Below are 57,192 nucleotides of genomic sequence, written 5' to 3' on the forward strand. Positions count from 1 at the left end.
GCTTTGCTTAGTGCAAGCGAAGATTACTTCAAAACTTATGGAAAACCTCTTTTTTCATCTCACATGTTAGATCTCTCTGAAGAGCCATTGGAAGAGAATATATCTACATGTAAAGCTTACTTAGAGAGAATGAGTAAAATCGGTATGAGCATCGAGATAGAATTAGGTTGCACAGGTGGAGAAGAAGATGGTGTAGATAACAGCAGCATTGATAACTCACTTTTATATACTCAACCAGAAGATGTGGCATATGCATATGAAGAGCTAAGTCAAGTATCTCCACACTTTACAATTGCTGCATCATTTGGAAATGTTCATGGTGTTTACAAGCCTGGTAATGTTCAACTTACTCCTAAAATTTTAGATAATTCCCAAAAATATATCCAAGAAAAATTCAACACAGGTGAAAAGCCTGTAAACTTTGTATTTCATGGTGGTTCAGGTTCAGAACCTAGTGAAATTGAAGAGGCTATAGGGTATGGAGTAATTAAAATGAACATAGACACAGATACCCAGTGGGCAACTTGGATTGGTGTGAAAGATTATTATGAGAAGAATAAAGATTACCTTCAAGGTCAGATTGGAAATCCACAAGGTGAAGATAAACCAAATAAAAACTATTATGACCCTAGAAAATGGTTAAGATCCGGACAAATGACGCTTATAGCTAGAGTAGAAGAGGCATATAAAGATTTAAACGCACTAAACAAAAACTAGAATATAAACTTTTTTAGCGAGATTGTTAGAAGTCTTGCTAACCTAGTGGAAAATAAGTGGAGATTTTTTCACTTAGTTTTCACTCCTTTTAATCTTAATCTTAAAAAGTAGATGAATATCTATTTTTACGCACCTTTCTTACGAGATATCTCTTTGGTTATAAAAGCTTTAGAACAAATTCAAAAAATGATATTATTAATTCAGTATTTTTTTGTAGCTTAAAAATATGTTTGCCAGAAATTAAGTATAACTTTTTTAAGACTCTGTGGATAAAAATTTGTTTTTCATGACTGACTAAATATTTGGAGCTTAAGCGTATAATTAATTAATTATAGTTAGAATATGTTTGATTATAATAAGGAGTTTGACGTGAATAAGTTTATTCTAAGTTTAATAGTAGCAGCACTACTAACAGTCATTGGTTGTAGTAGTGGTGATAGTACTACAAGTGATGTAGATAGTTCTTCAATCTTGATTCTTCATAATCAAGGGGGGACTTGTTTGGATTGTCATGGGCCAGACAGCGAAAAAGAGTTTACGTCCGGGGCCACAGTATATACACATTTAAATTCTGTCGATTCTTATGCCAGCGGATATACAGTGAGGTTGGTTTTAGAAAATACCGGGACTATAATTGATTATGTCCCAAAATACGGTACGGGTAATTCTCACACTTCATACGAAGAATCCATAAACGGTTTTACCGCAAAGGTTCTTGATGCAGATGGAAATGTAGTAAACAGTTCCGCAAACAACTCGCATGATACCTCACAGCTCAACTGTAACAGTTGTCACACTGCAAGCGGTGTCGGTGGCGCACCTGGAAGAATTACTTCCGATATGAGCCTCATTCAAGAAGTATCAGTAAACTCCGTTTCATTAGATGAAAAAGTAGAGGGAGCAAGCTTAGTACATACTGTTCTTATGAGTGGAACATCTGCAACAAATCAAAGGTATTCATTTACTCTTGGTGGCGGTACAGCAGATGTTGCAACGGATTACGATACTGCAGTATTTAGCAACGGCGTTATCAATAATGGAGATGGAACAATTACTGTTCCCTCAGGTGTAGCAAGCTTTATAGTTACAGTTGTAACCCATGATGATACTCTCAAAGAGGGAGCAGAATCCTTTACCCTCAATGTAGGCGGTAAAGCAGCTATTGGTACTATTATAGACAACGATACAGCATCTATCACTGCTGTTTCTTCCGTCGCAAAATACGAGGGAGCGGGTTTAGTGCATACAGTAGAGATGAGCGGTGCTTCCATATTTAATGAAAATTACACCTATGCTCTTGGTGGAGGCACAGCAAGCTATCCAAGCGATTATTCAGATGCACAATTTAGCAATAATATTCTTAATAATGGAAATGGAACTATCACTGTTCCGGCAGGAGTGAGCGCATTTACGATTACTGTTCCAGCGACTGATGATGCTGAAGCAGAGAGCACAGAGACATACAACCTAACGGTAGACGGAGTAACAGCATCGGGTACGATTTTAGATAATGACACGGTGGTTACAGTATCTGTTAGTTCTGTTTCATCAGATGAAAAAGTGGAGGGAGTAAGCTTAGTCCATACTGTCCTGCTGAGCGGAGCATCTGCTACAAATCAAGATTATATATTTACATTTGGAGGCGGCACAGCTACTTATACAACGGATTATGCGGCTGCGGTGTTTAGTAACAATGTTATCAATAATGAAAATGGAACGATTACTGTTCCCGCAGGCGTAACAACATTTATGATTACAGTTCCAACGAGTGATGATACGCTTGATGAAGAGCTAGAAACTTATAATATTGGCGTCGCTGGAGTTATTGCAGTGGGAACCATTACAGATAACGACACAGCGTCCGTCACTACTGTTTCGTCCGCTTCACAAACAGAGGGAACAAGCTTGGTACATACAGTACAAATGAGTTTTGTATCTACAACAAACAAAAATTACACATATACTCTTGGCGGGGGAACTGCTACTTATGCAAGCGACTATTCAGCTGCGGTATTTAGTAACAATGTTATCAATAATGAAAATGGAACGATCACCATTCCAGCAGCAATAATAACATTTACAATTACAATTCCTACTACAAATGATACTGAGGTGGAGAGTACGGAGACGTATAGCCTCGCTGTAGGTGGAGTAAGTGCAGTTGGCACCATCTTGGATAATGATACAGCCGCATCCACCTCCTTTGCAAGTGATGTTATGCCGATTTTTGTCGATGCAGATAAAGGTAATTGTAAAAGTTGCCATACTACAATCAGTAATAGAACATTTAAAGTCGGTGATGCTGCATACACATATAACAATATTGTAAGTAACAGTCTAATAAATACAACATCACCTGATTCATCATCCATTCTCATAAAAGGAAACGGGGGAGATGGTCATAACGGTGGTGATAAACTCTCTGATGCCAACTCGATAACAGTAAGGGATTGGATAACGGAAGGTGGTTTGAACAACTAAAAGATTGAACTCATTTGAAAGAGAGCTTCTGTTGCCTTCGCAATGGGATTTATTAGACTTGGGCAAAAATAGAAATTAGACTACTTTGAATTTTCATAAATATCTGCAATGCTTTTAGCATGTGGATTTTTTAAATAATAGTTATCTAAAAGCTGGTTTAGCCTGTTTTTATTAAATCTCCAATAATGTCTTTCATCAAATCTTTCATCACACAATATCTTCTTAAACAACACATCTAAAGAAAGCTCAGCACTATTTGATTTTATTACATGTAGAACTAGTTTTGTGAGTTCTTCATGGGACTCTTGAGTTTTGTCATCATCTTTTAATTGTTTATTTGGGAAGAAAGCATAAATTTTCCAGATACTTATAACAAATGCTAGAATGAAAAATGTGATCATTAGAGTTGATATATCAAATTCCATATACTCAGACCTTTATTCATAATCGTATCATAAGAATTTTGCTAGAATGCCGTTATGAATGATAAAGTATTTACAAAACCAATTAAAAAACAATTTGAGTTTGATGAAGAAGTTGCCGCAGTTTTTGATGACATGCTAAAGAGAAGCGTTCCTTTTTATAAAGAGTCACAAAAAATTACAGAATTTTTCTCACTTAAGCATTTAGAGGATGGCTCTATTATGTATGACTTGGGTTCATCAACAGCATCTCTTCTTATAAACATAAGCAAACAACTAAAGTGTAAAGCCACTTTGGTTGGACTTGATAATTCAGATGCAATGCTAGAGCAAGCAAGAAAAAAGTGTTTGGCCCTTGGCGCAAATGTTGAGTTGGAAAATGCAGATATTCTAGAGTACGACTATAAAGAAGCTGATGTTTTTGTTAGTAATTACACCTTGCAGTTTATTCGTCCACTTGTTCGAGAAGAACTTGTAAAAAAAATAGCTGCATCGCTTAAAAAAGATGGAATTTTTATATTTAGTGAGAAAGTTATTAGTCACCATCCAAAGTTGAATAAAGACTTGATAGAGTGTTATTACGACTTCAAAAAAGAGCAGGGTTACTCGGAGTATGAAATAATGCAAAAACGAGAAGCACTAGAGAATGTTTTAGTCCCATATAGTGAAGAAGAGAATATTAAAATGGCTAAAAATTGTGGGTTTTCTCATTGTGAAGTAGTATTTAGATGGGCAAATTTCGCAACTTTCATAGCAATAAAGTAAACCTACTTAATATTTCGTCGTTAGTTTATATTGTATTTTTAATTTATAAAGTTTTATCTTTTACCAAACATTACCTTTTGGTTTTTCATCCTCGCCGCTAACAAAGTCAATTGCTTTTTTAGCACCATCTTCTAGCTGCTTATATGTGACAATGTCATCATCTCCACATTTTTTATGGTAGTAGCCTTGTAAATCATAATACTCATTGCAGTCACTATAGTATTTAGCTGAAATACCGTGCTTATTTACACATGCCGAGAATAGGAAAAGTGTTGAGGTAAGTAATAAAAATTTAATCATAAGTTACGCAAAGCAAATAGTAATCCAATATTCATACTAAACCTTGAAACTCTCTTTAGTTTTACAATACTGAGTTAAAAAGCACTCTTCGCAAGCAGGATTTTTTGCTTTACAAATGTAGCGACCAAACAGGACCATCCCTTGATGAAGCGCATGGAGATTATTTTTAAACTTTTTAACTAAAGTGGCTTCTGTTTTTATAGCAGTTTTGTCATCACTTAGACCAAGACGGTGCGAAACTCGAAACACATGAGTATCAACTGCCATAAGGTTTGCCCCTGTGTACTCTATCATGACAACATTCGCAGTCTTCTGACCGACACCGGCAAGTGTTATTAACTCTTTTTCATCCATCGGTATTTCACCATTATATATTTCAACAACTCTTTTTGCCATCAGTACTATATTTTTTGCTTTATTATTAAAAAATGAACAGCTATTTATGAGCGATTTTACATCATTAAGGTTTGCATTTGCTAAAGATAATGGGTCTGGATATTTTATAAATAGCTCAGGTGTTATAAGATTTACTCGTTTGTCTGTACATTGAGCAGAGAGCGCTACAGCTACAACTAACTCATACGCATTTTTATATTCAAGCTCGGTTACTGCGTCACTGTATCTGTCAATAAATAGCTGGTGAATCTCTAAAATTTCTTTTTTTGTTGCTTTTTTTATTTTAATCATAGAAGCAATATTACACTCTGTTTAATAATCATTAGTATTAAGTTACTAAAATTTTTAACTTAATAAGGAATTTTAATGAAAATAACAACTAAAATAGTAGCATCTATAGCGCTTTTATCAACAATAGCAATGGCACAAACACTAGTAACGGTAAATGATACCGCAATTACACAAGAAGATGTTGATAGAGAGTTAATGCAAGCAACTCAAGGTAGATTTAATCAAGTACCAGTTGACAAACAAGCAGAGTTTAGAAAGCAAGTGTTGGAGCAGTTAGTAGCAAAAGAGCTAATATTTGACGATGCAAAAAAGACAGGTATCTTAAAGTCAAAAGATTTTAAAGATAGATACGAAGAAGTTGTTTCAAGAATTAAAAAAGAGATAGCAATTCAAGTTTGGCAAAAAAGAGAAGTAGATAAGATAAAAATTTCTGATAAAAACTTGAAAAATTACTACAAGAAAAACAAAGAAGAGTTTAATGAAAAAGAGAGTGCTCACGCTCGTCATATTTTAGTTGCTACAGAAGATACGGCTAAAAGTATTGCCAAAGAGTTAAAAGGTTTAAAGGGTGTTGCTCTAAGAAATAAATTCATGGATTTGGCAAAAGAAAAATCTACTGGACCAAGTGGACCAAAAGGTGGAGATTTAGGCTACTTTGCTCCAGGACAGATGGTACCAGCTTTCAGCGATAAAGTATTCAGCATGGAAGTTGAGACAGTATCTGCCCCAGTTAAAACACAGTTTGGATATCATCTGATTTACCTTGAAGATAGAAAAGACAAACAAACAAAATCATTTAAAGAAGTTAAAGAAGAAATTTCTCAAAGATTAAAAATGGAACAAGCTAAAGCAGTCATGATGGAAAAAATGAAAGTTTTAGAGAAACAAGCAACTATTAAATAAAAAAGAAGATGATAAAAAAATCTCCTATCTCTAAATTAATTTTAGAGAATAGGACATTTTATGTAAAACGAGACGATTTAATAGATCCATATCTAGCTGGAAATAAATACAGAAAACTATATACACTCTTACAAACTCCCTCAGACAAACTTAATAAAATCATATCTTATGGTGGAACTCAATCAAATGCAATGCTCGCTATTGCTGCAATGTGCGCAGAGAAAAATTGGGAGTTTATTTACTATACAAAAGGTATAAGTCAAACTCAGAAAAATGAAAAATGTGGCAATTTTTTTATTGCTAAAAAGCTTGGAATGTTACATGTAGAGGTAGATAATGAATTTTATAAAGATTTTATAGCTTCACTTAGAGTGAATCTAGATAATAAAACATTTATTGTCGACCAAGGTGGTGCGGTTGAAGAAGCAAGAGTTGGATTAGAAGTTTTGGCGGAAGAGATAAGAGCATATGACTCACATATTAAATCTCTTGCTACGCCATCAGGTACTGGCACAACAGCTCTCTTTTTAGCTCTCTCTCTGCCTGAATACAAAGTTTATACTACATCATGTGTAGGAGATATTACTTACTTAAAACAGCAAATGAGTGCGCTTTACACTATCCCTGACAACTTGGTTTTTTTAGAGCCTGAAAAAAAATATCACTTTGCAAAACCATACCCAGAGTTTCTACATGTACAAAAAAAACTTTTAGAAGCGGGAATTGAGTTTGATTTGCTTTATGCTCCTGGAATGTGGAAATGTTTGTTAGAGCAAACAGATGAAGAGATTATGTATATTCACAGTGGCGGAGTAACAGGAAATGAGAGTATGTTAGAGAGGTACAAGAAAAAAGGAATTACTTCCTTTTGCTAAGTATCAAATAAAAACAACATTCTCTTTTATGTCAACTCTAGCAGGCTGATATGAATTGATTTTTGCATCTTTGTCTTCGTATCCTAAAACTACACTATATAAAAGCGCTAAGTTATCTGGAATATCTAAAACTTGTGCGATAACTTTTCCAAACTCTGTTGTAGCACCTTGAGGGCAGCTATCTACTCCGAACTCTTGAGCAGCTAACATTATACTCTGCATATATGCTCCACAATCAAGTAAAACACCTTGTGCATTTTCTATATTTGCTTTATCTGTAAAAACAAAAAATACAGTGCTAGCGCCAAACCACCTAAAGTTATCGTGCCACATTTTAGTACGAGTTTCAATATCTTTTCTATCAACACCCATTAATTTATATAGACCAACACCAGTGGTAATACGTCTTTTTTTGTATGGTGCTACCCAATTAAGTGGATAATATTGAATAAATTGATCATTCTCAACACCACTTTCCATTTTTTCTATGATAGCATCGCCAACATTCTTTAGAACTTTTTCATCGCTAATAGCGTAAGTTATCCAAGGCTGCATATTTGCTCCACTTGGTGTCATAGCTGCTGCGTTTAAGATTTTTTCTTGAATCTCTTTTGAAATTGCCTTTTGAATATATGCTCTTTTTGATGAGCGGTTCTTGATAGCTTCTAAAATTGTTTGCATACTAAATCCTATAAAATAATTCTGTATTATAATATAAATAATTAAAAGTTGTGTATTGATATTGTGGGCTAAAAAGACTTGACAACAAGTGGCTCAACTTGCTATAATGTGAAAAGTTAAATATAATTATATTTAGTTTATCTAATCTTAAAATTAAATAAATAAAAGGATTTACAAATGAGTGGTATTTTTGAAAAATTAACAAATAATATGACTGAAGCTATAGAGTCATCAATATCTTTAGCACTACACAATAAAAACCAAGAGGTTGAGTCAGTACACTTCTTGTGGGCACTTCTTACTAATTCAAACTCTGTGTTAAATCAGATGTTTAATAAAATGAATATAGATAAAATTGCAATGGAGCTAGATGTAAAAAGTTTGAGTGAAAAACTTCCAAAATCTTCGACAGTCTCAAAAGAGAGTATAAGGTTGTCTAAGAGTTTTGTTCAAACATTAGAGAATGGGGCTGGTTTAATGACAAAAAACGGAGACTCGTTTTTGGCAGTTGACACTTATATTCTTGCGAATTTAAAAAATGAACCATATTCTACAATACTGAAAAAATATATTGATATGTCTGAACTTGCTAAAAATATAGAAGCATCAAGAGGTGGCTCAAAAATTGATTCACAAAGTTCAGATGAGACTCTAGAATCATTAGAAAAATATGGAATAGATTTAACTGCCCAGGCAAGGGAAGGAAATCTTTCACCTGTGATTGGGCGTGATGAAGAGATAACTCGTATGATGCAAATACTAATCCGTAAGACAAAAAATAATCCTATGCTATTAGGTGAACCTGGAGTCGGTAAAACAGCATTGGTCGAAGGACTGGCTCAAAGAATTTCTGATGGAAAAGTTCCAACATCACTTCAAAATAAAAAAGTAATTGCGCTTGACATGAGTGCACTTATTGCAGGTGCTAAGTATAGAGGTGAGTTTGAAGATAGGCTAAAAGCGGTTATTAATGAAGTAAAACAGAGTGGAAACATTATACTTTTTATTGATGAGATTCACACAATTATTGGAGCAGGAGCTAGCGAGGGTAGCATGGATGCCGCAAACATCTTAAAACCAGCTCTTGCACGCGGTGAGCTTCATACTATTGGGGCAACAACACTAAAAGAGTATAGAAAGTATTTTGAAAAAGACACAGCGCTTCAAAGACGTTTTTTGCCTATTAATCTTGATGAGCCAACAGTAAACCAGTCTCTGCAAATTCTTAGAGGGATTAAAGAGCGTTTAGAGACTCACCATAATGTAACAATTACAGATAGTGCTTTAGTCGCAGCTGCTAAACTCTCAGACAGATATATTGCAGATAGATTTTTACCAGATAAAGCAATAGATCTTATTGATGAAGCGGCAGCTGAATTGAAAATGCAGATAGAGTCAGAACCACATGTTTTAAGTCATGAAAAGATAAAAAGTTCAGAGTTACATGTAGAGCAAGAAGCTCTTAAAATGGAAGACACGCCGGCGAATGCAAAGCGACTTGTAGAGATAACAAAAGAGTTAGCAGATGTTGATGAGAAAGTGAGAGATTTAGAAGTTCAGTTTGCGACAGAAAAGGAGGTATTTGAAAAAATATCAACTGTTAAAAATGAGATAGAGGCTAAACGTAGAGAAGCAAATATAGCAAAAAGTTCATCTGAATTTAATCGTGCTGCGGAGATAGAGTATGGAGAAATTCCTGCTCTTTTAGAAGAAGAGAAAAAAATAAACAGCAACTGGGAAAAACTTCAAAGTGCAGGAACCCTTCTTAAAAACAGTGTTGATGAGGAGGCGATAGCTTCAATAGTATCCAGATGGACAAAAATTCCAGTGCAAAAGATGCTTCAGGCAGATAAGGATAAAATCTTAAATGTGGAAGATGAGCTTAACAAGGATGTAGTTGGACAAAGTAAAGCAACTCATGCTGTTGCTCGTGCCATTAAAAGAAACAAAGCAGGTCTGTCAGATGCATCTTCCCCAATAGGAAGCTTTCTGTTTTTGGGACCGACTGGTGTTGGTAAAACACAAACAGCAAAAACTTTGGCAAAATTTCTTTTTGATTCTGAGGATGCACTTATAAGAATAGACATGAGTGAGTACATGGAAAAACATGCAGTTTCTCGCTTGGTTGGAGCGGCTCCAGGGTATGTAGGCTATGAAGAGGGAGGACAGCTTACAGAGGCGGTTAGGAGAAAACCGTATAGTGTTGTACTTTTTGATGAAGTTGAAAAGGCACATCCAGATGTTTTTAATATGTTGCTGCAGGTACTAGATGATGGTAGACTGACTGATAACAAAGGTGTTACGGTCGACTTTACAAATACAATTATTATTTTAACTTCAAATATTGCAAGTGATAAAATTATAAATAATCCAAATTCAGAAGAACTTCAAAATATGGTTTTAGGTGAACTAAAGCAAGCTTTTAAGCCAGAATTTTTAAATCGTTTGGATGATATAGTGATTTTTAATGCACTTGGACGCGAACAAATTGTAGATATAGTAAATATTTTCTTTAGAGAGATTGCTAAAAAAGTGGAGCAAAGGGACATAGAGCTTACACTGAGTGCTGATGCTAAGGCTTACATAGCAGAGGCAGGGTTTGATCCTGTTTATGGCGCTAGACCACTTAAACGTGCTTTGTATGAGATAGTTGAAGACAGACTCGCAGACCTTATCCTTGATGGTAGTGTGGTAGAAGGCTCACATGTAGAGTTTAATCTGCAAAACGGCGAGATAAAAGTAAAAGTATCGTAAATAAAAAGAGGTTATAATTTCACTATGAAATATTTGATACTATTAGCCCTCTTTACTATATCTTTATTAGCTTGTACAGGTGATTGTTTAACATGTCACCCTAATCTTGTTCCGACAATAAATGAAGATTTAAGACATAAGCCTATGCTTACATGTATAAATTGCCACTCTGCAGATCCCAATAAGATGGCAGATTGTGGAGCAGACTGTTTTGCATGCCATCCAATGTCTAAAATAAATGCATCAAATGTAAGAGAACATGATGTAATTCAAGAGTGCAGAGATTGTCATGTTGGCGAAAAAGAGAAACTTTTTGATATCTCAAACTCTTTTAACCAATCTCATTTGGAGACATTAAAAGAACTTATTAGTAAATAGTAAAAGCTTTTACAAAACTTAACCGCACTTTAAGTAAGTTTTATGTAATATTTCGAACTTAATTTTAAATAAGGATATGTCTATGAAAAGAACATACCAACCCCATAATACGCCGAGAAAAAGAACTCACGGATTCAGAGCTAGAATGGCAACAAAGAATGGTCGTAGAATAATAAATCGTCGTCGTGCTAAAGGTCGTAAAAGATTGACAGTTTAGGCAACTTTTATACACTGAAACAACATCGCGAGTTTCAGTATATATATAGAAAAGGAAAAGATTCTCACTCAGACAGTGTAGTACTCTTTTTTCTTCCCACACAAAACACTCACAAAGTTGGATTTACTGCTACTAAAAAAATTGGTAATGCTGTAAAAAGAAATAGAGCTAAGCGAAAACTTAGAGCACAATTTCGTGAATATTCCCCAAATCTTAAAGACGGTACATATATTTTTGTAGCGAAAATAGCAATAAATGATATTAGTCATGAAGTATTTCAAAATGATTTCAAAAAAGTTTTAAATAGACTACATGTAATAGAGCAAAAATAGATGATTAGAGAAGTATTATTGAAGCTTTTATGGCTTTATCAGAAATTTTTCACGCTTATTGGTTTTGGAAGTTGTAGATATTACCCATCTTGTAGCGAATATGCAAGAATTCATTTTGAAAATAATTCAATTTCAAGTGCTTTTTACCACACTTTCACTAGAATACTCCGTTGTAATCAATTATTTGACGGTGGGATAGAGTATCCATTACTAGATAAACTGTCTTTAAAGCCCACAAAGATAAGGGTTGATTCTATAAAATATTGGTTGGTTCCAAATAAAAAAAACCGTTTTCATATTATAAAAAATTTTTCATATAAAGGGTGACCGTGTTAGACAAAATGACACCAAATCAAAGATTAATGGTAGCTGTTATACTATCAGTTGTATTTTTCGTAGCTTATACAGCAATTTTCCCACAAGAGCAGCCAGAAATGGCACAAGTAAAACAAAGTAATAGTAAAAACAATGTGGCTTCTACAAATCAACAAGCTTCAAATATGTTACCAAATTCTGTTTCAAATGTTTCCAATGCAGCTGGGCATGAAATCTCACCACAAGAGAGTATTGCTGCAAATGACTTAAGTACTTTAGTTACAGTTTCTAATAAGCATTTTATACTTAAAATGGACACGCTAGGGCGAATCTCATCTACAGAGCTTCTAGATGAGAAGTTTAACGATAAAGATGACAATCATGCCCAACTTATACCTGTTGATGGGACTAAACCTCTTTTTGTTAGATTCTTAGATAGTAATATAAATGAAGAGGCGACTAAGGTTGCATATATTGCAAACATTTCAAAGCTTGATGTAAAAGATGGTGCAAAAAAAGTTGTTTTAACACAAAAATTATCTAATCTAACAGTTACAAAAGAGATTACTTTTTATCCAGATGGACATTATGATGCTAAAGTTTTGCTTTCTGATAATAAAAGATATTTTATTTATCTAGGTCAAAGACCAGAGATAACTGAGCAGATGATGACAATCTCAGGGGCTATGGTTTATACAGATGATGGTATTGTAACTATTGTAGAAGATGGAGATGCTGAAGGTAGAAAAACTTTTAGTGGAGTTGAGCTTATATCTGCATTTGATCAATACTCTGCATCTATAATGTATGGATTTACTAAAGATACAAATATTGTTATTGAGAGAGACAGAGATGATAATCCGGTAGTATATTTTGAAGCAGTGCAAAATATGAACTTTAATGGTTATATAGGGCAAAAAGAGTATAAAACTTTAAAAAATATCAATCCAGTTTTAACGAATGCTATTGAATATGGCTGGTTTACTTTTGCTTCTAAACCACTTTTTCAGCTTTTGTTATGGTTACATGGAATTTTAGGTAACTGGGGTTGGTCAATTATTGCACTTACTCTGATTATTAGAGTTATTCTTTACCCTTTGACATACAAGGGTATGGTCTCTATGCAGAAGATGAAAAACATCGCACCACAGGTTAAAGCAGTTCAAGCAAAATATAAGGGTGACCCACAGCGTATGAATGCTGCGGTAATGGATATGTATAAAAAACACGGTGCAAACCCACTAGGTGGGTGTCTTCCAATGCTACTGCAAATACCTGTGTTCTTTGCAATATACCGTGTTCTTTTAAATGCTGTGGAACTTCAAGGTGCTCCTTGGATGTTATGGGTACAAGATTTATCAAGAATGGACTCAACATTTGTTTTACCAGTTCTTATGGGTGCATCAATGTATTATCAACAAAAACTTACTCCAAGTAATTTTACTGATCCAATGCAAGAGAAAGTATTTAAATTTTTACCAATTATTTTTACTTTCTTCTTTGTAACATTTCCATCAGGTCTTGTGCTTTACTGGTTTGTAAATAATCTTTTCTCAATAGCACAACAGTTTATTGTAAATCAGCAGTTTAAAAATGCAAAAGATGTAGAAGTAGCTATTGCACATAAGACGGAGAAAAAAGATGATTAAAATTGAATCAGTAACTTTAGAAGAAGCTTATAGAGGTGCTGCTTTAAAACTAGAGTGTTCTGTGACTGAGTTGAATATTGAAGTTGTTCAGTCTCCAAGTGGTGGTTTTTTAGGGCTTTTTAAAAAGAGTGCTATTATTGTTGCTACAAAGAAAATTACAAGCTCAATAGATGTACATAAAGAAGTTATCAAAGAAGATAAAAAAGAAATTAGAGAAGTAGTAAAACAAGAATCTAAGCAGACTGTAAAACAAGAGAGTGAACAAAAGCAAAATAAAAAAAGACATAAGCCTAAGCAGACGAGTAAAAAATCTGCACACAATGTTTTTAATGACACAATTATGCCTGAGACATTTGTAAGTACTCAAGATGATGAAGATTACGATATGGGAGATATCAACTTCACTGCAGATTATGATGAAGATGAAACACCAGTAGTTAAAGAAGAAGTTACTGGAAACACAAATGCCAAAGAAGTTGCTAAAAGTGTTGAAGAAGAGATAAATATACTTTTTGACTTAACTTGTTTTAAGATTGATAAGATTGAAGTGAGTGCATATGATGAAACTACTCTTCTTATTGAATTTAAAGGAGAAGACGCTGCGCTTCTGATCGGTAAAGAGGGTTACAGATATAAAGCTCTTTCATATATGATATTTAACTGGATTAATACAAAATATAAACTGCAGCTTCGTCTGGAAATTGCAGAATTTTTGAAAAACCAGGAAGAGTCTGTATTAAGATACCTAGAAGGTGTTTGCGAGAATATAAATAGAGACGGAAAAGCACAAACTAAGATACTAGATGGTGTTCTTGTTCAAATAGCTCTAAGAGAACTTCGCGAAAAATATCCAAACAAGTATGTAGCAATCCGCTCTACTCGTGACGGACTTAAATTTATCATTGTAAATGAGTATTACAACTAATTAAAAACTAGTTTTTTCTTTGAGAACTTGTTTTCAAGCAACGGAGACCAATAAATGAACAACGACACTATTAGTGCCATTGCAACTGCTAATGGTATTGGTTCCATTGCAATAATCCGCATAAGCGGAGATAGAGCTTTAGAAATAGCTAAGAAACTTACCAATAAAAAAGATTTCCCCCCAAGATACGCTAGTTTATCAAATGTATATAATCAAAACAGTGAATTAATTGATGAATCAATAATTATCTATTTCAAAGCACCATTTTCGTTTACTGCTGAAGATGTAGTAGAAATTCAATGTCACGGTGGTTTTATAGTTGCTCAAAGTATATTGAAAGCTACTCTTAGCTTTGGTGCTAGACTTGCAAATGCTGGAGAATTTAGTAAACGTGCTTTTTTCAATGGTCGAATAGACTTAAGCGAAGCAGAAGCAATAGCACAGTTAATTGAAGCAAAAAGTGAAGATGCTGCAAAAATCCTAGCTAAACAGATGAAAGGCTCACTAAAAGAGTATATAGAAAAAATCCGAGATGATATTATCCATATACTCGCTTATTCTGAAGTTAGCATTGATTATGCAGAAGAGGATTTGCCTGAGGATTTAGTACTGCAAATTGAGAAAAAACTAGAAGAATTAAGAAAGTCTCTTAGCTCAACTCTTTTGGCTAGCAAGGCAAGAGAAGGTTTAATGCAAGGATTTAAGGTAGCTATAGTAGGGAAACCAAATGTTGGGAAAAGCTCACTTTTAAATTCTTTGTTAAATTATAATCGTGCAATAGTTAGTGAAATAGCTGGAACAACCAGAGACACTATAGAAGAGCAGGTGAAAATTGGAACTCATCTTATTCGCATTGTCGATACAGCAGGTATACGCGAAGCTAGTGATGAGATAGAGCGTATAGGTATTGAACGTTCACTTGAAGCAATCCAGCAGAGCGATATAGTTATAGCACTCTTTGATGGCTCCAGAGAATCCGACAGTGAAGATGAGCAGATATTATCTTTAATAAACTCACATACACAAAATAAACATGTTTTATTTGTTAAGAATAAAATAGATTTAGACTCAAAGTTCTTGCATATAGGCTTAGAGTTTGACATGCAAATCAACTCTAAAAAGAGTGTAGATGAACTTATAGTTAGACTAAAAAAGATTATGGATACAACAAACAGTTCTGATGAGATGATGTTAATATCTCAAAGGCAGATATCTTCGGTTGAGAATACTTTGGCTAATATCGAAGAAGCACTCTTCCCGCTTAAAGATCAAGAGTTAGAGATATTCTCTTTTCATCTCAATGAAGCTGTAAAAGAGATGGCTTCTATAACCAGACCTTTTGAAAATGATGAGATGCTTGACAAAATGTTTGGCAGTTTTTGTTTAGGAAAATAAGAGTATGAAATATATAGCAATAGACTTAGGTCTTAAAAGAATAGGTTTAGCATACTCTGCGCATAAAGATATTGTATCTCCGTTAGCAGCGGTTGAGAGAAAAAATCGTAATCAAGCCTCATCTGATGTTAAAAAAGTTATTGAAGAGTGGGAAGCTGATGCGGTAGTTGTTGGAATCCCTTTGGGTGGCAGTAGCGAGGATGAGATGCGCCGTAGAGTTGCTCATTTTATGAATCTTATCGATTTTAAGGGTGAAGTATTTTATCAAGATGAGAGTCGCTCATCACTTGAAGCAGAAAATATGATGAAAGGTGAGATAAAATACATTCGTGATGGAAGAGTTGACTCACTTTCAGCAATGATTATTCTTCAGAGATACCTAAAAACTCTAAAGAGCTAGAAATTAAATGGTAATAATTTTATAATTTATTTTGTGATAGAATTATACTTATATAAAAAAATAGGATTTTTATGAACAATCAAACAAATTTACAGATGTTAAGTGAGAAAGTATCAGATATAGTACAACAATATCACTCCTTAAAAGGTGAAAACGAAAATCTTAGGATGGAGTTGGTAACAGTAAAAGCCGAAGGTGAAATAAAAAGTCAAGAGATAGAAAGATTGATAGAACAAAACAGTTTGAAAGACTTAGAGATTGAAGAGATAGTAGATAAAATAGAAAGTATTTTAGGCTAATATAAATGAGTATAAAAATAGGTTTAAATATAGGTGGTCGCCGCTTTGACGTTGATGTTGAAGAGAAGTTCTCCCTTTTTTTAAAGCAACAAATGGCAAAAGATTTTAACATAGAAGGTAATAACGATTTAAAAGTTTTACTTCAAGCCTATGTTAGAAAAAATCATGAGCTGTTTACTCAAGACCAAAAAATGGAAGAAATCATAAAGAAGTTCGATGATTTAGGATAAAATAAGCTTGCAATGGTATAATTTCGACCTACTTAAAATGTGCGCTCGTAGCTCAGCTGGATAGAGCATCGGTTTGCGGTACCGAAGGTCACAGGTTCGACTCCTGTCGGGCGCACCATCTTTTTTAGAACCTTAAAGAATAATACTCCACACATAGAATTCTTACAAATTTTTTTAATTAAGTATCAACAGATTTAGAATCTACAATACCCATTTTGATTTATTTATAGTAATTTATTTCATAAAGTTTAAGAGAACAACATATAAGCAGTATCTACAATCGTGATGCTGTTTATGTCCTTACAATAAACCGACAATCCTATCTCCGCTCTTATAAATGAATATTAACTATTTATCTCATTTTTTATGATTACTGCCAACTCTCTACACTCTTTTATTTTTTGTGTATAGTTAAGGTTGTCTTTTAAAAGTATGTCTATAAAAGCACTACCAACAATTACACCATCTGCACCTTCTACTTTTTCTTTAGCTGTTTTTTTATTTACACCAAAACCTACATAAGTAGGCGTGTTAGTATGTTTTTTGATTGAGTGCAAAAATGGTTGTAAATCTTCAGCCTGACCAGAACCGGTTGTCCCTGTATATGCAACCATATATATGAATTTTTGAGAGTTTGTAACTACCTCTTTAATTCTTGCTTCACTATCAGTAGGAGCTACGAAACTTATATTTGAGACATTATTTGAGTTAAACAACTCACTATAGAGTAGTGCTTCCTCATGTGGCAAATCAGGGATGATTAATCCGCTTACTCCAAGCTCTTTTGCAATTGGAATCAGTTTATCCATATCTTGCTGATAAAAGCTATTGAAATAACCCATCCATAATGTATCAACTTTTGGTGCAACCTCTTTTGAAATCTCTAAAAGATGTTTAAATTTAAAACCAAGTTCCAATGATTTATGATTTGCTTTTTCTATTAGCGGTCCATCAGCAACAGGGTCAGAAAATGGAACGCCAAGTTCTAGTGAATCAACACCACTATCTCCGAGGGCTAAGGCTAAGTCAACAGTGAAAGATTTTTCTGGATAACCAGAAGTTATATATGCTACTAATTTTTTCATTTATATTATTTTTCCAAGTCAGGTAATTTAAGCAGAGAATATTTAATGTGACTAAGTGAGTTGTTGAGCTTTAAATCTTCATTCCATTGAGCATACATATCACTAATTCTAAGTAACCAGTTGACTGTCTCTTCGTTTACACTCTGATGGTTAGTTCTTATCTGCTCAAGCGAGTCTTCAACAAAGGCTGAAAGTTTTGACATCTGTTCTATTTTCAAATATCCAGACGCAGATTTAATATTATGAAAAACACGAAAAAGCTCATTTATGCTCTGCTCAAACATATTAGGCTTTGATAAATCGATTATCATTGTTTCCATATTATCAACCATCATAGAGTAGTGATCTAAAAATTCATCAACTATTTCATAATCAAAGCTGGCGTCTAAATCACTTCTTATGCCCATTAAATATTTCTCCTATATAGTTCTAATTATAGCAATTTTTGGTTAAAATACATGTATGAATAAAAAAATGACAATAACTTCTATTAAAAAAGCTAAAGGTGAGAAGCCATTAGTAATGGTTACTTCGTATGATGCTCTTTTTGCAAAACTATTGGCACCTTACTCTGATATGATTTTAGTTGGTGATAGTTTAAATATGAGTTTCGCAGGTAAACGAGACACATTGAGTACTACTTTGGAGCAAATGATATATCACACTAGTGCAGTGTGTCAAGGTGCACAAAACAGTTTTATCATCTGTGATATGCCATTTGGAACTTATACGAATAAAGAAGATGCACTTAAAAATGCTATAAAAGTTTTTCAAGAAACTTCAGCAGACAGTATTAAAATAGAGGGTGGAGAAGATAAAGCTGATATTATCTCATATCTATGTTCTAATGGTGTAGCTGTTTGCGGACATATTGGATTACTTCCTCAAGCAGTACGTGGTGAGGGTGGTTATAAGGTTAAAGGTAAGACAGAAGAAGAGAAACTTCAACTTATTAAAGATGCAAGAGCAGTAGAAAATGCTGGAGCATTTTGTATGGTTATAGAAGGCGTAAAAGCTGAAGTAGCTGCTGAAGTAGCTTCTTGTGTATCTGTTCCGGTTATCGGTATCGGTGCTGGCAAAGACGTTGACGGACAAGTGCTTGTTTTTTCTGATATGTTAGGACTTTTTGAAGAATTCACTCCTAAGTTTGTCAAAAAGTATATGGATGGCGCCTCTTTGGTGAAAGAAGCAATGCTTAACTACTCTAATGATGTAAAAACTAAAGAATTTCCAAAAGAGGAACATACATATTAATGGAAAGATTGGTTGAGATTGAGAAGTTTGAGAATGAAGAGACGATAGAAATAACTCTTCGTCCTAATGTTTGGAATGAATATATTGGACAAAATCAGATTAAAAAAAATCTTGGAGTTTTTATAGAAGCTAGTAAAAAAAGGAATGAAGCTCTAGACCATGTTCTTTTCTTTGGACCACCAGGGCTTGGTAAAACTACTCTAGCACTTATTATAGCAAGCGAGATGAATGCAAATATTAAAGTAACGGCAGCTCCAATGATAGAAAAAAGTGGAGATCTAGCGGCTTTGCTTACAAATCTAGAGGAGGGTGATATACTTTTTATAGATGAAATTCACCGTCTTTCACCAGCAGTTGAAGAGATACTCTACTCATCCATGGAAGATTTTCGTATAGATATAATAATCGGTAGTGGACCAGCTGCCCAAACTGTTAAAATTGACTTGCCTAGGTTTACTCTGATAGGTGCTACAACAAGGGCAGGAATGCTTTCGAACCCTTTACGAGACAGATTTGGTATGAACTTTAGAATGCAGTTTTACGATCATGACGAGCTATCAAAAATTATAACTCAAGCATCTGTGAAATTAGATAAAGAGATAGTTCATGAAGCGAGTATGGAAATAGCTAAAAGAAGTCGTGGAACACCTAGAATAGCATTGCGTCTTTTAAAACGTGTAAGAGATTTTGCAGATGTTGCAAACGAGAAAGATATAAAACACTCAAGAACAGAGTATGCGTTAGAGGAGCTTGGTATAAATTCACATGGATTTGATGAAATGGACATAAGACTCTTAAACCTTTTAGCTGGAGCTAATGGAAGAGCTATCGGCTTAAGTACTATAGCGGCAGCTCTGAGTGAAGATGAGGGGACAGTTGAAGATGTTCTTGAACCTTACTTAATTGCAAACGGATATTTAGAGAGAACCGCAAAAGGAAGAAAAGCAACAAGAAGTACATATGAGATTTTGAATGTTTCTCTTCCAGACCAAGAAGAGCTTCTATCTTGAAACCACAATATTTTGTAGGCATACTTTTTGCAACATCTCTTTACTGGATGTATTTATTGTATTCTCCATTTTTATTAGTTATTACAATTGCTGCACTTTTGGCAATCTCTACTTCAGATATTCAAGGATTATTTGAGCGATTATTCAAAAATAAGCTATATGCAGCCTTTGGTTCAAGTTTTTTGTTAGCTGTTTTGTTTTTTGCCCCACTTGGATATTTTTTGGCTACTTTAACTATAAAACTAAACTCCCTCGAACCACAGGTATTTGAGAGCATAGAACTCTATATAAACAATATAATACAAAATCCACCCAAGTTTTTGGCTTTTTTGAAACCCTATACAGTTGATTACTTGGAGGAGATAGACATAAACTCACTTGCATCAAATGCGCTATCTATAACAGGGACGGTTGGTGCATTTAGTGCAGGTTTTTTAAAAAATGCTTTTTTAGTAATAATTTTCTATTTTTTTGCTCAATATAATGGCTCAACGATTGTTGAGTTTTTAAAACGAGTTGTACAAATGTCTGTTGATGAGACAACTCTTCTCTCCAAAGAGCTGTCATCTGTTATGAGTGTTGTTTTTTACTCTATATTGATAAATGCAATGTTTCAAGGCGCACTCTTTGGTATTGCCATATCTTTTATGGGCTACAATGGACTTCTTTTTGGAATAATGTATGGATTTGCATCTCTTATCCCTGTTGTTGGCGGAGCACTAATGTGGCTTCCATTTATGATGTATGAATTTGCTACTGGTGATAGTGCAAATGCTATATTAATTGCCTTATACTCTATTTTGGTGATTTCTGTAGTTGCAGATACATTCATCAAGCCATTAATTATAAAAGAGATAAATACAAGACTTTTAAAAGATGATGATGCCAGAATGAATGAACTTGTAATATTTTTTGCAATAATAGCAGGGCTTGCAACTTTTGGTTTTTGGGGTATGATTTTAGGGCCTGCTATTACCGCTTTTTTCTTGACAATTATGAAACTTTTTGAAGCGAGAACAATAGAGTGTAAAGAAAAAACTAATTAGATTCATTTTTTATATATCTCTGGATGTTCACTCTTCCATCTACGATGAATCCAAAACCAAAATTTTGGTTCGTCACTGATAAGCTTAGTTAACCAATCTGCTTGAAGTTGGGTGGCTTTTTGAATGTCAGCTGACTCGTCATCACTCTTTTCAACTACAATCTCATCAAAAAGCATAAGAGTATAATTCTCATCATCATCTGTGCGTATTGTTATTGGTATGATAGCAGCGTTATATTTTCTGGCAAGATACGCTGGTGTAGAAGTTTGACGAACACTTTTACCTAAAAAATCTACTTCTAAACCTTCTCTCGGATTTATAGCTGTATCTATAACTATGCCGCAAGCTTCACCTTTTTTTATTAGTTTTATAAGGGGCTTTATAACATTTGCTTTTTCTAAAGATTTATTACCAAATTTTCCTCTGGACTCTATGACCCACTCTTGATACTTTTCATTTTTCATTTTTTTAAAAACTGCAGTAATAGGCTCTATAAAAGCTGAAATTGAAGTGCCTCCAAGCTCCCAAGCAGAATAGTGAGGAGTTACATAAATAACTGCACGACCATCTTCATGTGCTTTTTTCACAGCTTCAATATTGTGTATAGTTATTTTACTTTTTAGGTCATGTTTACTCATATGTCGTATCTCCATAAGATGTAAAAAGTTGAATAAAAGATTTTTAAAACTGTAATGCACTATCTCATCTTTCTCTTTATCACTCATCTTACCATCAAAAGCAAAGTCAAGATTTCTATATGCAACATCTTTGTATCTGGAAGAGACATGATAGGCGATAGTCCCAAGCATTGAAAAAAATCTTTTTCTCAAAGTCTTTGGTAAGATCATCAAAATTTTTTCAAGTAGTATAAATAGTTTAAATCCCATTAGTTAAATAACTCCTAAAGTTTGTAAATGCAATTATAACAAAATGCTTATAAATAAAAGTAACGGGTAATCTTCTTGTTATTAAGCCTTTGGTATAATCACAGTAATTTTAAACAAGGCAATAAAACATGGTTGCATTAGATATCCAAAATTTTTCCGAGGGCCGCACAAAGGCTAGAGCATACTTTTGCTATCTATTTTCTAAAAATATTCCAAATAGATTACCATCTCTTTCGCAAGAGATGATAATGCCTCGTCTTTTAAAGATAAAAGCAGATTTAGAAACTTGCGAGGGAGTTTATCTTCTGGATAATCGTGGTATACAGGTCACACCCACATTTGCATCTAATAAACAGACTGATGGCGACATTGGAAAAATAAGGGCTGACAGAGCTTACTATTACCGTGCAGTTAGAGAGGGCAGATGTACTATTACAGACCCTTATCCATCTCTCATTACACAAGAGTTGACCGTAACTACCTCTCAACCTATTTTTGATGAAAAGGGAAACCTGTTATATGTAGCATGTCTTGACATGCCTCTTGATGATGTAATAAAAATATCTCATCAAAATACATTAGACTCACTTTTTTCTAAGTTATTTATGTACTCTTATTTGTCATTTTCAATTGCACTTATAGGGATTGCTATGTTGCTCTTTTTTAAAGGAGTTCAGAGCTTTTTCACATATGAAATAACGCCTTCACATTTTGAAATTAAAGATGTATTTGAAGCAACTATTTTGTTAACACTAGCTCTAGCTATATTTGACTTGGCAAAAACACTCATCGAAGAGGAAATTTTAGGTAGGCATAAAGGGTATAATATTTCTGGGCCACATAAGACAATGGTTCGTTTTTTAGGCTCTATAATTATCGCTTTATCGATTGAAGCGCTAATGCTGGTATTCAAATTTGCCATTACCGATCCGGAAAAGTTACTTTATTCAATGTATATTGTGGCTGGAGTGTCAATGTTGCTTATAACCCTAGCAGTTTATATAAAATTCACAAAAGAGAAAAATGAAGAATGATAGCGATAGTTGATTATAATATGGGAAATTTAGCAAGTGTGCAAAATGCATTTGCTAAATTAGGCGAAGAAACAGTTGTTGAGAGTGACCCTGAAAAGTTTAAGGATTATGATAAATTAATTCTTCCAGGAGTTGGGGCATTTGGCGATGCAATGGAGCATTTAAGAGAGCGAAATATGATTGAACCTTTGAGAGAGTATGCTAAAAGTGGTAAGTACATGTTAGGTATCTGTCTTGGAATGCAACTACTTTTTGAGTCCAGTGAAGAGTTTGGCTATCATGAAGGTTTAGGCTTAATAAAAGGCAGTGTAACAGCTTTTGATACTACCAAGTTTAGTGAAGCACTTAAAGTTCCACACATGGGTTGGAACAGAATGTTTACTAAAGAACATCCACTGTTTAATAACTTAGATGAAGAGCATTATCTCTACTTCGTGCATACTTACCATGTTAATTGCAAAAACGAAGAGGATATCATAGGGCGTACTAACTATGGTTATGAGTTTACATCTGCTGTGGCATGTGCTAATGTGATGGGGATTCAGCCTCACCCTGAAAAAAGCCATGAGAATGGTCTTAAAATACTAGAAAATTTTATTAAACTATAGGAAAACAAATATGACTTTATATCCGGCAATTGACTTAAAAGATGGAAAAGCAGTAAGACTAACAAAAGGTCTTATGGATAGTGCAAAAATATATTCAGATGAACCATGGATTCTTGTAAAAAAGTTTGAAGAGATGGGTGCTGAGTGGGTTCATTTAGTTGATTTAAATGGTGCATTCGCAGGTGAGCCAAAAAACTTAGAGCAAATTATTAAAATTAGAGAAAACTGTAATGTAAAGCTTGAACTAGGCGGAGGGATTCGCGATGAAGCAACAATTAAAAAAATGATAGAGATTGGTATAGATAGAATTATTTTAGGCTCTATTGCTGTTAAGGACTCTGCATTTGTTAAAGAGATGGCAGCAAAATACCCAATAGCAGTAGGAATTGACGCCATTGATGGATATGTAGCTGTTGAGGGTTGGGGAGAGGTAAGCACAATGAAGGCAACTGATTTAGCAAAAGAGTTTGCAAATGCTGGCGTAGAAGCAATTATTTGTACCGATGTAGGAAGAGATGGAACACTCAGTGGGGTTAATGTAGAGTTTACTGTTGATATTGCAAAGGCAAGTGGAATTAGTACTATTGCTAGTGGTGGCGTTAAAGATGAGAGTGATATAGAAGCATTGATTGCGACTAATGCAGTTGATGGAGTAATCATTGGTAAAGCTTACTATGAGGGTACATTAGACCTAGCAAAGATGTTTAAGCTTCTAGATTAAGCAATGCTTAATCATAATATAAATAGAATTTAGATATTATTACTTAAATAAATTATAAATATAAATATATATAAAAGGATTTCTATTGAAATTACTTGTAGTTGATGACAGTTCCACGATGCGTCGTATAATTAAAAATACGCTAGCAAGACTTGGGCACAAAGATATTCTTGAGGGTGCAGATGGTCTTGAAGGGTGGGCAGCACTAGATGCTAGTCCTGATGTACAAATGCTTATAACAGATTGGAATATGCCGGAGATGAATGGTCTTGAACTTGTTAAAAAAGTTCGTGCGGATGCACGTTTCGTGGATTTACCTATTATTATGGTGACTACCGAGGGTGGAAAAGCAGAAGTGATAACAGCACTAAAAGCAGGCGTAAACAACTATATAGTTAAACCATTTACTCCCCAAGTATTAAAAGAGAAGCTAGCTGCAGTTATGGGTATCGAGGTGTAATGCAAGAGCATTACTTTGAATTAGTAGTTAAACTCTCTTCTCATCATTCACTTTTTTCAGATTTTTTAGCAGATACATTACCTGTTGGTTTTGAAGAGACCGATGATGGTTTTATTATTAGAAGTGAAGATGAACTTGACACTATCGTTTGGGGATTAGAGCAGTTCCTAGAAGCTCTACAAAAGGCACTTGGTCAAAATATAGAATTAGAATGTACTCAATCTAAACTTAAAAATAGTGATTGGGTAGAAGTTTATCAAAGAAGTATTCAACCATTACAAATTGATAGATTTTATATTCATCCAACTTGGGATGAGCCCAGCAACGATTTAACAAATATAGTAATTGACCCTGCATTAGCTTTTGGAACAGGTCATCACCCAACAACTGCATCATCATTAAGAGCAATAGCAAATTATGTAAAAAAAGATGATAAAGTATTAGATGTTGGCTGTGGGAGCGGAATACTTGGGGTCGGAGCATTGAAGATAGGTGCTATAGTAGATGCGTGTGATACAGATATAGTTTGCGTTGATAATAGCGAAGTGAATGCAAAATTAAATGAAGTTAAATTTAATAACCTTTGGGAAGGTTCATGTAGCCTTGCTAAAAGTAATTATGATGTAGTTGTCGCAAATATAGTGGCAGATGTTTTAACATTTATAGCGAATGATTTGAAGAGTGTTTTAAAAGCTGATGGGATTCTTATTATTTCTGGAATTCTGGATAAATATGAGACAAAAGTTTTAAAGTTTTACAAAGAATTTAAGATAGTTGAAACAATAAGAGAAGATGAGTGGGTAACACTTGTTTTAAAAAAAGGATAAGAGTAGATATGCAAGACAAGAACAATAAAGACAATAACTTTTTTAATAAAAATCCATTAGTAACTTTTGCAATTTTTTCAGTTGTTATAATACTTCTTTTTAAAACAATTGTTGGGGATACTCAAGGCACAAATGAAAATGTAGCTGGTGCAAGTAAACGTGCAAAGTCGATTAATTATTCTGAATTTAAGTCACTAATATCATCTAAACAATTGAAGAAAGTTGATATTGGACAAAGCTATATAAAAGCATATGGGTCTGACAGCTTATCAGTTTATACAACTAGAATTGTTCCTGGAGATACAAAGCTTATAGAAGAGCTAGAAAAACAGGGTATAGAATATACAGGCTTTAGTGAAACGAATTGGTTTACAGAAATGTTTGGGTGGCTTCTGCCATTTTTAATTATTATTGGTATATGGATGTTTTTTGCAGGTCGCATGCAAAAAAGTATGGGTAGTGGAATACTTGGGATGGGTAATTCTAAAAAGATGGTCAACTCTGAAAAGCCAAAGACAAAATTTGATGATGTGGCTGGTGTAGAAGAGGCAAAAGAGGAAGTTCAAGAGATAGTAGATTTTTTAAAATTCCCTGCTCGTTACGTAGAAATAGGTGCCAAAATCCCTAAAGGTGTTCTTTTAGTAGGTAGTCCAGGTACTGGTAAAACATTATTGGCAAAAGCTGTTGCGGGTGAAGCAGATGTTCCTTTCTTTTCTGTAAGTGGATCTAGTTTTATTGAGATGTTTGTAGGAGTAGGTGCAGCTCGAGTTCGTGATTTATTTGAACAAGCAAAAAAAGACGCTCCAAGTATTATATTTATAGATGAAATTGATGCTATAGGGAAAAGTCGTGCAGCTGGCGGTGTGATGGGTGGAAATGATGAGAGAGAGCAGACTTTAAATCAACTACTTGCTGAGATGGATGGGTTTGGAACAGATACTCCTATTATTATTTTAGCTGCTACAAATAGACCTGAAGTACTTGATCAGGCACTGTTACGTCCTGGTCGTTTTGATAGACAAGTTTTAGTTGATAAACCTGACTTTGAAGGGCGTGTCAAAATTCTAAAGGTTCATGTTAAAGGTGTTAAGATGGATGAAGACGTTGAGCTTGAAGAGGTGGCTCGCTTAACGGCAGGACTAGCTGGTGCTGACTTGGCAAATATTATAAATGAGGCAGCGCTGTTAGCAGGTAGAAAAAGTCAAAAAACTGTAAAACAGAGTGATTTATTTGAATCAGTTGAACGTGCTTTAGCTGGACTTGCTAAAAAATCTCGTCGAATTAATCCAAAAGAGAAGAAAATTGTTGCATATCACGAAAGTGGGCATGCACTTCTTGCAGAAACTACAAAGGGAGCTAAAAAAGTTTCAAAAGTATCTATTGTTCCTCGTGGTTTGGCTGCTTTAGGGTACACTTTAAATACGCCAGAAGAGAACAAATTTATGATGCAAAAACATGAGCTTTGGGCTGAAGTTGATGTTCTTCTTGGTGGTCGTGCTGCTGAGGAAGTATTTATTGGTGAAATATCAACGGGTGCTGGCAATGACCTTGAGCGTGCTACAGATATTATCAAATCAATGGTTCAGACTTATGGAATGAGTGATGTAGCTGGACTTATGGTTTTGGAGAAAAGTAGACAATCATTTTTAGGCGGAGGAATGCAAGCTACCCGTGAGTACAGTGATAAGATGGCTGAGAATATGGATGAGTTTATTAAAACGTCTTTGAAAGCAAGATATGACACTGTATTAGTTAGACTTGAAGAGTATAGAGAAGCTATTGAAGATATGGTTAAACTTTTATATAAAAAAGAGAATATTACAGGTGTAGAAGTAAGAGAAATTATTACTGCTTTTGAAAAAAAGAATAATATTGATTCTAAAGTTACAAAAGTAGTAGATGAAATTAGAGATGAGCTAGAAGAAGATGCAAAAATGGCAGATGAAGCTAAAGATGTAGAAGAGAAAAGTGATGAGAAATAATCTTTTACCAATAGCAAAAGAGGGTTTAAATTACATAATTTGGGCTATTTTGTCTTTTGCATTCTTTGCAATTTTAGATCTAGATTTTTTACAGTTTTTTACTTTTTTAGTGACTTTATTTTTTTTATTTGTATTTAGAAATCCAGAAAGAGAAAATATAATTTTTCAAGAAAATAGCGTTGTCTCCCCTGTTGATGGAGTAGTAGTATCGATTGAAGAGCTTAAAGATAACAAATATACCTATAAAGTTGAGATAGACAGCAACTACTTTAATGTATCTCTATTAAGATCTCCTCTTACCTCTTTACTTAGTTACATAGAGATATATAGAGGAACAAGACTGTCACCATTAAGCACTTTATCAAAAAATATTAACGAAAAAGTAGTACTTATTTTTAGAGATAAAAATGAAAATAGCATTAAAGTTGTACATAGATTAAAACAGAGCTTTATGAATATAAAAATAGATGCTATCAAAAATCAGAACCTATTAAAAGGATCTAGATATGGAGTAATGATTAACGGTATAACAACTTTGTATCTACCTCAAAACTTCAGACTAAATGTGAGTGTAGGGAATGAACTAACAGCTTCTCAAGCACTTATAGGTTACTTTACAAACGATAAAAAGAATAAATAATTTTACTTTATTCTTTTTGATGTTGCTTTTCAAAAATTAGTTTGTCTACATCAATATCAAAGTTGAAATATTCAGAGTTAAAATTATTTTTATTTACCTTTGAAAGCTGAATAACAGCACCTTTATTGTTTTTTGCTTCAAGGTATAAAAGGCCTAATGCATATCTAGTCTCTAAGAAACTAGCATCTTTCAATTTAGATAACTCTAAAAGAGCTATTGCATTTTCATGGTGATTTGCTGCAGTAGATGCTACAGCACCCAAAAAAAGAGTATATGAATCTCTAACTTTAAGATTGTCAATAAGATTATTGTAGAGAGTGTATGACTCTTCGTACGCATTGTCGTATAGTGAAGCAAGAGCTAGAGAACTTGTTAGTTCATGCGTTTGATCCGTTGTTGTTTCTAAGGCTTGTTTTAGCTGATTTCTTAAAAAATATAGTCGCCCAGTTATCAAATTTTGTTGAATGTAAAGATACCTAGTAATATATGGACCATGGTACAGATCATTAAAATTAAATTTTTGTTCTTTTAAATAATTCATAACTTTATTCGCATATTTTTTCGGAGTTTGTTTACTAAAACTTGAGTCTATATTCATTAAATGTGGCAATATTTCGTCTGGAAGTAATATAGTAAGTTTTTGGGATGATTTCTTTGCTATATCATAATCCTTTTGTTTGATAGCAATTATAATATCTAAGGCTAAGTAAAGAGGTCTTTGTTCGTAGTTGTTTTTTAGCCAGTCTGAAGATTCTAATAAATTATCTTCACTTATAAAAAGAAGAGTTTTATAAAGATCTATATTTTCACTAAACTCTTCATTATCAAGAGAATCCTTAATAATTGAGAGTAGCTTTTTGTTCTCTTTATGAATTATTTGAGAACACATAACAGCATACACGCCAGATAAGTAGTTTTTTGCATCTAAATGGTACGAACGCAAGAAGTGTTGGTGTGCATCAGTCATATTTCCCATTTGGGCATATGTAAGAGCTAGGTTATAGTGTAAAATGGAGTGTTTTGGCTGAATTTTAATTAGTTCAAGTAGTAAACTGTTTGCTTCTCTAATCTTAAAAGATAGTGCTTTTTTGATTGCTTTTGTTATTCCAATATTTACATTAGAAGATGATGAACTCTTTTTTAAATAATCTTTTGCAGAATCTACATTATCAATAAATATATTTGCATTACCTTTTCGAATATAGCTTATACTTTTATTGGCATTAAATATTTTATATGGAGAAAAATAAAATATTTTTTGGTATGTAAGTAATTTATCATTTATTGTTACATTTCTGTAGTGCTGTTGGGCCTTGTCTATATTAAAAAGAGAATCTTTAAGTTTTACTTTTATTGGATATGGTTTGTAAGCTTCCTCTTCAAACATGTCTGTAATATTGTTTATCTCGTTAGATGCATCTTTAACTTGCCCAGCTTTTAAGTTTACAAAACCTAATGCAAGTTGAGATTTTATAGGTTCAATATTTTTTACAATTGCATTTTTTAAATGTTTTTTTGCAAGTGTTAAATCACCAACTCTCGCATAAAGAAGACCTAAACTAAAATCATTTTTTATTGGCTGATTTTGCTCCATGTTTTCAATAGCATCATAATCGTTGTCAAATAGAGCATTTATCTTTGCGCCCATATTATTTTGAACTTTTAAATACTCAACTGTTGTTGGATTTTTAAGAGCACTGAGAGCTTCAAGATAGTTTTCATTATAATAATTAATAAGAGCATAATAGTAAGAGTAAAGAGGTGACTGTCTCTCAGCGGGCAAATATGCAAACGCTAAATCAATATAGTATCTAAAACTTTTGTTGTTGTTTAGATGTAGTGAACATACCGCTGCATTAATAGCACTAACACATCTTTTTTCATTGTTTTGTATAGCTTTTTGGAATGATTTCAAAGCGATATCATATTGCTCATCTTTGATTTGAGCAACACCCAAATTGTAAGCAGATACTGCTTCACTGTAGAGAGCTATTTTTTCAAAAATAGACAATGCCTCACGTTTTGAGCCTGTCGAATATAAATAGTTTGCTTTAGCAATCATATTTTCTAGTTTAGTGGGCTCAACTGGCTTTTTGGACTCATCTGCTAATTTGTCTTCTATATAGTTCATAGAAACATCATCATATTTTTTTGTTGATTTTGATAGTGCTATAGTTGTAATTAATATAATCAAAACAAGAATAACAACTCCACCAACAATTAGAAATATTTTGTTCTTTGAAGAGCTTTCTTTTATAATCTCATTTGCATAGATACTGTCCTCATAAGCGGCGTCACTATCTTCGATGATGATTATATTTTCTTCTACCCCTTCTGCCATTATCTACCTTAGTCTGTTTAGTATTTAAAAGCAAAAAAAGTGCCAATACACAGCCCCATCACTTTTGTAGTTTATTATTAATCTTAATTTAAGAAAATTTCATTTATGTAATTAAAGTAGTTTGTATTACTCTCATTTAAAGGTATTATAACACATTAGTCAATAAAGACTTTGACACTATCTAATTACTTTTCCATCCGTGGAGACTATAGAGTTTTTACTAACCGCTGTAAGATCGCTCATCCTAGTCTCAAGTTTTGTTAGTAACTCTTGTTTACTTGTTGCAGTTGATGAATTTATCATAGAGATAGTACATGTTAGATGCATATCAGATTTAAAAGTGATTTCTCCAATATTGTTTTTAATATATTTTGCCATATCATCAAGGTTATCTTTGGCAATTTGAGGGCACAAAATCATAAACATATCACCACTCCACCTGGATAAAACATCTTTATCACGTATTGATTGTTTAAGCACGATTGATATTTTTTTAATTGCATTTTCTGATTCCTTCATTCCATGTATCTTTGTAAATGAGTTGAATTGATCTATATCAATGTAGATTAAGGAGAATGAACCTTTGCCATCTATCTCAAGCTTTTTTAAACTACTATTAATAATGGAAGTCATATGCATTTTATTATATGTTTTTGTTAGTGGATCAGTTGAGAGGGCTTCAGCAAGCTTTGACATTTTATCTTTTAGTATATTTTGAAGATTTATGTTTTTAATTTCTTTTTCTATTCTCGCTAGAAGTTCCTCAGGAATAAAAGGTTTTGAGATATAGTCAGAAGCACCAATTTCAAATAAATATCCAATTACATCAGGTTTAGTTAATGCTGTGTGAAAGATAACAGGGATATTTGAAGTTTGTTTATATTTTTTTAACTGTTCAATTGTTTCATATCCATCCATGACAGGCATTTCAACATCAAGAATTATTAAATTAGGTTTGTTTTTATAAATATAATTAATCGCATCTTTTCCATTTGATGTAGATGTTACGTTGTATCCCTCTTCTTCTAGCAAGTTAGTGAGCATAGCAGTGATAGATCTGCTATCGTCAACAATATGAACTGTATAGTCACTATAGTTTATTACATTAATATTTATTATTTCTTCAATCAAAATTAACCTTTTTTGTTATAAAGTATATTTTATATAAAACTTACTTTGAAGTAGATTTTATATAAATTTTTTTAAAACAAGATCTAAATTTGAAAATTTTTAACTATTTTTTTGAATTACATAGAACTAATAACTGATCAATGGTATTGGTTGTTATGTTAAACATATGGTAGAATAATGCCAATAATCCAGCAGTAAAGATTAGCCTATGATAAATGTAAAATATTTAAGCGAACGTAATATTCTAACTGTTTTAAGAATTGCCCCTATCATAGCGGTACCTTTAGTAGTTGGTCTTATTATATTTACGCTTTATATAAATAATCAAAATAGAAACATTAAAGATATTGAAACCTTAAAAAATGATTTTATCAAATCTGAAAAAAAATTCATTCAAAATGAAGTTTTAAAAACCAGGGAGTTAATTCAGATTAAACAAGACAGCAGTAGAGCTAGGTTAAAAAAGAGAATTCGTTCTCAAGTTTATGAAGGTTATGCCATAGCCAATAGCATTTACCAGAATAACAAAGATAAAAAATCTGCTAAAGAGATTCAGCATCTTATTGTTGATGCTTTAATCAATGTAAGATTTTTTGATGGTAGAGGTTACTATTTTATAAACAATAATAATGGGAAAGCTGTCTTGTTTAGTGGAAAATCAAAACTAGATATGGAGCTGAATCTTTCCTCGTGGGAGGATATTAAAGGAAATCATATTCTCCAAGATCAAATTGATGTTATAAGAAGTAAAGGAGAGGGCTTCAATACAAAATTTCACAGAAAATTAGATATTGGAGATACTAAAGATACTAAAGAGTATGAAAAAATAAGTTTTGTTAAAAATTTTGCGCCATATGATTGGCATATTGGTACGGGGGACTACCTGTATAATGAACAAAGAACAATTCAAGAAGAGATATTAGAAGAAATGACTGCTATTGGTAAATTGAAAGAAACATCTAATGAAACTAGTAATTATATGATTATTATGCATGTAAAAGGCAATACTTTATATCATTCGGACAGTAATCTTATTAACACAAATGCCGATGATTTTAAAGATACAAATGGTAGATCTGTAGGAAAAGAAATTCTTAATATGCGATCTGCTTCTTACATGAAATATTTTTATAAAAATCCGACAACAGGCAGAATGTCTGAAAAGATAAGTTATTTTGTTTATATTCCCAAGTGGGAGTGGTTAGTAGGCTCTGATTTCTACATTGATAAAATGAAAGAGGTTTTAGATAAAGAAACAAAAAAACTAGAAACGTTAAACGAATCAAACCTCTTTTATATCAGTTTTTTTGGTCTTATAGTTTTTTTCATTTCAATTTTCATTTCAATTTTTATTTCTAAGACCATTAAAAATATATTTGATCTCTATCAAAATAAGATAACCAATCAAGTTAACGAATTGAAAAACTTAAATGCAACACTAGAGAGTCGTGTAGTAGAAGCAATCAAGGATGTGAAGCAAAAAGACGAACAACTCCTACAGCATGTAAGATTAGCTCAGATGGGAGAGATGATTAGTATGATTGCCCATCAATGGAGACAACCACTGGGGGCTATCTCTGCAACATCAATAAACCTTAGGATGCGGATAATGCTAGAGGCATTTGATTTGAATAAAGAGGAAGGAAGAAAAGAGTGTCAAGCATATTTTACTGATGGCCTTAAAGATATCGAGATATTTACTCAAAGTCTTACGACTACAATTGATGACTTTAAAAATTTCTATAAACCAAATAAGCAAGCTGATTTAGTCTCATTTTATGAGCCTGTTAGCAAAGCACTTAATATTATTAGAGGGTCTCTTATATCTGATGGAATAGAGATAGTTGAACCATGCATTACATGTAATAATAAGAGGGCAAAAATATATACTAATGAGCTGATGCAAGTCATCTTAAATATTTTAAAAAATGCACAAGACAACTTCAAAGAAAAAAAGATAAAAGATCCAGAGATAACTATTACGTGCAAATGTGATAGTGATGATAAGATTATTCTAGATATTTGTGATAACGGAGGAGGAATACCTGAAGAGATTATAGATAAAATATTTGACCCTTATTTCTCAACAAAAAATGAATTAAATGGGACAGGGCTAGGACTTTATATGTCTAAGACTATTGTGGAAGAACATCATAATGGAAATTTACTTGTAAATAATTCTAAAGATGGAGTTTGTTTTACAATTGAGTTGGCGCAGAGATGAAAGATAAATACAAGTAAATCCAGCCAAATTAATAGCTAGTTTACAGATTTTCAAACTACAGTGTGGTATAGATACTATCCACTTTATTTGATAGATTTTATTTAATATGATATAATTTTATCTAACCTAATATAATCTTAAAAGGAATGTGATATGAAAAAAATTATTATTGGAATTGTTGTTTTAACTACAACTACAGCTTTGATGGCAGGCATAGACAGTGCAACTTGCATAGCTTGTCATGGTGCTGATTGGAGTAAGTCCCCTGATCGTAAGGCTAAACCCGTTTCTGAGATGACTCATGCGGAGATTGCTACTGCTCTTAAAGGTTATAAAACTGGCGATTGTGGTAGACCAATGAATAGGATGCAAGGTCAAGCATTAAAATATTCTGATGCTGAGCTAGATGCTTTCGCGCAAACTATTGGTAAATAGTATTACATGAATTGCCCTTTATGGCAATTCCAGAGTCATTTGCACACTTAAAAATCAAAATACAATAAAAGTGGCTTAGGTTCTTAATTTTATTTATTTAGTTTTCCCTCTGCTTCATTAATAGCTTATAACTATAAAGTAAAGAAACTTTTATAAACAACAATTAGTTTTTTATAAGTATGCTTATTTTTCTTATAACAACTATACTTTCATAATTTAATAATCAAAAGGAAACACTTTATGTATACAGTACAAATGGAACAAGAATGTGAATGTTTTAAAAAAAGTGAATACTCAAATAATAATACATTTAAAACACAGCAGGATGCATATAATTATTCAAATATTGTAGCTGAACTTATGAATGAAGAATTCTGTGGTCAACATACTTTCTATTCCCAAAGAGCTGAAGGTGATAACTTTGTAATTAGAGTGGCTATAAATGCTACTGCTGTCTCTGGTTGTAGCACTGGTGTTAGTTGTGATGTTGGTTGTGGCTCTACTGATGATTGGTCTCTTGAATCTACTGCTGACGCTAATAATGACAGCTGTGGTACTGGCTGTGGCTGCTCTTAAGTTGTAGGCTCACAATATTTGAATGCATTAAGGAGCTAATGCATAGATTTTACCAAAAAGTGTTCAGTATTTTTACTAAGTATGGATTTGTGACTCACTAAGAAACGCTACTAAAGAGTGGCATCGAATAGGCAGTTCAATCCGCCTATTCATGCTAAAGATCATAGTAATTCTTTTACATAATCATTTATATCATCGCGAATGACATCTCGAACATTGATTGGCTTTCTATCTTCATTTAAGGTAACAAAGGTAAAAATTGCGTTTGTCACACTGTACTCTTCATGTGATTGTTTACAACGTACCATTACATTTACATTTATCTGTATGGAGGTGTTACCAACTTTTATAATCTCTGTATAGATTGTAACTATATCGCCATTCCTGATAGGCTTCAAAAAATGTAAATCTGTTACAGATATAGTAACAGCCCCCGAGTTTACAATATCTTCTACCGCGATAGAAGCCGCCTTATCCATCTTAGCCATAATCCAACCACCAAAAACGGTTCCTGAATGATTTAAATCACTTGGATATGCTCTTCCTCTTAATGATATTTGCTTCATAACCTCAATCCTTTTTGTTATATTGAGCTCTATATATTCTAGAATATTATATACGTATTATTAAAATATCTGTGTATTTACTGTATATAAATTAATCATACTCTAGATTATTATAGTGTAGTTGAAAATAATTTAAGTAGTAGAAATAGTGCATGTTCAAGAAAAAATCAAGTTATCTTTATAAGTAGTTGTTTTGTGCATAAAACACTATTCAAAGCGGGTAGCTAATAGGCATACTTTAAAATAAATATGCCTATTTATAGAAACTACATTCCTAAATAAGGTTTTAAAACTTCAGGAATATCTATACTTCCATCTTCGTTTTGATTATTTTCCATAATAGCTACTAAAGTTCTGCCAACAGCTAAAGAAGAGCCGTTTAACGTATGAACAAAAGAGTTTTTCTTTCCATCTTTGAAGCGTATTTTTGCACATCTTGCTTGGAACTCTCTTGTGTTTGAGATAGAAGAGATTTGACGGTAAGTTGCTTGTCCTGGTAACCAAACGGCAGTGGATATACTTCTTATGTACATGTACCAAAGTGTTAGTATACAAATAGTTTGACTAAGATTATTTAGTTTATGATTATAGTTTTGGCAGTATATAGGCAGTTACTATTGGGTTTTTAATGGTATTTTCTTATAAAGAATTATTTTAGATTAGGATTCCAAAATCCTTTAAGGTTTGTGGAACTTTGCAGTTTTTACTTTTTGAACACTTTGTGGAACATGGAAAACTAATATGAGTGCTTCGTGTTCCAAAAATAAGAAGTTATGAGGTTTAAGTTTAGTGTGACTTCGGATGCTGGAATTTCATCGAGATAGACTCTGAATGGCACCGAATAATTGTAATGATTAGTCTTTAATACTGTGTAGAATAACTTTATGAAAGTTGTTAATTAAAAAGCCAACATTGGCTTACCCGGTCGGCAATAATTTACATTGTAGAAGATGCTTTTTCATCAAAATATGGTTCATTTTTGTACTATATTTAAACTTGCTGGCAGTACAGGAGAGAATTGATAAAATCAATCTTTAGCTACATAAATCAACACATCACAGGGAGATGTTTTTAAGATATATGAAGCAACGCTTCCCAATAATGCTTTAAGTCCTGCAGTGCCCTGTGAACCTATAACTACAAGATCGTAAGAGTCTTTTTTTATGTATTGAAGTATTACTTTTTTATAATCTAGCTTTCCATCCATCACTTTTCCTTTTTCAGCAGAGACATCTTTTATGAAATCCTTCATCTCTTTTGTAGCACGAACTTTCGCCATTTTATTAGAGTGTTCTAAATCATATCCATATGGGATGTATGGACCTTTTATATCGATTGTCTCGTAGGTGTGAATTACACTTATTTTTGCTTTTGGAAAAATATTTTTTGCAATCAAGATACTCTGTTTTGATTGTGTTTCGAAATCTGTTGGAGCTAATATATCTTGATAGTTACCTTCGACATTCTTCTTGACAATTAAAACTGGCGAATGACTTTGATTTACTACTTTTTGTGCGGTTGTTCCCAGCAAATTTTTTCCGCCTTTTGACTTACTGTGCACCCCTATAATAATCATATCTGCTTTATATGACTTTGCTGCATGAAGTATCACATCATCAGCATCACCTTCTTTTACAGAGACTGAACAAGTTATCTTGCCATCTGTATTCAGTCCTTTTATCTTTTTCTCTATCTTTTCTTTAACGCCACTCTTATCAATGGAAATTTCACCTCTATTAAAATAGTTTGGCATAGCCAACCAAGGTATTTGTATAGCATGAATAACAAATAATTGAGCCTTATTCTCTCTTGCCAACATAAATGCTCTTTTTAAAACATTATTTGATTTTTCTAAAATATCTATTCCGACAACAATTCTTTTTAGCGTTTTCATCATATACCTTTCTTTTTTCTTTCTTTAATACATACATTCTTTAGATTTCTCTAGCTTACTCTTTTTTTATTAAAAGGAACATCTTTTTTGTGGCCATTTAATGATTAAAGAATTTTTATATCCCGATTTTTCCAATATTTTTAAACTTTTATCGGCCTCTATTTTGTATCTGTTTAAGAAATAATAGGACATATTCGATATACTGATAATATAAAATGATAGGAGGGGGTAGTACTCTGCTGATCACAACACTTTTAATTAATACAAGAGATTTTTTATGACAAACGATCAAGTTATAGTTATTGCTGTGCTATTTGCTACTATGGTCATCTTCCTTTGGGGACGTTGGCGTCATGACTTGGTTGCAATGAGTGCTTTGCTGGTTTGCGTAGTCACGGGTCTAGTACCTGGTAATGAAGCTTTTTCCGGGTTTGCTCACCCGGCAGTAATTACGGTGGCCTGTGTGCTCGTACTCGGTCATGGCCTGTTGATTTCCGGTGCGATTGATATACTATCCCAACGATTCATTCCAACCTCTGCAGGACCAACTGTTAGTATTTTTGCACTCATCGGTTTGGCCGCCCTGTTGTCGGCTTTCATGAACAATGTTGGCGCCTTAGCCGTTCTCATGCCTGTGGCTATTCAGATGGCTGCCAAGCAGAACCTGCCTCCGGGTAAAATTCTTATGCCACTGGCCTTTGGCTCAATTCTTGGTGGCATGACCACACTCATCGGGACTCCGCCCAACCTGATCGTTTCCGAGTTCAGAGCGACCACAGGAATGGAAAGCTTCAGTATATTTGACTTTACTCCTGTCGGTCTTGCAGTCGCTGCCTTTGGCATTGTTTTTGTCGGGCTTATCGGCTGGCGATTGGTACCCACACGAGAACAGGCGGATACTGGCAGCTTTGACAGTGCCAAATATCTTAGTGAAGTTCGTATTGTTGAAGGCAGTAAAGCGGTGAATAAGCGCTTGCGTGAAGTTGAGCAAATGCTGGATGAAGCCGATGCTCAGATTCTCAGCATGATACGCAATGATGTCCATATTTCTATACCAAATCCCTGGCGGGTATTAGAGGAAGGCGATATCCTGCTTATTGAAGTCGAGCCAGAGTCACTATCATCCGTACTTTCAAGCCTGGGCCTCAAGCTGGAAGAGGATTTAGTGTTAGCCGATGCAGAGAAGGGCAACACCGAAGAAGAAGTGGAGCCACTGCAAGCTGAGACGGGAACAATCAGCGAGGCTAATAATGAGAAAAACAATAGTGATAAGCATAAATCATCAGAGGTGCTAATTCAGGAACTGGTAGTAAAGCCAAATGCAATTTTGATCGGCCGCTCGGCCTTAGCTCTTGACCTGCGAGCCAGATACGGTATTAGCCTATTGGCTATATCGAGAGAGGGTCATCGTTCGATTCAACGCTTAAGTTCTATTTCCATCAAGGCTGGTGATGTGTTACTTATGCAAGGAACACCTGAGGCAATTGCCAGTTTTGCCTCCTTATTCGGCTGTCTGCCGCTTGCTCCACGTGACATCCTGGTTCCCAAAAATGGACAGGCACTTATCGCTTCATTAATCATAGCTATTACAGTTGGCGCTACTGTATTAGGTCTATTCCCGGTGCCCGTGTTGTTCGCCGGTGCAGTGTTTGCCTATATCATGCTGGGTATCGTGCCGCTTCGATCTGTATACACAACTATCGATTGGCCGGTGATTGTGTTGTTAGCAGCGATGCTCCCGGTTGCCGGTGCTGTCGCCTCTACTGGTGCAGCTGACGCGATTGCACATTTTTTGCTGGATAATGTAACACAGGGGAATGCTATCCTTGGGCTGATAACACTGCTAGTGGTTACTATGTTTCTTTCCGACCTGGTGAACAATGCTGCCACGGCAGCGGTAATGTGCCCAATTGCAATCAGTACCGCGGCTCAACTCGAGGTAAATCCCGATGCCTTTTTAATGGCTATTGCAGTGGGAGCTTCCTGTGCTTTTTTGACACCTATCGGTCACCAAAACAATACCCTGATCCTTGGACCAAGCGGCTTTCGTTTTGGCGATTACTGGCGCATGGGACTACTGCTGGAAATCATTGTTGTAGCAGTAAGTGTACCCGCAATACTATGGGTCTGGCCACTATGATGTCGGAAAATGGGGCTTAATGAAAAATTTGGGCTCCTAAATAATTATTTATTCTTATAATTTACCAGGTAGTCATCTACTATTTTAAGTTTCAAACTCTTACTAAATCCATTGTGTATTTTTAAAAGTTTTTTAATAGGAGAAAACACTCCGCCATCTAATGCATTTGTAGTGTTGTTAATAACTATATTTTTTTCATTCTTATACGTAAAAAGTTATGGAAGATGTGTTGTTAAGCTTTTTGTATGCTGATACAAGTTTTTGATGAGTAAATGATTCTTTTAAAGTTTCAGGTTTAACAGTTTTCTCTGCTAAAAAATCTCTATGCTTTTCATACCATTCATTAAGTTTTTTTGTAAAAATAGTTTGAGTTGTTGATGTCAGGTTGTACATAATTTTTTGAAGATCTTTACCGGCTTCTAGTCTTGGATGCATTGTGATATATCTTTGTATAACTTTCTTTTGATGAAAGTGACACATTTGTACTGGATAATCTTTAAAAGCCTTGTATAAGCCTCTTTTTCCATATGAATGTTTTAGGAGCCCAAATTTTTCATTAAGCCCAATATGGTGATAGTAGAATAACTCAACCAACAAAGAGCGAATCTATGGATATTGTAAAAATTAAAGGTGGAAAGAATATTTCATTAATCGCAGGTGAAATTGATATAGTGAAATTAAGAAAGTTTCAATCTAAAACATATGATTTACAAATGAAGGAACAATATAAAAATCCTTTTAATAGTTTTAAACTGACTCCACCTAATTTTAAAATTTCTAAATTTCGTAAAAAATAAAACACAATAAAAAATACCACTAAAAATGTGGCAGTAAATAGGCAGTATATACTGCCTATTTATAAAAAAAATATAATTATATTCCTAAATAAGGTTTTAAAACTTCAGGTATATCTATTGAACCATCTTCGTTTTGGAAGTTTTCCATAATAGCTACTAAAGTTCTGCCAACAGCTAAAGATGAGCCGTTTAGTGTGTGAACAAAAGAATTTTTCTTTCCATCTTTATAACGGATTTTTGCACGTCTAGCTTGGAACTCTCTTGTGTTTGATACAGATGATATCTCACGGTAAGTTGCTTGACCAGGTAACCACACCTCTATATCAACTGTATTGGCCGCACTGAAACCTAAATCTCCAGTACATAGTGTTACTAGGCGGTGAGGAAGCTCAAGCGCAGTTAAAATATCAGATGCACATGTAACCATCTCACTAAATATTTCATCACTTTGTTCAGGTTTTGCTAGAGTGACAAGTTCTACTTTGTGAAACTGATGCTGTCTAATCATGCCTCTTGTATCACGCCCTGCAGCTCCAGCCTCTTTTCTAAAACATGATGTATAAGCTGTCATTTTGATTGGTAGTTTATCTTCAGGAAGTATCTCATCCTGGTAGAGGTTGGTTACAGGAACTTCTGCAGTAGGAATTAAAAATAACTCTTGGCCTTGCATTTTGTATAAGTCATCTTCAAACTTAGGAAGTTGCCCGGTTCCCTCTAGCGCAGCTCTGTTTACAAGTGCTGGAACACTAACTTCTTCAAAGCCTCTTTGGCGATTAAAGTCAAGCATAAAGTTTATAAGTGCACGCTCTAATCTTGCCCCCATACCAAAGCTTACACTAAAACGGCTAGTTGCAAGTTTAACGCCGCGTTCAAAGTCTATCCAGCCATTTTTCTCAGCTAGTTCCCAATGCTCTTTGGGTGTAAAGCTAAACTCTTTTGGCATTAAAACTTTTCTTATCTCTATATTGTCATTTTCGTCAGCGCCATCTGGAACATTATCATCCGGTATATTTGGGATACTCATGGCAAGAGTCTCTAACTCTTCTTGTTTAACTCTTTGAATCTCTAACGCCTCAGTTATTTTTATTTTATTTGCATCAACTTTAGCCTTAAGTGCACCAACATCTTTGCCTTCTCGTTTATAAACTCCAAACTCTTTACTCATACTATTTTGAGCTGCTTGAAGTGTTTCAAAATCTGATTTTGCTAACTTTAGTTCTTCATTTTTAGTTTTTAAATTTTCAATAAGTTTAGCATCAACACCTTTGCGCATTAACTTTGCACTAACGACATCAAAATCTTTTTGTAATAATTTTAAATCAATCATAATCTTCCTATTTTATATTAATATGTCACGAGCAAGTTGAAATTGGTTAGCTGTCATCAAGTGAATCTTTGGATGAAGTTTTTTAACATCATCAAAAAGCTTTTTACTAAGTTCAAATCCAACTCTGTACTCTTCTTGAGCACCTTCTAGATTAGCTTCTCTAAGTGCTTCGAGCCAAGAGCCTGGCACATTTATTCCAGGCACATGAGCAGACAAAAATTGTGCAGTACGTAGCTTAGTTATAGGAAATAGACCAATAATCAGCTCCCCTTTTTTATCTTCAGAACAACACTCAGCATTTGCTGCATCTCGAAGTTCTAAAAGCTGCAAAGCATTTTCTATGTCATAAACAGGTTGAGTGATAATCCCAATTGCTCCATGTTTTATCTTTTTTTGTATCTTCTTTTGAAGTGTTTTTGGATTTTTTGCATATGAGTTGACAACTGCAAAAGGGTAGAGTGTTTTAGGTTTTACTGTAAGTGGTTTACCTGCATAATTTATACCACTGTTAAAACAAGATATGATGTCTAGTAAAAGAGAACTGTCCCCTTCAAATACACCTTTTGCATGTGGCTGGTCAGATATTGTCGCAGGGTCACCTGTAAGTGCTAGTATGGCTCTAATATCTACTTCATTTGCACCTAAGAGGTCTGATTGTAGAGCAATTTTGTTTCTATCTCGCATGCTCATAGTTGCAATAACTGGTTTATTAAATCTATCCTGCAATATTTTGGCTGCAAAAAGAGCGTTATATTTTAGTTTAGCCAGCGGGTTGTCAGTCGTTGTAAAACCATCTACTAGTTTGTCAAGTTCTAACTCTGCAATCTTATCTACTGTTGGAGTGAAAACAGGGGAGTGACCAGGTGTGGTTTCTAGTGTAATATATGTATCATTTTTTAATTTATTTATCAGTTCATCAAACAAAAAAAGTCCTGCGTCTTGGTATTGTTAAGTGCACTAATAAATCAAATGTAACTAAGTTTTTAGTTAGCGCGGGTATAATTGCGACATTATAACTAAAGAGAGAAAAATATATGTTAAAACTAGCCGTTTTTGATTTTGATTCTACGCTTATGGATGGTGAGACTATTGATTTTTTTGCAGAAGAACTTGGACTTGGTGAAAAGGTTAGTAAAATAACCGAGGCAGCAATGAGTGGCGAGTTAGATTTTTTTGAATCACTTCAGCAAAGAGTGAGTCTTTTAAAAGGTCTTGACTTCAGCATTGTTGAAAAGATTAGCCACAATCTGCCCTACATGCCAGGTGCTAAAGAGACAATAGCAAAGCTTAAAAAAAGAGGTATGACTGTAGTATGTTTTAGTGGTGGGTTTAGGACTGCTACAAGCTATGCTAAGGATATCTTGGGTTATGATGCTGACTTTTCAAATGCTTTACATGTCAAAGATGGAAAGCTTACCGGACTTGTCGGTGGTGACATGATGTTTAACTTCTCAAAAGGTGACATGTTGGTAAGACTTCAAAATATTCTTGGGGTAAGCGAAGATGAGACGCTTGTGTGTGGTGATGGCGCAAATGATTTATCTATGTTTGCTCATGCCCGAACAAGAGTGGCTTTTTGCGCAAGAGAGATTTTGAAAAAAGAAGCTAATATTATAATAGAAACAAAAGATTTAACACAAATATTAAAAGAGTTGAATTAACTCTTTTTTGGCGAGGCCAAAGCTTCAGTGAATGAATATAATCTGGACTTTGTTCGGATTGTATGAGAAATAAATAATAGGGATATATAATGCTTGAAAATAGTATCTGGAGACAGTATAACGGCGAGAATAGTTTTAGAGAGAAGTTGGCAGAATTTTGTAAAATGACTACAGTCGATCTTATTTCAGATGATAAAGTACTTTATGCTTTACTTAAGGCAAAGCTTACTAAAAAAGAGATGAGACTGTTTGCCATGGACAGCGCAGGACTCGGTAATGATGAACTAAAATCTACTTTTTCATATAGTGATGAAGAGCTAGAGCAAGCTAAATTTAAACTATACAAAAAACTAAAACAGGACAAAGTTCGTCTAGATTTTAGATCTACTACAATAGAAGATTAAACTACTTTAGAATAATCTTGAAGGAGACCCTTCTGGATTTTTCTCTATCCTCTTTTTCATCAAGTATTACTCTCTTTGAAGAGTTAAGTCCGCTACCTTTAATTATGTTTGATAGCAAGTTTTGAGTCTTTATATCTTGTTTTTTAAACATATAAGCAAGTGTAGAAAAAGACCTATTCATAGATAATTTTTCATTTAATAAATAAGTGTTTGTAAAGTCTGCACCAGCCCATTCACTTGAAGTATGCCCATTGATTTCTAGTGTATTAATAAGCATTTTATTTACATGTAAAAAAGGGAGAAGTTTTTCGCCAAAACTTTTTAAAAACTTTTCTTGTTTGCCAGTTAGCTTATATTGAGCAGTTTTAAAATATAAACTTTTATCAATAAACATAATCGATAAATCTTCTTTAATAATTAGTTTATGAGAGTTTATTTCATCTTTGAATACTCTGCATAACTCTTTATAAAAATCAGTTGCTCTGGGTGCAGTTTGAGCTAGTGAAATATCTTTATTCAGCTTTACAAGCCACATGTTTGTCTCTTGGGAGTCTTTATCTGTATGTACCCCAACAGCAACTGCTTGAGAGTTGTGCAAGATAGTAAGAGCACTAAATTCATCATAGCTCTCTTCGCCAAAGTGTTCTTGTTGTAGCATATTGAACTCGCTATCTAAAAGCATTGCTAGACCATCTCTGTTATATGTATCACTTACATATCCAACGCCAATAAGTTTCGAGTCTGAATACTCTTTTATATCTTTTAAGGTACTAGCATATGTTGTATGGATTATTTTGTCTAATAAAATATTTTTTTGTATGTCAAACTTCATTAGCCTTATCTGCTGTTTATGCATATCATCTTCTTGACTAAGAGATATAACAAAGTTATTGTCTTTGAGTTGAATAATCTTATGTGGAGTTATAAGCTTTTCATTTCTGTAATGATCTAGCCAGATACTATCTCCATTCTCTGTTAATCTCATAATAGATATATTTTTGAACTTATCATGATTTGTTTGACTTAAAACAATAATAGAACCATCATTTGCTTCAGTTGCATCTATCCCTTTGTCATCATATTCAGTTCCAAATTTTTTACTCCATAGCTTGATTCCATCTTTTGAAAACCTACTTATATATATATCATTAAGACCAAGTCCACTTTCAAACAGTTTGTCATTTCTTGATCTTGTAGTTACTGAGGAACCAATAGCTAGGACACCACCATCTTTAAGCAATATTAGATTACTCATTTTGTCATAATTGCTTGTCCCAAATGTTTTTCTAAAGATAATATCACCATCTGAGTTAAGTTTTAGAATTAATAAAGAACCATCAAGAGTGTAACCACCAATATAGTATCCACTTTCTGGTGTTTTAAGTATAGAAACTGCTTCGTTGAAGTTATTAAGATTTATAGATTTTCTAAGTGTAATATTAGCTTGGTTATCTACTTTTACTAAATGTATTTGAGAACCATGAGTATTTGATATAGATGAGAGATAATCAAATGCATTAGTGTAAGTAGTTCCTTTCTTTGAGACAATACTTTTTTGTGTTTTGATAAATCCAACTGCACTTATAGTACGATCATAATTTTCTGTTACATCAAGCAACGTATTACTAAATGGTTCATCTACGACAATAGAGAACTCTTTTGTTTTTGCATAAAGGGAAGTTACGAGTATGATAATGGCTAAAATATAGTGCATGTGGGTACTTTTTTATTACTCTTGTAGCAAAAAATATTCCTAAATTAACAGTTATGATAATTTAAAAGAGAGAGTTGTATTTGTGAGTAGTGAAAAGTAGCAAAAAATATAAATATGGTTTTGCAATGCCCTGTTTAGGGCATTACATGAAAATTATCTTAAATTTTCAAATGGTGCAGTTACTACTGTCTTTCTTGTTACAGTGTATGGAACTAATGCTGCTGCACGAGCTCTTTTAATAACTGTTGAGATCATATCTTGGTGACGTTTACAGTTACCTGTTAAACGACGAGGCATGATTTTATATCTTTCTGAAAGTGAAAAACGTAGGGCTCCTACATCTTTATAATCCATAAAATCTACTTTTGCTTCACAATACTTACAAAATCTTTTTTTGTATTTTCTTCTTTCTGCCATGTTATTTCCTTTTGTTATCTATTTTCTAAAATGGTTATGTTTACCAAAAAAGTGTAAACAAGCTTTTAACCCTCTAGATTATGTTGATATTGATGGAATTGTACCTAATTTTTTTAAAAATGTAAACAATATGTATAAATTTGTAAATATATGGCATTTTTATTTACATTTTATATCGTAGTTAAGTTCCAAATAAATCTTGTGCAACTTTTAATTCAATAAACTTTTCTGTTGTTGATGTACTTTCAATCACGCTATAATAACTAAATGAATTGAACTCTCTGAACAATTAAAGAATTTTGCTTAACTGTCAATAGCGGAGTTAAATTCAGCAGTTTTTCGTAAGTCTTATCTAACTCTTTTATCTTTTCATTTGTATTAGGGTTGATAAAAGTAAAACCATTATCTCTATTTAAAACAACTAAACCACCATTTGGACTATTTACACTAAAAACATTATCATTGAAAGTCATCTTTTTAGATTTCGTATACTTCTTATCCATATGTATTTTTGGTAACACGGCACTCTCTGGTATCACTCTAAAACAGCCAGTAAATAGTAAAATAGGTAGTAAAGCTATTATCAAACTATTCATAACATTTCCTTCACACATCTTGTAATATGATATCGATATATATATGTAATTATAAGCTTAATACTATTTGTAATAGTAATTCAAATTGTAGTTTTCAAATATATATAAAGTTAATTTTATTGTGTTTATTTTATAGATGAAAGCACTACTCTTTCTATTTCTAGTAAATTATGCATAATTATATTCCTTGTGTAATCTTTGGAACCAGTATATTTAATTGATAAATACTTTTTACTTGCTATATTTTGTTTATGATATAATACTCTTAAATAAAAGTATTAAATATAAAAATAACTATTTAAACACTTAATAAGAAGTATTATGATTGAATTAAAAACACCGTCAGAAACAATAGATATATTGGTTGAAAACATAGAAAGAGCACGAAAGACAAAAAGGCTGAAACAATCTGATCTGTGCACTATGGCTGATATTTCTGTAACGGCATATCAAAATTTCATTTATAAAAAAAATACTAATCTAATAGCTCTAATCAAAATTATGCATGTTTTAAAAATGTGGAATAATTTAGAAGGGTTAATAGAATTCAAAGAACAACTAAGCATTCAAGATATTAGAGATATAAACAAGAAAAAAGAACTCCCAAAAAGGATCAGAAATGAAAAATGATTTTCTTGAGGTTGAAGCTTTTATATATGGAATGAAAATAGGAACACTTGTTATATATGAAGGTTTAGTGCACTTTGAATATGATGAGATGTTTCTTTTAAAAAACATTGATATATCACCACTAAAACTTAGCTTGTCAGATACCCAAGGGACTTATATAAATAAAGATAGTATAGATATTTATAAAGGATTAGCTGGAGTATTTTTTGATTCACTTCCAGATAAGCATGGGATGCCCTTCATTGATAGATATTTTGAGAAAAAAGGTTTTGCACTAAAAGATGTAACTATCCTGCATAAGCTTACCTTTATTGCAGACAGGGGTTTGGGTGCAATAGAGTATAGACCTAAAGAACATGATAATAATTTTGTTGTCGTAAATGAAATACAAAATGTAAAAAAATTAAGAGAAGATATTAGAGATACGCTTGGAGATAAAAAAGAATATACTATTGATTCTTTGATGAATATTATAGATAGTGCATCTCCGGTTGGGGGTGCAAGACCTAAGATGTTAATATCATTTAATCCTATTACTAATGCTATTAAATACAACAATACAAGCTTAGAAGATGGTTACATAAGATCCATTATTAAGTTTGATGAATTATATCCGAACGAAGATGGTGTTGATGAAAGCATTGGGCTGACTAAACTTGAATATGTCTATATGACTATGGCTAAAAATTGTGGAATAAATATAGCAACTATGCATTTGCACCAAAGAGATAATGAGACACATTTAATTTTAGAGCGTTTTGATAGAGATGCTAATGATAATAAAATACACAAATGTAGTGCATCAGGATTACTTCACAAAGATATAACGGTAGCTAAGGTAATGTCTTATGAGGAACTATTTTCTTTTACAAATAAAGTATGTGCTAAACAATCAAGTATTATAGAGTTGTATAAAAGAATGATTTTCAATGCCTTATCTTTAAATCTAGATGACCATGCGAAAAACTTTGAATTTATCATGGATAGAAAAGGTAATTGGGATTTGTCCCCTGCATTTGATATTACATTCTCCAAGGGAATTACAAAAGAGCACATGACAACTATTAACGGAAAAGGAATTGATTTTACTATTGAAGATTTTTTGAGTATTGCTAAAAAGAACTTAATCAGCGAGAGCGACGCAATGAAAATAATCAATGTGTGTTCAAAGGAGCTGACATCATTTAAAAATATCGCTGAGTCTATAGGGATAGAATCTGATGAAATAGAAAACTGTGAAAAAGAGATTAATTTTCAAGCTAAACTAATACGAGAAAATCAATCTCTGATGCAATTATAGAGACCGTAAAATAAACTGTGTAAACTGGAATGTTCCCTAAAAAGAGACCGTTACAAGTTTTGTGTCAGTAACCGGTAGTAATTAAAATTATATCATAGTTCAACAATTTAGTTTGAAACTTAGAAAGTTGCAAAACCTGTAGTTTTTGGAGTAAGTTCAAAAATTCAACTCCATTTGGAACCGTCTTTCTGTTACTAAAATCTGCTCCAAATATAAGAGTTTAAGAAATGAATTTTAAAGGCAGCTCAATAATAATTTTTGGACCTTTTACATTTTTATCCATATATATTTTCTACACTAATTTTTCTATTATTTAATAAGTCATATACCTGTCCTTTATCTTTAAATCTTAAACTCCAATATCCAGATAAAGGACAATATTAGCATTGTTAACGATGTTACTTCCTAACCTTTTTGTCAATAACAGAGCCATCCATAGCATTAATTTCAAGATAGTAACTCTGAGTTTGCACTTTATAAAACATAATATTTCCAGTATGAGTTAACCTGATTTCTTGTACATCCTCTTTGGTAGACTCTTTTGCTATTCTAATTGCATCTTCTTCATCAACTTGATGTAATTTATGCATGTTTCTTTTTTTCTGTATTTTAACCATCGGTCTATTATTATAACCATGTATTGAGTTATGCTCACTTGGTGTAAGTGTTTGCCCTTGAGCAAACACGAACATAGGAGTTATTAGTAGTGTTAAATATTTCATCTTAAATCCTTTTTATCTTTAGCAGATATAGTTGTATGCTCTTTATTATAAAAAAGCAGATATGTTGAAGGTAAAATAAGTAGAGTTAAAAGTGTTGAACTTATAATTCCACCAGTAATTACAACTGAGAGTGGATATTGAATTTCGCTTCCTACACCAGTAGCGTATAGCAATGGTAAGATACCGAAGAGAGTAGTAAACGCCGTCATTAAAACTGGACGAAGTCTTAAAAGAGTCGCGTCTTTTAAAATAGTTTTTAAGTCTACATGCAGGAATTTAGTCCTAAGTTCATCAATAAAACTCACTAAAACTATTCCATTTAATATAGCTATTGCGAATATGGCTAAGAAACCTATTATTGCTGATACAGAAAGGTAAATATCTGCATATAAAAGGGCAATTATTCCACCAATAAATCCAAAAGGTACATTAATTAAAATAAGCATAGCTTTTGAGAAAGAATTAAAAGCCGTGTATAAAAGTAGAATGATTAAAAATATTGTAATAGGGATTAAAATCATCAACTTTTTGGTTGCTTCTTTCATATTTTTAAAGTCCCCAGCCCAACCTATGTAATAACCATTTGGAATAACAACTTGCTCTTTAATAATTTGATTAGCTTCCTCCACGAAAGAAGCTACATCTCGACCTTCCACTTCCATAGAAAGTACCATATATCGACTAAGGTTTTCTCGTTTAATGAAAGAAGAACCATGACTTACAGAAATGTCACAAATCTGTTCTAAACTAACTAACACACCATTATTTGCACGTATAGTTAAAGCTTTAACTGACTCTATATCTTCTTTCGCACCTTTAATCTTAGGTACTATTCCAAAACGACGAATACCTTCTATTTTTTCAGAAACTGCTTCCTCACCAATTCCATTACGAATAACACTCATTACTTCATCAACGTTAATTCCATAACGAGCAAGTGCTAAATAATTTGGCTCAATTTTAATTTGTGCTTGACCAAGTTGAACTTCAACTTCCATCTCTTCTAAACCATCAACACCTTTGAGTTTAGCTTGAATAGATTTAGCGATAGAGTCTAACACTTTTTGGTCATCGCCATATATTTTAACTGCCAATTCTGCTTTTACACCTTCAAGCAATTCCTCAATTCTCATAGCGATAGGTTGAGTAGGAATAAACTGAACATATTCAAAAGTATGTTTTAAATCTTTATTCATCTTTTGGGTTAAATCTTCAAGGTTTTCTATATTATCTTTAAGTGTTAAAAGAACTTCCATATAGTTTGCTTGAGCCGTTTCTCCCTTTTCACTTCTTCCTATCATTGAAAGAACAGATGTTACTTCATTTGGGTAGTTTTTTAATATATGTTTTTCTATTTCACTTGCTGTTTGAGTTGATTGTGCTAAACCAGTTCCAGGTATAGATATAACCCTATACATAATAGACTCTTCATTTAGCTCAGGCATAAACTCACGACCTTGCTGACTTAAAATATAAGCTAAACCAACAAAGATTACAGATACAGCTATTAAAAAAAATTTTGCATGTCCAAGAGCCAACATCAATAATGGAGTATAAGCTTTTTTTACACCTCTCATCAATGAATTCTCTTTGGACTTTGATGGCTTAAGTAGTAAATACGTTAATACTGGAACTAATGTAAGTGCTACAAATAAAGAACCTAGCATTACAAAAACAATGTTTAATGCCATTGGACTATAAAGTTTCCCCGCTAGTCCATCAAGAGATAAGAGAGGTATAAAAACAGCCGCTATTATCAAAACTGCAAAGGTAACGGGAGTTGCTACTTCCTTGGCTGAATCCGCTATAACTTGCAATCTAGGTGCATTTGGTTCATCATGGAGCTTTCTAAAACTATTTTCAACAACAACAATGGTTCCATCAACAATCATTCCGACGGCAATTGCAAGACCACTAAGACTCATAAGATTTGCACTTACATTGTAATAATCCATCAATAAAAATGCAACTAATAAAGATAGTGGTAAAGATATAATTACGATAAAAGCGGAACGTAATTCAAACAAAAATAAAAATAACACTATTGCAACCAAAACCATACCTGACAAAAGAGCAGATGTCATCGTATTAACAGCTTTATGTGTTATCTCTGTTCTATCATAAATAGTCTCAACAGTAACACCTTTTGGAAGTGCTGCGTTTACTGTATCAATTTTTTCTTTGATTAGCTCTACAACTTGAGCAGCATTTGTGGCAGTTCTTTGAAGAACCATTCCCATTACTGCTTCACTTCCATCTATGCTTACCGCTCCAAACCTTGGAGCTGAACCCGATTCAACTGTAGCAACATCTTGTATAGTGACAGAATGTCCTGCTTCAAATTTAATAACAGTATTGCGAATATCATCAAGAGTATTATAAAGTCCTGCACCACGAATTAAATACTGTTCACGATTGAACTCTAAGTATTGACCACCCGCTGCTTGATTACTCCTTTGTAAAGCACTTACAACATCTCCGTACGTTACACCAATATCTTGTAGCTTTTTAGTATTAATGAGAACATTATATTGCTTCTCATGTCCACCCCAGCCAACAACTTCTTCAACACCACTTACACTTTTAAACAGTGGAGTTACAATATAGTCCTGCATCTCTCTAATTTCACGAAGTGAGTATTTATCAGTAGTGTCTTTTATCTCATACCAAAATACTTGACCAAGTCCAGTAGTATTTGGTCCTAATACTGGTTTTCCCCAACCCTCAGGAATGTCAACTCCACTTAGTCTTTCACTTACAAGTTGACGTAAAAAGTATATATCCATATCATCTTCAAAAAATACGGATACGTATGATAAACCAAAAAACGAGTTTGACATAATCATCTTGACGCCTGCCATACCTGATAAAGCAGACTCTATTGGATAGGTAAGTAGTTTTTCTATATCTTCAGCAGAATTTCCAGGACTCTCTGTATAAACTACAACTTGTTTAGGTGTAATGTCTGGAAAAGCGTCTATCGGTATTTCCTGATAAGCCTTAAAGCCAAAAGCAGTAATTGCTAAAAAAATCGTTATCACTAATAGTTTGTATTTTAGTGATATGTCAATAAGTATATTCAACATAATTAATTACCTAATGCCCATGTTCGCCAAGTGATGATTTTAACATCATCGACTTCACATAATAGCTTTTATCACTCACATATTCTTCATCAAGTTCTATTCCTTGAACCCCTGCATATTCATCATCTTGTGTGATAATTTCAACAACACGAGCTTCGTATGGTAATGAAGGTTCATCTTCATCGTCATCATGTTTTTCTTCTTCATGTTCTTCATGGTCATCATGTTTTTCTTCTCCATGTTCTTCATGGTCATCATGTTTTTCTTTTTCTGTTGGCATAAAAACAACCCATTCATTGTTGAAAAATGACAGCGCTGATTTCTTAACAGCTACATGTTTTTCTGTTGGTTTAAAATAAAGAGTTGAAGATACAAATGTATTTACAAACAAATCATCTGCTTTTTCATCAACACTTGATAGAATAACTATCCTCTGTGTTTTAACATCCAACTCTGGTAGTATTTGAGTTACATGAGTAACGATTTTTCTACCATTATAATCTACACTGAGTTTTTGACCATTCTTTATAACACTTGCATACTTTAAAGGTAAGTAAGATTGAACATAAAAAGCTTGGTCTTTAATAATAGTAATTAGAGCCTCATCTTCCCTAATTACAGTATGTAAAGGTTGTAATAAACTAGATACTTTCCCAGAACTATGAGCATAAAGAATGAAGTTTCCCGTTGCTTTCTTGAGATTTTTCGTTTGGATACCTAAGGTCTGCAATTGTGAACGAAGTGCGGCTATTTTTGAATCCATAGAATTTTTTTCTATTCCTAAATTATTTAATGCCTGAGTAGAAAGCATACCTTTATCGTATAGCTTTTTACTAGCGTCATAATTTTCATTTAAAGATATTATTTGTTTCTTTAAAGAGATAAAGTCAGCTGTCATTTTAGAGACTAATATTGACTCAATTAAGGCAATTTTCTGCCCACTTTTTACACTTTGACCAGCTTCAACAAAGTATTTTTCCAAATGTCCACTGACTAGTGATGTAACTGATTGCTTAGCGTTTGATAACTGAATGATTTGAGAATTCAATTCAATTGATTTTCCAAATGAACGAAGTTCAGCATGTTCCGTGGGTATATCTACACTAAATAAAGATGTTACATATAGTAGTACTAAAAGAGATATTCTATTCATTGTAAGTTCCTTGATAAAAATTTGTATATATAGCATTTTGATTTAATGCTGTATAGATTTGTATAAGAGCTCTTTTTGTTTGAATAACTTTATGTTTAATGTCTTGGAGTTGTAGTAGATTTATATTTGAAATCTTATATCCATCTTCATACATTTTTAAAAGTTTTAGTTGAGTTTTCAATATTTTTTCATTATTTACATTTAACTCAACTAGTGCTTTTCTTTCTTTTTTAAGTCTAATAAAGTCCATATTTAAACGAGCGTTCTCATTCTTCATTAAAAGCTCTATACGTGAAGCTTGAAGCATTGCTATCGTCTTTTCTTGAGACCTGTTGTTAAAAATAGCTAATGGAAGATTCACTCCAACTCTAAGTACATCTTGCTCTGGTTCATTTTCTATCTCTGCAAATAAGTCTATCGATTCAACAGTGTTAGAATTTAGTTGTGCTTCTGATAGTGCTTGATATTGTTGACTTCGCAAGACCTTAATTGTAGGATTTTCAATATTCTCTATATTAGAGTTTATTTTAAATTCATAATCATTTTCAAGCTCTATTTCTTTGCTTATTCCTGCAATCTTTAAGAGTGAGTAATAGCTATCCATTGCAGCTAAAGATAAAGTACTTTTTGAGTTTTTACTCATTTCATAATCTACTTGAGCTTGAAGTTTTATACCCTGAGAAATTGTACCGCTCTCAAGTCGAGCAATAGAGATTTCATATATTTTTTTGGCAATACTCAAGCTTTCATCAGATAAATTTAATAGCTTGTTTGCCTCAGAGTAAGATGTATATGCAAGAGATATATCACGAATAAATATAGCTCTCTTTTGAGCATAGTTAATGTCCGCATTTTTATTATTTGCGTCTGTTAGATTTTTTTTATCTTCACTCACACCCCATAAGCGAATAGGTTGGGAATAACCAATACGGTATCCATTATCATTTGAGCCAATATCTGGTTCAAAAGAAGAATACTCTAATTCTAATGTAGGGTTTTCATACCTTGTAAGAATATTGCCCTGTTCTTTAGTTTGTTTAACAGCTAATGCTGAAGACTCCATGTAAGGACTATTTTTTATAGCCTTTTGTAAAAATTCATCAAAACTTTCAGCACTCAAAAATGTGCATAATAGTAGAGACATAATTATATTTTTCAACATAACTATCCTTTGTAAAAATAAAAATTTGGTATAAGTATAGGTTAAGGTTTGAGGTTATGCGATAGGTGGTTTAATAGTTTTTGAATAAGTTTCAAAGAGATATGAAGTGTTTTGTGGAATACTGTGAAGCTTATCTACATTAAGATATGCAATAGTGTCATAAGATGGTACTAAATAAGGATGATGGTATTCATAATGAACATCACAAATATCTCCACAATCTGTGGTTTTGCTAAATTCACTTACATATTCAACAACATCACATGGTTCTTTATCAAACATTGCAAATTCTATTTCATGAAAAACCGAAAAAGAAACTACGAATAATAAAAGAATGGTACTAATCTTTTTTAAATGCATAAGAGTATTCTATCTTAAATTTTATTCATAATATACTTAAAGCCATAGTATAACTCATCAATTGAAAAAAAATCATAGTTCCACAACTAGTACTTTTTTAAAACTCATTGTAAATAAACCTTTCTAAATACCTATAGTACCGAAGTTTACTTGAGTTTTTAGCCTGAAATATTTTGCATTAGATCTCATTTGTTAAGGTATTGATTATAGGAATGATTGTAAAAAGTGAATTTATTTTTTCATTATATACTGATTAAAATATTATAAAATGAGGATTTGGGGTAACATGAATGTTGATATATTTAAGTAGTTTTTTTAGCTACTCCAGTATTTGGAGCCATTATTTTAATTTAAATTTTATTGTTCCAATTTTGCGCTAGAAATAACCATATTTTAGTAAAGTTATATAAAAGTGCATGTCTAAAAAGCCCTTATATTTGTAACAAGAAGCGCTCATATTAGTTTTCCGTGTTCCACAAAGTGTTTAAAAAGTAAAAACTGCAAAGTTCCACAAATATTTAGGGATTATGGAACAAAAAAAATGAGCTTAGTATGTCTATTTTCATGTTAAATTTGCTTCTTGGTAGCGCTCTTTAAATACAAGTACTACCCCATCGTGCAGATATAAAACGGTTCCACTCTCTTCTGGGGTTGCTTCTTTGAAGCATACATAGCCTTTGTTGACAACTATAGGCTCATAAAATATTTCATTATTTTTAAGAGTATGTATTAGCCCGATTCCGCCTATGTAATATTTTAATTCAACATCGCCGCCAACGTAGTCTAGATTAGGGTCAACTACATATTCTGGAAAATATTTTTTTAAAATTCTGATAAATGCCCTTCTGCTAATAAAATTTCTTGGCAATCTTTCTAGATTTTGATTATAGTTTGGATAAGAAGAGTGCTGGCCTAGCTTCAGATTGCCATCAGTCTTGCCTCTTTTTATTAAATTCATAAATAACTCATCCCCATACTGCTGCGGCTGAAATTACAGTCATAATAAACAAAGCAATTCCTGGCAGAATATTCAATGTCGTCTTTTCGACCATGCATCTTTCTATAAGCTTTTCTCTATAGGATAAGTTTAATCGAATTATGAAAATCCATAAAATAAACCCAACAGCAAATACAAAAAACATTGCTACTCCTAGCATCTTCATACTTCATTCCTCTTTTTGTAGCTTAGCTACATATTTTTAATTTCTAATAATTCTACTTTATTTTTTCCTATACTTGCTTTTTACAATTCCGCCTTTAGGGCACGAATAGTCCGATAACCGGTTGCTCTCAGTAAAGTATTGGTTATACTTCTCTTTGCTCCATTCCTTACTGTTGCCGCTTTTATTTTTAGCAACTTTCTCCTCCATTTTTTTCTTATTCTTGTTCATGTTTTTTAAATTTCTAGTTAAATTCTTAGCTTCTCGTTCTTCTTTAGTAAGTGCTTTCTTTTTTTTCATCTTTGACCCATCGTTTGATTAGCTATAGTGCTGACCTAGCTTCATGTTGCCATCAGCACTACCTCTTTGTGTTAAATTCATAAATCACCCACCCCATGTCATTCCGGCTGAAATTGCCATAACAATAAATAAAACAATTCCCAGCATGATATTAAAAAATACTTCCTCACCCAAAAATTGTCTTTTTATGAAATTTTCTTTACTTGAAATGCGTAATAACATTCTGAAGAGTCAAAAAATAAATCCAGCAAGGGCACCAAAAAATAATATTATCCCTGTTAATTGCATTCTTATCTCCTATTTAAATATTATCTGGAAGATTTTGAGGAAGTAATCCATCATCAATACTATTTTTTCTTGCGTACGCATTTAGCTCTTTAACATGACTATTCAAATTACTTCTCCTTGTATAAACTGTTAATATAATGCGATTTTCTCTAAGCCATTAAATAACAATAGAGTAAATCGCACAGCAAACCCACGATAGTGGGTTGTAATAAAACTATAACGAAAATATACTTGCTTTTAAATAAACATGAAAGTTTTAACATGCAAGAATCTATCATATTTTCTGATAAAGAGATATTATTAATGTATAAAAATATTGGAAAAAATGTTAAGAAATGCAGAGAAGAAAAAGGCTTAAGTCAACTTCAGCTATCACACAGTATGGGGTACAGTTCAGTTAGTTTAGTTTCCGCTGCTGAATTGGCTAGCGATAATAAACACTTCAATTTAGAGCATCTTTACAAAATCTCTAAAATACTAGATATTGAGCTCTCTTATTTAATATCAGTAAATGCTGCCGAATAGTACT

Annotated in this window: 62 protein-coding genes and 1 tRNA gene (1 of these 63 cut by a window edge); 37 read left to right on the forward strand and 26 right to left on the reverse strand. The window is 33.2% G+C overall.

What is annotated here, in order from left to right; translation table 11 throughout:
* Positions 1-717: the 3' portion of a class II fructose-bisphosphate aldolase gene (gene fbaA, locus HUE87_RS02395; protein ID WP_194367153.1), read on the forward strand. 357 nt of this gene lie to the left of the window's left edge; the window shows 717 of its 1,074 coding nt (coding positions 358-1,074); its start codon lies beyond the left edge, outside the window; the stop codon is at positions 715-717.
* Between the two features lie 369 nt (positions 718-1,086).
* Positions 1,087-3,198 (forward strand): hypothetical protein, encoded by a 2,112-nt coding sequence (locus HUE87_RS02400; protein ID WP_194367154.1) that lies wholly within the window; start codon positions 1,087-1,089, stop codon positions 3,196-3,198.
* 80 nt (positions 3,199-3,278) lie between these two features.
* On the opposite strand, the gene HUE87_RS02405 is transcribed toward HUE87_RS02400, so the two are convergent.
* On the reverse strand, positions 3,279-3,623 hold the full coding sequence (locus tag HUE87_RS02405; RefSeq protein ID WP_194367155.1) for a hypothetical protein: 345 nt from the start codon (positions 3,621-3,623) through the stop codon (positions 3,279-3,281).
* Positions 3,624-3,677: 54 nt separating this feature from the next.
* Between HUE87_RS02405 and cmoA the strand changes: the two genes are divergently transcribed.
* Positions 3,678-4,385 carry a carboxy-S-adenosyl-L-methionine synthase CmoA gene (gene cmoA / locus HUE87_RS02410; protein WP_194367156.1) on the forward strand — a complete coding sequence of 236 codons (708 nt, stop codon included), beginning with the start codon at positions 3,678-3,680 and terminating at the stop codon, positions 4,383-4,385.
* 60 nt (positions 4,386-4,445) lie between these two features.
* Here cmoA and HUE87_RS02415 read toward each other — a convergent pair whose 3' ends face one another.
* A complete protein-coding gene (locus HUE87_RS02415; protein WP_194367157.1) occupies positions 4,446-4,685 on the reverse strand; it encodes a hypothetical protein in 240 nt (79 codons plus the stop codon).
* Positions 4,686-4,721: 36 nt separating this feature from the next.
* Positions 4,722-5,363, reverse strand: coding sequence for an endonuclease III (gene nth, locus HUE87_RS02420; protein WP_430732980.1), 642 nt, complete (start codon positions 5,361-5,363; stop codon positions 4,722-4,724).
* 84 nt (positions 5,364-5,447) lie between these two features.
* Between nth and HUE87_RS02425 the strand changes: the two genes are divergently transcribed.
* Positions 5,448-6,275 carry a peptidylprolyl isomerase gene (locus tag HUE87_RS02425; RefSeq protein ID WP_194367159.1) on the forward strand — a complete coding sequence of 276 codons (828 nt, stop codon included), beginning with the start codon at positions 5,448-5,450 and terminating at the stop codon, positions 6,273-6,275.
* A gap of 8 nt (positions 6,276-6,283) precedes the next feature.
* Positions 6,284-7,150 (forward strand): 1-aminocyclopropane-1-carboxylate deaminase, encoded by an 867-nt coding sequence (locus HUE87_RS02430; protein ID WP_194367160.1) that lies wholly within the window; start codon positions 6,284-6,286, stop codon positions 7,148-7,150.
* A 3-nt stretch (positions 7,151-7,153) separates the two neighbouring features.
* Here the strand turns inward: HUE87_RS02430 and HUE87_RS02435 are convergent, their stop codons facing one another.
* On the reverse strand, positions 7,154-7,831 hold the full coding sequence (locus HUE87_RS02435; RefSeq protein ID WP_194367161.1) for a nitroreductase: 678 nt from the start codon (positions 7,829-7,831) through the stop codon (positions 7,154-7,156).
* Positions 7,832-8,008: 177 nt separating this feature from the next.
* Between HUE87_RS02435 and HUE87_RS02440 the strand changes: the two genes are divergently transcribed.
* From HUE87_RS02440 to HUE87_RS02495, 12 genes are all read left to right on the forward strand, one after another.
* Entirely contained in the window at positions 8,009-10,585 is a 2,577-nt protein-coding gene (locus HUE87_RS02440; RefSeq protein ID WP_194367162.1) for an ATP-dependent Clp protease ATP-binding subunit, read from the forward strand.
* A 24-nt stretch (positions 10,586-10,609) separates the two neighbouring features.
* Complete coding sequence (locus tag HUE87_RS02445) at positions 10,610-10,963, forward strand: hypothetical protein (RefSeq protein ID WP_194367163.1); 354 nt, start codon at positions 10,610-10,612, stop codon at positions 10,961-10,963.
* 82 nt (positions 10,964-11,045) lie between these two features.
* Positions 11,046-11,180 (forward strand): 50S ribosomal protein L34, encoded by a 135-nt coding sequence (gene rpmH, locus HUE87_RS02450; RefSeq protein WP_194367164.1) that lies wholly within the window; start codon positions 11,046-11,048, stop codon positions 11,178-11,180.
* 14 nt (positions 11,181-11,194) lie between these two features.
* Positions 11,195-11,512 carry a ribonuclease P protein component gene (gene rnpA, locus HUE87_RS02455; protein WP_194367874.1) on the forward strand — a complete coding sequence of 106 codons (318 nt, stop codon included), beginning with the start codon at positions 11,195-11,197 and terminating at the stop codon, positions 11,510-11,512.
* Positions 11,513-11,839, forward strand: coding sequence for a membrane protein insertion efficiency factor YidD (yidD, locus tag HUE87_RS02460; RefSeq protein WP_194367165.1), 327 nt, complete (start codon positions 11,513-11,515; stop codon positions 11,837-11,839). It begins immediately after the preceding gene.
* A 2-nt stretch (positions 11,840-11,841) separates the two neighbouring features.
* Complete coding sequence (gene yidC / locus HUE87_RS02465) at positions 11,842-13,476, forward strand: membrane protein insertase YidC (protein ID WP_268246177.1); 1,635 nt, start codon at positions 11,842-11,844, stop codon at positions 13,474-13,476.
* The gene (locus tag HUE87_RS02470) at positions 13,469-14,401 is read left to right on the forward strand and encodes a Jag N-terminal domain-containing protein (RefSeq protein ID WP_194367166.1); all 933 of its coding nucleotides are present in this window, start codon (positions 13,469-13,471) and stop codon (positions 14,399-14,401) included. Before yidC ends, HUE87_RS02470 begins: the two co-directional genes overlap by 8 nt.
* 54 nt (positions 14,402-14,455) lie before the next feature.
* Positions 14,456-15,796 (forward strand): tRNA uridine-5-carboxymethylaminomethyl(34) synthesis GTPase MnmE, encoded by a 1,341-nt coding sequence (gene mnmE, locus HUE87_RS02475; protein WP_194367167.1) that lies wholly within the window; start codon positions 14,456-14,458, stop codon positions 15,794-15,796.
* A 4-nt stretch (positions 15,797-15,800) separates the two neighbouring features.
* Positions 15,801-16,196, forward strand: coding sequence for a Holliday junction resolvase RuvX (gene ruvX / locus HUE87_RS02480; RefSeq protein WP_194367168.1), 396 nt, complete (start codon positions 15,801-15,803; stop codon positions 16,194-16,196).
* Between the two features lie 71 nt (positions 16,197-16,267).
* The gene (locus HUE87_RS02485; RefSeq protein WP_194367169.1) at positions 16,268-16,495 is read left to right on the forward strand and encodes a hypothetical protein; all 228 of its coding nucleotides are present in this window, start codon (positions 16,268-16,270) and stop codon (positions 16,493-16,495) included.
* Positions 16,496-16,500: 5 nt separating this feature from the next.
* The gene (locus HUE87_RS02490; protein WP_194367170.1) at positions 16,501-16,725 is read left to right on the forward strand and encodes a hypothetical protein; all 225 of its coding nucleotides are present in this window, start codon (positions 16,501-16,503) and stop codon (positions 16,723-16,725) included.
* Between the two features lie 41 nt (positions 16,726-16,766).
* Positions 16,767-16,843 (forward strand) — tRNA-Arg (locus tag HUE87_RS02495).
* Positions 16,844-17,069: 226 nt separating this feature from the next.
* On the opposite strand, the gene trpA is transcribed toward HUE87_RS02495, so the two are convergent.
* Both trpA and HUE87_RS02505 read right to left on the reverse strand, forming a co-directional pair.
* Positions 17,070-17,810 (reverse strand): tryptophan synthase subunit alpha, encoded by a 741-nt coding sequence (trpA, locus tag HUE87_RS02500; RefSeq protein WP_194367171.1) that lies wholly within the window; start codon positions 17,808-17,810, stop codon positions 17,070-17,072.
* 5 nt (positions 17,811-17,815) lie between these two features.
* Positions 17,816-18,217, reverse strand: coding sequence for an Hpt domain-containing protein (locus tag HUE87_RS02505; protein WP_194367172.1), 402 nt, complete (start codon positions 18,215-18,217; stop codon positions 17,816-17,818).
* Positions 18,218-18,272: 55 nt separating this feature from the next.
* On the opposite strand from HUE87_RS02505, the gene panB reads away from it, so the two are divergent.
* The 3 genes from panB to HUE87_RS02520 are packed head-to-tail and all read left to right on the forward strand — an operon-like array spanning position 18,273 to position 21,120.
* Positions 18,273-19,064, forward strand: a complete 792-nt coding sequence (gene panB / locus HUE87_RS02510; RefSeq protein ID WP_194367173.1) for a 3-methyl-2-oxobutanoate hydroxymethyltransferase — start codon at positions 18,273-18,275, stop codon at positions 19,062-19,064.
* Positions 19,064-20,074 carry a Holliday junction branch migration DNA helicase RuvB gene (ruvB, locus tag HUE87_RS02515; protein WP_194367174.1) on the forward strand — a complete coding sequence of 337 codons (1,011 nt, stop codon included), beginning with the start codon at positions 19,064-19,066 and terminating at the stop codon, positions 20,072-20,074. The genes panB and ruvB overlap by 1 nt, the downstream gene beginning before the upstream one ends.
* On the forward strand, positions 20,071-21,120 hold the full coding sequence (locus tag HUE87_RS02520) for an AI-2E family transporter (RefSeq protein ID WP_194367175.1): 1,050 nt from the start codon (positions 20,071-20,073) through the stop codon (positions 21,118-21,120). Before ruvB ends, HUE87_RS02520 begins: the two co-directional genes overlap by 4 nt.
* Before the next feature lie 2 nt (positions 21,121-21,122).
* Here HUE87_RS02520 and HUE87_RS02525 read toward each other — a convergent pair whose 3' ends face one another.
* A complete protein-coding gene (locus tag HUE87_RS02525; protein ID WP_194367176.1) occupies positions 21,123-22,007 on the reverse strand; it encodes a lipid A biosynthesis lauroyl acyltransferase in 885 nt (294 codons plus the stop codon).
* 128 nt (positions 22,008-22,135) lie between these two features.
* Between HUE87_RS02525 and HUE87_RS02530 the strand changes: the two genes are divergently transcribed.
* The 7 genes from HUE87_RS02530 (at position 22,136) to HUE87_RS02560 (ending at position 28,279) form a co-directional block, all read left to right on the forward strand.
* Positions 22,136-23,041: a PDC sensor domain-containing protein gene (locus HUE87_RS02530; RefSeq protein ID WP_194367177.1), complete on the forward strand. Its 906-nt coding sequence runs from the start codon at positions 22,136-22,138 to the stop codon at positions 23,039-23,041.
* On the forward strand, positions 23,038-23,649 hold the full coding sequence (gene hisH / locus HUE87_RS02535; RefSeq protein ID WP_194367178.1) for an imidazole glycerol phosphate synthase subunit HisH: 612 nt from the start codon (positions 23,038-23,040) through the stop codon (positions 23,647-23,649). The genes HUE87_RS02530 and hisH overlap by 4 nt, the downstream gene beginning before the upstream one ends.
* A gap of 10 nt (positions 23,650-23,659) precedes the next feature.
* Entirely contained in the window at positions 23,660-24,370 is a 711-nt protein-coding gene (gene hisA / locus HUE87_RS02540; RefSeq protein ID WP_194367179.1) for a 1-(5-phosphoribosyl)-5-[(5-phosphoribosylamino)methylideneamino]imidazole-4-carboxamide isomerase, read from the forward strand.
* A gap of 85 nt (positions 24,371-24,455) precedes the next feature.
* Positions 24,456-24,830: a response regulator gene (locus HUE87_RS02545; RefSeq protein ID WP_194367180.1), complete on the forward strand. Its 375-nt coding sequence runs from the start codon at positions 24,456-24,458 to the stop codon at positions 24,828-24,830.
* Entirely contained in the window at positions 24,830-25,657 is an 828-nt protein-coding gene (locus HUE87_RS02550; RefSeq protein WP_194367181.1) for a 50S ribosomal protein L11 methyltransferase, read from the forward strand. The genes HUE87_RS02545 and HUE87_RS02550 overlap by 1 nt, the downstream gene beginning before the upstream one ends.
* Before the next feature lie 8 nt (positions 25,658-25,665).
* Positions 25,666-27,639 (forward strand): ATP-dependent zinc metalloprotease FtsH, encoded by a 1,974-nt coding sequence (gene ftsH, locus HUE87_RS02555; RefSeq protein ID WP_194367182.1) that lies wholly within the window; start codon positions 25,666-25,668, stop codon positions 27,637-27,639.
* On the forward strand, positions 27,629-28,279 hold the full coding sequence (locus HUE87_RS02560; protein WP_194367183.1) for a phosphatidylserine decarboxylase: 651 nt from the start codon (positions 27,629-27,631) through the stop codon (positions 28,277-28,279). Before ftsH ends, HUE87_RS02560 begins: the two co-directional genes overlap by 11 nt.
* Before the next feature lie 7 nt (positions 28,280-28,286).
* Here HUE87_RS02560 and HUE87_RS02565 read toward each other — a convergent pair whose 3' ends face one another.
* Positions 28,287-30,620 carry a tetratricopeptide repeat protein gene (locus HUE87_RS02565; protein ID WP_194367184.1) on the reverse strand — a complete coding sequence of 778 codons (2,334 nt, stop codon included), beginning with the start codon at positions 30,618-30,620 and terminating at the stop codon, positions 28,287-28,289.
* Between the two features lie 177 nt (positions 30,621-30,797).
* Complete coding sequence (locus tag HUE87_RS02570) at positions 30,798-31,751, reverse strand: GGDEF domain-containing response regulator (protein ID WP_194367185.1); 954 nt, start codon at positions 31,749-31,751, stop codon at positions 30,798-30,800.
* A gap of 208 nt (positions 31,752-31,959) precedes the next feature.
* On the opposite strand from HUE87_RS02570, the gene HUE87_RS12615 reads away from it, so the two are divergent.
* From HUE87_RS12615 to HUE87_RS02585, 3 genes are all read left to right on the forward strand, one after another.
* Positions 31,960-33,975: a sensor histidine kinase gene (locus HUE87_RS12615; protein WP_229855198.1), complete on the forward strand. Its 2,016-nt coding sequence runs from the start codon at positions 31,960-31,962 to the stop codon at positions 33,973-33,975.
* A gap of 153 nt (positions 33,976-34,128) precedes the next feature.
* Positions 34,129-34,410 (forward strand): c-type cytochrome, encoded by a 282-nt coding sequence (locus tag HUE87_RS02580; protein ID WP_194367186.1) that lies wholly within the window; start codon positions 34,129-34,131, stop codon positions 34,408-34,410.
* A 240-nt stretch (positions 34,411-34,650) separates the two neighbouring features.
* Positions 34,651-34,986 carry a hypothetical protein gene (locus HUE87_RS02585; RefSeq protein ID WP_194367187.1) on the forward strand — a complete coding sequence of 112 codons (336 nt, stop codon included), beginning with the start codon at positions 34,651-34,653 and terminating at the stop codon, positions 34,984-34,986.
* Positions 34,987-35,147: 161 nt separating this feature from the next.
* Here HUE87_RS02585 and HUE87_RS02590 read toward each other — a convergent pair whose 3' ends face one another.
* The 3 genes from HUE87_RS02590 to HUE87_RS02600 all read right to left on the reverse strand — a co-directional run bounded on the left by HUE87_RS02590 (position 35,148) and on the right by HUE87_RS02600 (position 37,446).
* The gene (locus tag HUE87_RS02590) at positions 35,148-35,552 is read right to left on the reverse strand and encodes an acyl-CoA thioesterase (RefSeq protein WP_194367188.1); all 405 of its coding nucleotides are present in this window, start codon (positions 35,550-35,552) and stop codon (positions 35,148-35,150) included.
* 266 nt (positions 35,553-35,818) lie between these two features.
* Positions 35,819-36,163: an aminoacyl--tRNA ligase-related protein gene (locus HUE87_RS02595; protein ID WP_430732981.1), complete on the reverse strand. Its 345-nt coding sequence runs from the start codon at positions 36,161-36,163 to the stop codon at positions 35,819-35,821.
* Positions 36,164-36,579: 416 nt separating this feature from the next.
* Positions 36,580-37,446, reverse strand: a complete 867-nt coding sequence (locus HUE87_RS02600) for a universal stress protein (RefSeq protein ID WP_194367189.1) — start codon at positions 37,444-37,446, stop codon at positions 36,580-36,582.
* A 277-nt stretch (positions 37,447-37,723) separates the two neighbouring features.
* Between HUE87_RS02600 and HUE87_RS02605 the strand changes: the two genes are divergently transcribed.
* Entirely contained in the window at positions 37,724-39,586 is a 1,863-nt protein-coding gene (locus HUE87_RS02605) for an SLC13 family permease (protein ID WP_194367190.1), read from the forward strand.
* Between the two features lie 201 nt (positions 39,587-39,787).
* On the opposite strand, the gene HUE87_RS02610 is transcribed toward HUE87_RS02605, so the two are convergent.
* Positions 39,788-40,180: a hypothetical protein gene (locus HUE87_RS02610; protein WP_194367191.1), complete on the reverse strand. Its 393-nt coding sequence runs from the start codon at positions 40,178-40,180 to the stop codon at positions 39,788-39,790.
* A gap of 14 nt (positions 40,181-40,194) precedes the next feature.
* On the opposite strand from HUE87_RS02610, the gene HUE87_RS02615 reads away from it, so the two are divergent.
* Positions 40,195-40,383 (forward strand): hypothetical protein, encoded by a 189-nt coding sequence (locus HUE87_RS02615; protein WP_194367192.1) that lies wholly within the window; start codon positions 40,195-40,197, stop codon positions 40,381-40,383.
* 76 nt (positions 40,384-40,459) lie between these two features.
* Here the strand turns inward: HUE87_RS02615 and serS are convergent, their stop codons facing one another.
* Positions 40,460-41,710, reverse strand: coding sequence for a serine--tRNA ligase (serS, locus tag HUE87_RS02620; protein WP_194367193.1), 1,251 nt, complete (start codon positions 41,708-41,710; stop codon positions 40,460-40,462).
* Between the two features lie 12 nt (positions 41,711-41,722).
* Positions 41,723-42,634, reverse strand: coding sequence for a methylenetetrahydrofolate reductase (locus HUE87_RS02625; RefSeq protein ID WP_194367194.1), 912 nt, complete (start codon positions 42,632-42,634; stop codon positions 41,723-41,725).
* Between the two features lie 110 nt (positions 42,635-42,744).
* Between HUE87_RS02625 and serB the strand changes: the two genes are divergently transcribed.
* Both serB and HUE87_RS02635 read left to right on the forward strand, forming a co-directional pair.
* Positions 42,745-43,371 carry a phosphoserine phosphatase SerB gene (gene serB / locus HUE87_RS02630; RefSeq protein ID WP_194367195.1) on the forward strand — a complete coding sequence of 209 codons (627 nt, stop codon included), beginning with the start codon at positions 42,745-42,747 and terminating at the stop codon, positions 43,369-43,371.
* Positions 43,372-43,460: 89 nt separating this feature from the next.
* On the forward strand, positions 43,461-43,775 hold the full coding sequence (locus HUE87_RS02635) for a hypothetical protein (RefSeq protein ID WP_194367196.1): 315 nt from the start codon (positions 43,461-43,463) through the stop codon (positions 43,773-43,775).
* Position 43,776: 1 nt separating this feature from the next.
* Here HUE87_RS02635 and HUE87_RS02640 read toward each other — a convergent pair whose 3' ends face one another.
* The 3 genes from HUE87_RS02640 to HUE87_RS02650 form a co-directional block, all read right to left on the reverse strand.
* A complete protein-coding gene (locus tag HUE87_RS02640; RefSeq protein WP_194367197.1) occupies positions 43,777-45,489 on the reverse strand; it encodes a hypothetical protein in 1,713 nt (570 codons plus the stop codon).
* A gap of 153 nt (positions 45,490-45,642) precedes the next feature.
* A complete protein-coding gene (rpsR, locus tag HUE87_RS02645) occupies positions 45,643-45,906 on the reverse strand; it encodes a 30S ribosomal protein S18 (RefSeq protein WP_194367198.1) in 264 nt (87 codons plus the stop codon).
* Positions 45,907-46,169: 263 nt separating this feature from the next.
* Positions 46,170-46,502, reverse strand: a complete 333-nt coding sequence (locus HUE87_RS02650) for a hypothetical protein (protein ID WP_194367199.1) — start codon at positions 46,500-46,502, stop codon at positions 46,170-46,172.
* Positions 46,503-46,823: 321 nt separating this feature from the next.
* Here HUE87_RS02650 and HUE87_RS02655 point away from each other — a divergent pair, with 321 nt between their 5' ends.
* Together HUE87_RS02655 and HUE87_RS02660 are read left to right on the forward strand one after the other, a co-directional pair.
* Positions 46,824-47,132, forward strand: coding sequence for a hypothetical protein (locus HUE87_RS02655; RefSeq protein ID WP_194367200.1), 309 nt, complete (start codon positions 46,824-46,826; stop codon positions 47,130-47,132).
* Positions 47,122-48,432, forward strand: a complete 1,311-nt coding sequence (locus HUE87_RS02660) for a type II toxin-antitoxin system HipA family toxin (RefSeq protein WP_194367201.1) — start codon at positions 47,122-47,124, stop codon at positions 48,430-48,432. Before HUE87_RS02655 ends, HUE87_RS02660 begins: the two co-directional genes overlap by 11 nt.
* Before the next feature lie 398 nt (positions 48,433-48,830).
* Here HUE87_RS02660 and HUE87_RS02665 read toward each other — a convergent pair whose 3' ends face one another.
* The 8 genes from HUE87_RS02665 to HUE87_RS02700 all read right to left on the reverse strand — a co-directional run bounded on the left by HUE87_RS02665 (position 48,831) and on the right by HUE87_RS02700 (position 56,375).
* Positions 48,831-49,154, reverse strand: coding sequence for a hypothetical protein (locus HUE87_RS02665; RefSeq protein WP_194367202.1), 324 nt, complete (start codon positions 49,152-49,154; stop codon positions 48,831-48,833).
* On the reverse strand, positions 49,151-52,240 hold the full coding sequence (locus tag HUE87_RS02670) for an efflux RND transporter permease subunit (RefSeq protein ID WP_194367203.1): 3,090 nt from the start codon (positions 52,238-52,240) through the stop codon (positions 49,151-49,153). The genes HUE87_RS02665 and HUE87_RS02670 overlap by 4 nt, the downstream gene beginning before the upstream one ends.
* A 10-nt stretch (positions 52,241-52,250) precedes the next feature.
* Positions 52,251-53,393, reverse strand: coding sequence for an efflux RND transporter periplasmic adaptor subunit (locus HUE87_RS02675; RefSeq protein WP_194367204.1), 1,143 nt, complete (start codon positions 53,391-53,393; stop codon positions 52,251-52,253).
* Positions 53,386-54,555: a TolC family protein gene (locus HUE87_RS02680; protein WP_194367205.1), complete on the reverse strand. Its 1,170-nt coding sequence runs from the start codon at positions 54,553-54,555 to the stop codon at positions 53,386-53,388. The genes HUE87_RS02675 and HUE87_RS02680 overlap by 8 nt, the downstream gene beginning before the upstream one ends.
* A 54-nt stretch (positions 54,556-54,609) precedes the next feature.
* Entirely contained in the window at positions 54,610-54,837 is a 228-nt protein-coding gene (locus tag HUE87_RS02685) for a hypothetical protein (protein WP_194367206.1), read from the reverse strand.
* Between the two features lie 640 nt (positions 54,838-55,477).
* A complete protein-coding gene (locus tag HUE87_RS02690) occupies positions 55,478-55,873 on the reverse strand; it encodes a hypothetical protein (protein ID WP_194367207.1) in 396 nt (131 codons plus the stop codon).
* A gap of 7 nt (positions 55,874-55,880) precedes the next feature.
* Entirely contained in the window at positions 55,881-56,078 is a 198-nt protein-coding gene (locus HUE87_RS02695; RefSeq protein WP_194367208.1) for a hypothetical protein, read from the reverse strand.
* A gap of 57 nt (positions 56,079-56,135) precedes the next feature.
* A complete protein-coding gene (locus tag HUE87_RS02700; protein ID WP_194367209.1) occupies positions 56,136-56,375 on the reverse strand; it encodes a hypothetical protein in 240 nt (79 codons plus the stop codon).
* A gap of 549 nt (positions 56,376-56,924) precedes the next feature.
* Between HUE87_RS02700 and HUE87_RS02705 the strand changes: the two genes are divergently transcribed.
* The gene (locus tag HUE87_RS02705) at positions 56,925-57,188 is read left to right on the forward strand and encodes a helix-turn-helix domain-containing protein (protein ID WP_194367210.1); all 264 of its coding nucleotides are present in this window, start codon (positions 56,925-56,927) and stop codon (positions 57,186-57,188) included.
* Positions 57,189-57,192: the final 4 nt, after the last annotated feature.

This window comes from Candidatus Sulfurimonas marisnigri, from assembly GCF_015265475.1.
In the GTDB taxonomy this organism is placed as follows: Bacteria; Campylobacterota; Campylobacteria; order Campylobacterales; family Sulfurimonadaceae; genus Sulfurimonas; species Sulfurimonas marisnigri.

Coding starts and splice junctions, on each gene's coding strand:
- HUE87_RS02405 (WP_194367155.1), bottom strand. CDS start 3,623: ATGGAATTTGATATATCAACTCTAATGATCACATTTTTCATTCTAGCA.
- cmoA (WP_194367156.1), top strand. CDS start 3,678: ATGAATGATAAAGTATTTACAAAACCAATTAAAAAACAATTTGAGTTT.
- HUE87_RS02415 (WP_194367157.1), bottom strand. CDS start 4,685: ATGATTAAATTTTTATTACTTACCTCAACACTTTTCCTATTCTCGGCA.
- HUE87_RS02425 (WP_194367159.1), top strand. CDS start 5,448: ATGAAAATAACAACTAAAATAGTAGCATCTATAGCGCTTTTATCAACA.
- HUE87_RS02430 (WP_194367160.1), top strand. CDS start 6,284: ATGATAAAAAAATCTCCTATCTCTAAATTAATTTTAGAGAATAGGACA.
- HUE87_RS02435 (WP_194367161.1), bottom strand. CDS start 7,831: ATGCAAACAATTTTAGAAGCTATCAAGAACCGCTCATCAAAAAGAGCA.
- HUE87_RS02440 (WP_194367162.1), top strand. CDS start 8,009: ATGAGTGGTATTTTTGAAAAATTAACAAATAATATGACTGAAGCTATA.
- HUE87_RS02445 (WP_194367163.1), top strand. CDS start 10,610: ATGAAATATTTGATACTATTAGCCCTCTTTACTATATCTTTATTAGCT.
- rpmH (WP_194367164.1), top strand. CDS start 11,046: ATGAAAAGAACATACCAACCCCATAATACGCCGAGAAAAAGAACTCAC.
- yidD (WP_194367165.1), top strand. CDS start 11,513: ATGATTAGAGAAGTATTATTGAAGCTTTTATGGCTTTATCAGAAATTT.
- HUE87_RS02470 (WP_194367166.1), top strand. CDS start 13,469: ATGATTAAAATTGAATCAGTAACTTTAGAAGAAGCTTATAGAGGTGCT.
- mnmE (WP_194367167.1), top strand. CDS start 14,456: ATGAACAACGACACTATTAGTGCCATTGCAACTGCTAATGGTATTGGT.
- ruvX (WP_194367168.1), top strand. CDS start 15,801: ATGAAATATATAGCAATAGACTTAGGTCTTAAAAGAATAGGTTTAGCA.
- HUE87_RS02485 (WP_194367169.1), top strand. CDS start 16,268: ATGAACAATCAAACAAATTTACAGATGTTAAGTGAGAAAGTATCAGAT.
- HUE87_RS02490 (WP_194367170.1), top strand. CDS start 16,501: ATGAGTATAAAAATAGGTTTAAATATAGGTGGTCGCCGCTTTGACGTT.
- trpA (WP_194367171.1), bottom strand. CDS start 17,810: ATGAAAAAATTAGTAGCATATATAACTTCTGGTTATCCAGAAAAATCT.
- HUE87_RS02505 (WP_194367172.1), bottom strand. CDS start 18,217: ATGGGCATAAGAAGTGATTTAGACGCCAGCTTTGATTATGAAATAGTT.
- panB (WP_194367173.1), top strand. CDS start 18,273: ATGAATAAAAAAATGACAATAACTTCTATTAAAAAAGCTAAAGGTGAG.
- ruvB (WP_194367174.1), top strand. CDS start 19,064: ATGGAAAGATTGGTTGAGATTGAGAAGTTTGAGAATGAAGAGACGATA.
- HUE87_RS02525 (WP_194367176.1), bottom strand. CDS start 22,007: ATGGGATTTAAACTATTTATACTACTTGAAAAAATTTTGATGATCTTA.
- HUE87_RS02530 (WP_194367177.1), top strand. CDS start 22,136: ATGGTTGCATTAGATATCCAAAATTTTTCCGAGGGCCGCACAAAGGCT.
- hisH (WP_194367178.1), top strand. CDS start 23,038: ATGATAGCGATAGTTGATTATAATATGGGAAATTTAGCAAGTGTGCAA.
- hisA (WP_194367179.1), top strand. CDS start 23,660: ATGACTTTATATCCGGCAATTGACTTAAAAGATGGAAAAGCAGTAAGA.
- HUE87_RS02550 (WP_194367181.1), top strand. CDS start 24,830: ATGCAAGAGCATTACTTTGAATTAGTAGTTAAACTCTCTTCTCATCAT.
- ftsH (WP_194367182.1), top strand. CDS start 25,666: ATGCAAGACAAGAACAATAAAGACAATAACTTTTTTAATAAAAATCCA.
- HUE87_RS02560 (WP_194367183.1), top strand. CDS start 27,629: ATGAGAAATAATCTTTTACCAATAGCAAAAGAGGGTTTAAATTACATA.
- HUE87_RS02565 (WP_194367184.1), bottom strand. CDS start 30,620: ATGGCAGAAGGGGTAGAAGAAAATATAATCATCATCGAAGATAGTGAC.
- HUE87_RS12615 (WP_229855198.1), top strand. CDS start 31,960: ATGATAAATGTAAAATATTTAAGCGAACGTAATATTCTAACTGTTTTA.
- HUE87_RS02580 (WP_194367186.1), top strand. CDS start 34,129: ATGAAAAAAATTATTATTGGAATTGTTGTTTTAACTACAACTACAGCT.
- HUE87_RS02585 (WP_194367187.1), top strand. CDS start 34,651: ATGTATACAGTACAAATGGAACAAGAATGTGAATGTTTTAAAAAAAGT.
- HUE87_RS02590 (WP_194367188.1), bottom strand. CDS start 35,552: ATGAAGCAAATATCATTAAGAGGAAGAGCATATCCAAGTGATTTAAAT.
- HUE87_RS02600 (WP_194367189.1), bottom strand. CDS start 37,446: ATGAAAACGCTAAAAAGAATTGTTGTCGGAATAGATATTTTAGAAAAA.
- HUE87_RS02605 (WP_194367190.1), top strand. CDS start 37,724: ATGACAAACGATCAAGTTATAGTTATTGCTGTGCTATTTGCTACTATG.
- HUE87_RS02615 (WP_194367192.1), top strand. CDS start 40,195: ATGGATATTGTAAAAATTAAAGGTGGAAAGAATATTTCATTAATCGCA.
- serS (WP_194367193.1), bottom strand. CDS start 41,710: ATGATTGATTTAAAATTATTACAAAAAGATTTTGATGTCGTTAGTGCA.
- serB (WP_194367195.1), top strand. CDS start 42,745: ATGTTAAAACTAGCCGTTTTTGATTTTGATTCTACGCTTATGGATGGT.
- HUE87_RS02635 (WP_194367196.1), top strand. CDS start 43,461: ATGCTTGAAAATAGTATCTGGAGACAGTATAACGGCGAGAATAGTTTT.
- HUE87_RS02640 (WP_194367197.1), bottom strand. CDS start 45,489: ATGCACTATATTTTAGCCATTATCATACTCGTAACTTCCCTTTATGCA.
- rpsR (WP_194367198.1), bottom strand. CDS start 45,906: ATGGCAGAAAGAAGAAAATACAAAAAAAGATTTTGTAAGTATTGTGAA.
- HUE87_RS02650 (WP_194367199.1), bottom strand. CDS start 46,502: ATGAATAGTTTGATAATAGCTTTACTACCTATTTTACTATTTACTGGC.
- HUE87_RS02655 (WP_194367200.1), top strand. CDS start 46,824: ATGATTGAATTAAAAACACCGTCAGAAACAATAGATATATTGGTTGAA.
- HUE87_RS02660 (WP_194367201.1), top strand. CDS start 47,122: ATGAAAAATGATTTTCTTGAGGTTGAAGCTTTTATATATGGAATGAAA.
- HUE87_RS02665 (WP_194367202.1), bottom strand. CDS start 49,154: ATGAAATATTTAACACTACTAATAACTCCTATGTTCGTGTTTGCTCAA.
- HUE87_RS02670 (WP_194367203.1), bottom strand. CDS start 52,240: ATGTTGAATATACTTATTGACATATCACTAAAATACAAACTATTAGTG.
- HUE87_RS02675 (WP_194367204.1), bottom strand. CDS start 53,393: ATGAATAGAATATCTCTTTTAGTACTACTATATGTAACATCTTTATTT.
- HUE87_RS02680 (WP_194367205.1), bottom strand. CDS start 54,555: ATGTTGAAAAATATAATTATGTCTCTACTATTATGCACATTTTTGAGT.
- HUE87_RS02685 (WP_194367206.1), bottom strand. CDS start 54,837: ATGTTTGATAAAGAACCATGTGATGTTGTTGAATATGTAAGTGAATTT.
- HUE87_RS02690 (WP_194367207.1), bottom strand. CDS start 55,873: ATGAATTTAATAAAAAGAGGCAAGACTGATGGCAATCTGAAGCTAGGC.
- HUE87_RS02695 (WP_194367208.1), bottom strand. CDS start 56,078: ATGAAGATGCTAGGAGTAGCAATGTTTTTTGTATTTGCTGTTGGGTTT.
- HUE87_RS02700 (WP_194367209.1), bottom strand. CDS start 56,375: ATGAAAAAAAAGAAAGCACTTACTAAAGAAGAACGAGAAGCTAAGAAT.
- HUE87_RS02705 (WP_194367210.1), top strand. CDS start 56,925: ATGCAAGAATCTATCATATTTTCTGATAAAGAGATATTATTAATGTAT.